Below are 56986 nucleotides of genomic sequence, written 5' to 3'. Positions count from 1 at the left end.
ACCCACGGAGCGCGCAACGCCCGCGTGCTGCTCCCCCATCGCCATCAGGTTCACATCGTTGTCGACCATGACGGGGCAGCCCAGTTCCTGGCTGAGCGCCTCGCGGACCGGGAAGCCGTCCCAGCCGGGCATGATCGGCGGTGCGACCGGCACGCCTTCGGGGAAGCGAACCGGTCCCGGTACGCCGATGCCCGCGCCGTCGAAGCCTTCGGCGAGCCCGGAGGCCCGGAGCTTGGCCGCCATGGCCAGCACCTGCTCGAAGATGGCGACCGGCCCTTCGCGTACGTCCATGGGGTGGTTGAGGTGACCCAGGACCTCCAACTCTGCGTTGGTGACGGCCACATCGACGGATGTGGCACCGATGTCGACGCCGAGAAAGCGCAGTTGCGGAGCCAGCCGGATGTTGTGCGAGCGACGCCCTCCGCGGGATGCGGCGAGTCCGTCGGCCACGACAAGTCCGGTCTCCAGCAGCCTGTCGACCTCGACGGCGAGCTTGGAGCGGGAGAGATCGACCTGATCCCCCAGCTGTGCCCGTGAGTTGGGCCCGCCGTCGCGCAACAGCCGGAGCAGTCGCGCCTGATGCGCATTCGCGGGTCGTGCCGTCATACGTCTCACGCGCCCCTCCCCGCCACATCGGCCTGTCCGTCGGGCTTTCGAGGGGAACGTAGCAGCGGTTGCCGGGAGTGGGAAGAAGTTGCGCAGAAATCCACTACAACTTTCTCCACACCGAGGACAAAGCCACTCGGCCGGGTCGTGGCCCGGCCACCGGCGCGGGTGACGTTCGGGGCGTGTACCGGGGCGGGTCGGGCCGGAAGTCAGCGGCGTCGGAACGGGCCGTCCAGGGCTGCCCATTGGAGCAGCATGATGGTCTTGGCGTCGGCGATGGCCCCGCCGCGGACCATCGAGAGAGCCTCCTCGAAGGGGAGTTCCACGGTCTCGATGTCCTCGCCCTCGGCCGCGATCCCGTGCACGCCGGCAGTGTCTGCCGTCGAACGGTAGGGGGCGGCGAAGAAGTGCAGGCGTTCGGTGACCGAGCCGGGGCTCATGTAGACGTCGAAGACGCGCTCGGGAGTGCCGACGAGGTGTCCGGTCTCCTCGGCCGCTTCCCTGCGGATGGCTTCCTCGGGGCTGTCTCCGTCGAGCAGCCCGGCGGCGGTCTCGATCAGCATCCCGTCGTGGTGCCCGTTGACGTAGGCGGGCAGCCGGAACTGACGGGTCAGCAGAACGGTACGGCGACCGGGGTGGTAGAGCAGAATCGTGGCTCCGTCGCCCCGGTCGTAGGTCTCGCGCTGTTCCCGGCTCCAATGGCCGTCGCTGTGCTGATAGTCGAAGGTCGTCCTGCGCAGGACGTACCAGTCGCAGGACAGCACCTCCACGTCACTGATGCGCACTCGCGGATTGCCGGTCAGGTCGCGGCCGTGCCGGTCCAGACCGGTGCGTCCGCGGCGGTCGGGAGTGTCCAGGCCTGCGGTCATGATGTGCGCTCCTCGCGGTGGATCCGCTTCTCAGGCCAGGACGGTGTGGACGCCCGCATCACGCAGGGCGGACAGCGTCAGCGGGCCATTGGGGTGGGTGGCGGCGTCCTGTGCCGCACTGTCGGTGACGAACACGTCCACCGCACCCACGGCGGCGACCTGACTGAACGCGCGCACCCCGAGTTTGGTCGCGTCGGCAACGGCGATGGTCCGGTCCGATTGCGCGAGCGCGGCCTGCTTGACGGCCGCGTCGTCCAGCGAGAACTCCGACCAGCCGTACTCGGCGTGCACACCGCCGATGGACAGTACGAAGCAGTCGAAGGCCAGCGCCTCGATGGTGCGCAGGGCCAGCGGGCCGACCAGCGACTGCTCACCGGGGCGGGACCGGCCGCCGACGATCAGCAGCTCGATCCCGGGCCGGTCCGCCAGGCGGACCGCGGCCTGAAGACTGACCACCGCCACCGTCAGGGGCGCCCGTTCGGCCAGGTGCTCGGCGACGTGCACGGTGGTGGTGCCCGCATCGAGAAGCACCCGCGATCCCGGCTCCACCATCGCGGCCACGGCCGCACCGAGCCGGTCCTTCGTCGCGGCCTGCCACGGCTCACGGGCGGAGAAGCCCGCGCCCTCCTCCCGTGCACGCGTAGCGACCGCGCCACCGTGCACCCTGCGCACCAGCCCCTGCCGCTCCAGTGCGTCGAGATCCCGGCGGACGGTCATTTCGGAGACCCCCAGGCGATGAGAGAGCTCCGACACGGAAACCCGGTCGGAGCCCTGCACCAATCGCAGGGTCAGGTCCAGACGATTGGCGACACCCATGACTCATTTCTAACACATCAATGTTCGATTGAACATGATCTTGTGAGAAAACCGAACGGTGCCAGGCCAGGAACCAGGACGGCGCGGAACGCAGAAAAGGGCCGGGGCTCAGAGCCCAGACCCTTCCCTCACGACGCCGTTCGACCTGTCCGGCCGCTCGCTAGCTCTCTTCGCGCCGGCGGTACGTCGTGCGTGTGTGTTCCGTGTGCGCCCGCATGATCTCCGTGGCCCGCTGTTCGTCGCGCGAGGCGATCGCCGCGATGAGCGAGCGGTGCTCGATCCAGGACCGGGTGCCGCGTCGGCGGACCACCGGGGTGTAGTACCAGCGGACCCTGCGGTCCACCTGCCCGGCGAGCTCGGAGAGGACGACATTGCCCGCCAGCTCCATGACCTTGGCGTGGAAGGCCGCATTGGTGGCGACCGCCAGGTCCACGTCGTCGTCGGCGACCGCCTGCTCGCCCTTGGCGCAGAGCTCCTCCAGGGCGGCGATGCCCGCGGTGCCGGAGTTGGCCGCGGCAAGGCGGGCGGCCTCGGCTTCCAGCAGGGTGCGGACCGAGAGCAGCTGGTCCGCCTCGTCCTCCGTGGGCTCATGCACGAACGCGCCCTGGGCGGGCCGGAGATCGACCCAGCCTTCGGTGTTCAGCCGCTGCAACGCCTCCCGCACCGGCTGCCTGGACACCCCGAGATAGCCGGCCAGTTCGCTCTCGACCAGGTGCTGGCCGGGACGGAGCACACGCGTCGTTATGAGTTCGAGCAGCGCCTCGTACACGCGCTCGCGTAGCGGACGGGGCCGTTCCAGCTTCGGCACAGCCCCTTGCGGCAGTCCTGCGGACAACGTCGCGGTCCCCCTCCGGGCGACGAGCAATTGCTTATTGTCTACAGCCTACCGAGCACAACGCCCCTCAGGGGCAGCGGATCACCTGACCCGCGTACGAGAGATTCCCGCCGAAGCCGAAGAGCAGCACCGGCGCGCCGCTGTGGACCTCGCCGCGTTCCACCAGCTTGGACAGGGCCATCGGGATGGAGGCCGCGGACGTATTGCCGGAATCCACGACATCCCGGGCGATGACCGCGTTCACCGCGCCGATCTTCCTGGCGACGGGTTCGATGATCCGCAGATTGGCCTGATGCAGCACGACCGCAGCCAGATCCTCGGGGGCGACACCGGCCTTTTCGCACACCTTGCGGGCGATGGGCGGCAGCTGCGTGGTGGCCCAGCGGTACACGGACTGCCCTTCCTGCGCGAAACGCGGGGGCGTCCCCTCGATCCGCACCGCGTTGCCCATCTCCGGCACCGAACCCCACAGGACGGGGCCGATCCCGGGCCGGTCCCCGCTGTCCGGGTCCGCGACGACGACCGCCGCGCCGGCCCCGTCACCGAGCAGGACGCAGGTGCTGCGGTCGGTCCAGTCCGCGATGTCCGCCATCTTGTCGGCGCCGATGACGAGGACGCGCTCGGCCGCGCCCGCCCGGATCGCGTGGTCGGCGGTGGCGAGGGCATGGGTGAATCCGGAGCAGACCACATTGATGTCCATGACCGCGGGCGAGCCCATGCCGAGCCGGGCGGCGACCCGCGCGGACATGCTCGGCGAGCGGTCGATCGCGGTGGAGGTGGCGACCAGCACCAGATCGACCTCGGCGGGCCGCAGCCCCGCCGCGGCGAGCGCCTTGCCCCCTGCGTGCGCGGCCATCTCGTCCACCGGCTCGTCAGGGCCTCCGACGTGGCGGGTCTTGATGCCGACGCGGCTGGTGATCCACTCGTCGCTGGTGTCGACCATGGCCGCCAGATCGTCATTGGTGAGCACCTTGGCGGGCTGATAGTGGCCGAGCGCCACGACACGTGAGCCGGTCATGTACGGGATCCCCTCGCTACGTATGGCAGGAACCATCCAGTCTTGGTCGCTACTGCCGGGTACGGGGGCACGTGTTCCCACAGGAATAGGACCTGGTCGTTGGAGGCTTGACGACAGCCTTGACGCTGCGAAAGGCATACTGTAGACAATATTCTGTCGACGTGACGTGACATCGTCTCCCGTTTCTCCCGCTCAGCCCGCTCGGCCCGCTCAGCCTGGTCGGGGCCGCGATGCGCCGCGACGGCGTCCGCGTCCTCAGCCCCCGCGGTGACTTCACCCCGCGCCCCTCGGCCACCGACGACCCTTCGGAAGTGGGGCCCGTCGACTGCGTGCTCCTCGGTCTCAAGGCCAACTCCCATGCCGCGCCGGGCCCGTTGGCCCATCCGCTGCTGCACGGGGACACCGCGGCCATCGCCGCACAGAACGGCATCCCGTGGTGGTACTTCCACGGGATCGACGGCCCGCACGCCGGACGGCGCATCAACAGCGTCGACCCGGCGGGCACGATCAGCGCCACCCGGCCGCTCGAGCGCGCCATCGGCTGCGTCGTCCACGCCGCCACAGAGATCGAAGCATGGGGCGTCGTACGCCATCTGGAAGGCACCCGGTTCTCCATCGGGGTGCCGGACCGGACCGTATCGCAGCCGCGCCTTCAGCGAAGCCATGGTCGAGGGCGGACTCAAGTGCCCGGTCGAGCCGGATCTCCGCAACGACATCTGGATCAAAATGATCGGGAACATCTCCTTCAACCCGATCAGCACGCTCTCCCGGGCCGCCATGGGCCAGATCTGCCGCCATCCGGACACCCGCGCACTGGTCGAGGCGATGATGCGCGAAACCCTCGATGTCGCGGCCGCCGTCGGCTGCCGGCCCAGCATCTCCGTGGCGGGCCGCGGTTTCGACGCCCACATCTCCCCGAGCACGACACGCCGCTCACCGATTCGGCGTGCGTCTACTGCGGCAACTGCTGCAACTGCTGCAACTGCATCGAGGTGTGTCCCACCGGGGCGCTCTCCTTCAAGTCCGAATTCGACATGCGCGCGGCCGGGACCTGGGACGAACAGGCCCAGACGGAGACCACCACCATCTGCGCGTACTGCGGAGTCGGCTGCAATGTCACACTCCACGTACAGGACAATGAGATCGTCAAGGTCACCTCTCCGCACGACAATCCGGTGACTCACGGCAACCTCTGCATCAAGGGCCGGTTCGGCTTCCAACACGTACAGAATCGGGTTCAACCGCTATGGGACGGGTCACCGAGCGCCGCCGCACCATCCGCATCCGGGACGGGGTGGTCTCCACGCGCCCCGACACGCTCGTCGCCGAGGAGCCCCTGGAGATCCGGCTGAACGGCAAGCCGCTCGCCATCACGATGCGCACGCCGGGCGACGACTTCGCGCTGGCGGCGGGCTTTCTGGTGAGCGAGGGCGTGATCGGTGACGGCTCCGAGGTCCAGTCGATCGTCTACTGCGCCGGGGCCACGGCGGACGGCGTGAACACGTACAACGTCGTGGATGTGAAGCTCGCGCCCGGTGTCCCGGTTCCCGACATCACCCTCGAACGCAATGTGTACACCACGTCGTCCTGCGGGCTGTGCGGCAAGGCGAGCCTGGACGCGGTACGCACCACGACCCGCCATCCGATCGCCGACACTCCCCCGGTCCGGGTCGAACCCGCGCTGCTCGCCAGCCTCCCCGACCAACTGCGGGCCGCGCAACAGGTCTTCGACCGGACCGGAGGCCTGCACGCGGCGGCGCTGTTCTCCGAGACGGGCGAGCTGCTCGACATCCGGGAGGACGTCGGCCGGCACAACGCGGTCGACAAGCTGGTCGGCCGGGCCCTGACCGACCACCGGCTGCCGCTGTCCCGGGCGATCCTGCTGGTGTCGGGGCGGGCCTCGTTCGAGCTGGCCCAGAAGGCGGTGATGGCCGGGATCCCGATGCTCGCGGCGGTCTCGGCGCCGTCGTCCCTCGCCGTCGATCTGGCGGCCGAGACCGGACTGACCCTGGTCGGTTTCCTGCGGGGTCCTTCCATGAACGTGTACGCGGGTGAGCACCGCATCACCCTGGAGGCGACGATCGGCCAGGGCTGAGGCCCCCCCGTCTGCACAGGTCAGGGGTCCGGCCGGCGGGAAGCGCCCCCTGCGCCGGCCGGTCCCACCCCTGAGCGGCGGTCCCGAGAGCTCCGCCCTCAGCTCACCGCGACCGGCTCCCGCGCCACCACGCCGTTCTGCTGGATTTCCTCCAGCGGGTCGCGCGAGCGGCGCTTGGCGATCACCGCGCACACCATCAACTGCATCTGGTGGAAGAGCATCAACGGCAGCACGGCGAGGGACGCCTGCGCCCCGAACAGGACGCTCGCCATCGGCAGCCCGGCGGCCAGGCTCTTCTTCGAGCCGGCGAACTGGATCGCGATCCGGTCCTCCCGGCCGAAGCCGAGCCGCTTCGTCCCGTACCAGGTCAGCGTCAGCATCAGCACGAGCAGCACCACTTCGGCACCGAGCAGCGCACCGAGCCTGGCCGGGGTGACCTGGTGCCAGATGCCCGCGACCATGCCCGCGCTGAACGCCGTGTAGACGACGAGCAGGATCGAGCCGCGGTCGACATGGCCGAGGACCTTCTTGTGGCGGGTGATGAAGCCGCCGATCCAACGGCGCAGCAGCTGCCCCGCGACGAACGGCAGCAGCAGCTGGACCCCGATCTTCAGCAGCGCGTCCGCCGAGAATCCGCCGCCGCTGTTGCCGAGCAGCGCCGCGGCGAGCAGCGGGGTGAGGAAGATCCCGGCGATCGAGGAGAAGGAGCCCGCGCAGATCGCCGCGGGCACATTGCCGCGGGCGATCGAGGTGAAGGCGATCGACGACTGGATCGTCGAGGGGACGAGGCAGAGGAAGAGGAAGCCGCTGTAGAGCTGCGGCGTCAGGACGTACGGCACCAGCCCCTTGCCCGCCAGTCCGAGCAGCGGAAAGGCCACGAAGGTACAGGCCAGGACGGTGAGATGGAGCCGCCAGTGCTTGAGTCCGTCGAGCGCCTCGGCGGTGGAGAGCCGGGCCCCGTACAGGAAGAAGAGCAGGGCGACGGCTCCGGTCGATGCGCCGCCCGCCACCTCCGCGGCAGTCCCCGACGCCGGCAGAACCGCCGCGAGTACGACCGTGCCGATCAGCGCCATGATGTAGGGGTCGATCGGCAGCCAGGACGGAAGTTTCAGGGTGCGGCGGCTCATCTGCTCCACTTGTTCTCTTGGTTCCGGTCGTGCCCTCCCCATGCTCCTCCCGACCCGAGCGATCGGGAATCCCGCATACCGCTCTCACTGTCATCACAGTTCGCGATAGCCTGGCACCATGTACGACCCCGCGCAGCTCCGTACCTTTCTCGCTGTCGCCCAGACCCTGAGCTTCACCCGGGCCGCCCGTCGGCTGGGGGTCCGGCAGTCCACGGTGAGCCAGCATGTGCGGCGCCTGGAGGATGCGGCGGGGCGTCAGCTGTTCACCCGGGACACGCACCGGGTCGATCTCACCCCGGACGGTGAGGCGATGCTCGGTTTCGCCCGGACGATACTTGAGGCCCATGAGCGGGCGGCGGCCTTCTTCACCGGCACGCGACTGCGCGGGCGGCTGCGGTTCGGGGCGTCCGAGGACTTCGTGCTGACCCGGCTGCCGGAGATCCTGGAGTCGTTCCGCCGCGACCACCCGGAGGTCGAGCTGGAGCTGACGGTGGCGCTCTCCGGGACGCTGCACCAGCGGCTCGCGGCGGGCCGGCTCGATCTGGTGCTCGCCAAGCGGCGCGTCGGCGACACGCACGGAGAGCTGGTCTGGCAGGACGCGCTGACGTGGATCGGCGCTCCGCGGCTGCGGATCGACCCGGACGGTCCGGTTCCGCTGGTCCTCTTCCCGCCGCCGGGCATCACCCGGGCCCGCGCCCTGGAGGTCCTGGAGGAGCACGGCCGGGCCTGGCGGATCGCCTGTACGAGCACCAGCCTGAGCGGGCTGATCGCGGCGGCCCGTGCGGGGCTGGGCGTGATGGCTCACAGCCGTGGGCTGATCCCGCCGGGTCTGGCGCCGGTGCCGGCCGGAGCGGGGCTGCCGGAGCTCGGGGATGTGGACTTCGTCCTGCTGCACGGCCCCCGCCGGGACAGGGCGCAGGCGGCCGCGGACGCCCTGGCGGCGGCGATCCTGGCGGGCGGCGACCGGCTGATCCGCGGACCAACACCCACGTAACCGCCCGGAACGGGAGTGATTATGGCGTACAGATTTGGTGGAGATTCCCGCGTCGGCCGCTTACTCCGCGGTCTCAGCCACGCCCGAGCCTTGCCCATCTGGCCGGATTTCGGTGGCTGACCTGTGCATATGCCACATGGTCCGCCGGTACGGGGCCCTCCCGCCGCGCCGTCCGTTGGGGTAGCGTCACGGCGCTGTGCGGAGCGCCACAAGGAGCAGGTCATTGCGCGAGTTCACTGTCCCACCCATGGCGGCCGCGCCCCTCGTAGGAGGGCTGGCCGATGTGGTGTTCGACTACGCCGAGGAGGATCCGGACCGGGTCGCGCTCGGCCGAAAAGACGCGAGCGGACGCTGGCGGGATGTCACCGCGGCGACGTTCCGCGACGAGGTGCTGGCGCTCGCCAAGGGCCTGATCGCACACGGCGTCCGATTCGGCGACCGGGTGGCTCTGATGTCGCGGACGCGCTACGAGTGGACGCTCTTCGACTTCGCGCTGTGGACGGTCGGCGCCCGGTCCGTACCGGTCTATCCGACGTCCTCGGCCGAGCAGGTCCGCTGGATGCTGCACGATGCCGATGTGTCCGCCGTCATGGTCGAGCACGAGGACCACGCGATGACGATCGCGTCGGTGATCGGCCAGCTGCCCGGGCTCAAGCGGCTCTGGCAGCTGGACGCGGACGCGGTGAACGAGCTGCTCGACGCGGGCACCCGGGTCGAGGACGAGGTGGTGCACCGCCACCGGCGCGCGGTGACGCCCGAGTCGGTGGCGACGATCATCTACACCTCGGGGACGACGGGACGACCCAAGGGCTGTGTGATCACGCACGCCAACTTCATGTTCGAGACGGACACCATGGCCTCGCGCTGGGAGCCGGTCTTCCACTCCAAGCCGGGCGACGAGGCGGCCACCCTCCTCTTCCTGCCGCTGGCGCATGTCTTCGGCCGGATGGTGGAGCTCGCCGCGGTCCGCGGCCGGGTGAAGCTGGGCCATCAGCCGGAGCTGTCGGCGAAGGCCCTGATGCCGGATCTGGTGTCGTTCCGGCCGACGTTCATCCTGGCGGTGCCGTACATCTTCGAGAAGGTCTTCAACGGCGCGCGGCGCAAGGCCGAGGCGGAGGGCCGGGTCGGGGCGTTCGACAAGGCCGTGGACATCGCGGTGAAGTACGCCGAGGCAGTGGAGGCGCGGGCGTTCGGGACCGGTCCCGGGCCGTCCGCCGGGCTGCGGATGCAGCACCAGTTCTTCGACAAGGTCGTGTACAGGAAGGTGCGCGAGGCGATGGGCGGCCGGATCCGGCACGCCATGTCCGGTGGTTCGGGCATGGAGCGGCAGCTCGGGCTGTTCTTCGCGGGCGCGGGCGTCACCGTGTACGAGGGGTACGGGCTGACCGAGTCGACCGCGGCGGCCACCGCCAATCCGCCGGAGCGCACCCGGTACGGCACGGTCGGGCAGCCGATCCCCGGCACGACCGTGCACATCGCGGAGGACGGCGAGGTGTGGGTGCACGGCGACAATGTGTTCGCGGGCTATCTCGGCGCCCCGGAGGCCACCGACGCGGTGCTGCGGGAGGGCTGGCTGGCCACCGGGGACCTGGGGGCGCTCGACGAGGACGGCTATCTGACGATCACCGGGCGGAAAAAGGAGATCCTGGTGACGTCGGGCGGCAAGAGTGTGTCGCCGACCGGTCTGGAGGAGCGGGTGCGGGCGCATCCGCTGGTCGCGCAGTGCATCGTGGTCGGCAACGACCGGCCCTACGTCGCCGCGCTGGTCACGGTCGACCAGGAGTCGGTGGACCACTGGCTCGCCATGCAGGGGCGGGCGCCCCTGCGGCCGGAGGAGCTGGTGCGGGATCCGGACCTGGAGATGGAGGTCCGGCGTGCGGTGGTCGCCGCCAATACGGCGGTGTCGCAGGCCGAGTCGATCCGTACGTTCCGGATCCTGGCGCATCCGTTCAGCGAGGAGCACGGCCTGCTCACGCCGTCGCTGAAGCTGAAGCGCAAGGCGATCGAGACGGCGTACGCGGCGGAGGTCGACGCGCTGTACCGCTGAGGCACGGCCGGCCGTGCCCCAGCGGTACGGCGCGTGCTACGTGATCGAGACGCGGAACAGCTTGTCCGCACCGTCCGGCTGGTTCCCCTTGTTGTCGCAGTTGGTGGTGGAGAGCCACAGCTGGTCCTGGCCGGGCACCTTGGTGACCGTGCGCAGCCGGCCGTACGTACCGACGTAGTACGCGGTCGGCGTGCCGACGTTCCCGGTGTCACCGCTGATCGGCACCCGCCACAGCCGCTCGCCCCTCAGCGTGGCCATGTATATGACGTTGCGGACGATGGCGATTCCGCTGGGCGAGGCTTCGGAGACGGTCCAGGTCTTCTTCGGGTTGGTCATGCCGGCGGTGGAGCAGCTGCCCTCGCAGACGGGCCAGCCGTAGTTCTTGCCCGGCTCGATGAGGTTGAGCTCGTCCTTCTTGCTGTCGCCGAACTCCGCTTCCCACAGACGGCCGTTGCGGTCGAAGGCGAGGCCCTGCGGGTTGCGGTGGCCGTAGCTGTAGACGTAGTTGCCGAACGGGTTGCCCGGGGCGGGCCTGCCGTCCGTGGTCATCCGCAGGATCTTGCCGTTCAGCGAGTTCTTGTCCTGGGCGAGATCGGGGGTCTGGGCCTCGCCGGTCGAGGCGTACAGGTAGCCGTCGGGGCCGAAGGCGAGCCGTCCGCCGTTGTGGTACCTGCTCTTCTTGATCCCCTGGAGCAGGACCGTGTATCCGCCGAGCGAGCTGCCGTCGTACGTCATGCGGGCGACGCGGTTGCCCTCGGAGGCGGTGTGCATGAAGTACACGTAGTGGTTGGTGGACCACTTCGGGTCGACGGCGACGCCCAGCAGGCCGCCCTCGCCGTCGGTCGTGACCGCGCCCGGCACGGTGCCGACCTGGGTCCTGGTGCCGCCGGGGGTGACCTCGAAGACCTTGAAGCTGTCCCGTTCGGTCGCCAGCGCGGTCTTGCCGTCGGGCATCCAGTCGGTGCCCCAGGGGATGGACCAGCCGGTGGAGACGGTGGTGATGCCCGACGGCACGCCTCCGTCGGTGGCACAGGGCGGGGTGGTGAAGGTGACCGTGTTGCCCGGCGGGGAGGCGTTGCCCGCCGCGTCCTTGGCGGCGACGCCCAGGGTGTAGGGGCTGGCGCAGGCGAGCCCGGTGAGGGTGGTCGTGGTGGCCGGCGGGGTGCCGGTGACGATCTTGTAGACGGTACTGCCGCTGCGTACCTCGTAGGCGGTGACGGCCTTGTCGTCCGTCGACGCCCCCCAGTTCAGGACGACGCTGTTCGCGGTGAGGCCCGAGGTGGACAGGGTGCCGGGTGCGGAGGGTGCGGTGGTGTCGGAGCTGCGGAGGGTGGTGCAGTCCACGATGGGACTGACCGACGACACATTGCCGGCCGCGTCACGCGCGAACAATGTGATGTTGTACGTGGTGTCGGGGGTGAGCCCGGTCAGGTTCTTCGTCGTGGCGGTGCCCGCGGCCTCGGCGAGCTTGTTGCCGTGTTCGTAGATGTCGTACGCGGCGACGCCCACGTTGTCCGTCGCGGCGCCCCAGTTCAGCGTGAGGCTGTTCTCGGTGATCGCCGTGCAGCTGGGCTGTCCGGGTGCGGTGGGTGCCTCGGTGTTCGAGGAGGTGACGGTGAAGTCGATGTAGTCGAGGTTGGGCAGTCCGTCGGCCGTCGTGGACGTCAGCCGGATCTTGTTGCTGCCCGCCTCGACCGGGGCGGTGAGGGTGGAGGTGGCCCAGGTGTTCCAGTCGGTGGTGGCCTTGAAGGCGCGGGCGGCCGAGACGACCGTGCCGCCCACGGCGACGTCGGCGGGCCTGGTGGCCGCCGTGCCGTTGGAGTAGCGGATGGCGATCTGTCCGGTCCCCGCGGAGGCCGCGGTGACGGTGAACTCGACATAGCTGCCGGTGACGTTGTCGCCGTTGACGAAGCCGGTCCCGGAGTAGCCGGAGTGGTTGGACTCGGCGGCGCCCTTGACGATGGTCGCGGACTCCGCCTCGTACCGGGTGGCGGCCGCGGAGGCGGATTGCGGGACCGCCTGCACCAGGGCCGTACAGAGCAGCATGACCGCGAGGGCGGCCACTCTGCCCCGTAACGTGGTGTGCGTTCTGACCTGCATCTGAACCTCCGTCAGGGAACCCAGTAGTTACCGGATGCGACGATCATCGACTGGAGTTGGACGCTCCCGCCGTAGTAGAGCTGCGGGTCGATCGAGGTGGTGGCGAGCTTGTTCCAGAGGGCGTCGAGCCAGGCCTGGGAGCCGGGGTCGGTCAGCGCGGTCACGGCGAACGGGGCGGTGAACGCCATGTCGTCGCCGCTGTCGAAGGCGGTGCCGCTGAGGTGGTAACCGGTGACGATCTTGTTCGGGTCGCCGCCGGTCTTCGACTTGATCCAGGAGTTGAGCTTGCGCGCCGAGGCGAGCAAGGCTGCGTCTCCGCTGGTGACTGCGTCGGCACCGATGCGCCACGGGTCGCGGCAGGCGTTCCAGGAGTAGTCGCCGTCGTTGGGTCCTTCGAGCACCTCGCCCGCGGCAGGCTTGGGGGTGGTGTTGGTGCTGACGACGAAGTCCGCCAACAGACCGGTGTTCGCAGCGTACTTGGACTGCTGAGAGGTGATCAGGCTCTGGTGCGCGGTGCGCACGGTGTCCCAGGTGCTGTCGCCCGTCGCCGTCTTGAAGGCGCGGAAGTGGTCGGTCATCCAGTCCGAGGAGCGGCTCATCCAGTAGTGGGACTCACCGGAGTCCGACCAGTCACCGAGCAGCATGAGGTGGGTGGTCGGGTTGACCTCGCTCTTCTTGATGGCGTTGATGTGCTTGACCGCGAGATCCTTGTAGTTGTACGTACCCGTGGACCCCCACTGCTTGTCCGCGAGCAGCAGCCCGTAGGCGACGTCGAGGTCCCCGTCCGTCGCCGAGTCGGAGCCGTCGACGCTCTTGCAGGAGGCGTCCTGCTCGGCGGCAAGAAGGTTGGCGTTGTTGACCGAGGGGTGCGCGAGCAGGTACTTCACCATGCCGTCGAAGACGGTCTTCGCCTCCGGGTCGGCTCCCGCCATCGTCGCGGTGACGACCATGCCGTAGCCCTGGGCCTCGGCGACGTAGGGGTGGTCGGCGTCCGGCGAGATGACCTCGTACCAGCCGTTGCCGCAGTTCCTCCGGACGAACGCGGACTTCCAGGCGTTGTACGTCTTGATCACGGCCTGGTCGAGCGTGGACTGTGCGCCGGACGGCTTCAGCGTCCCTGCGGCGTACGGGAATCGGTGGCTGCCGAACGGCACCGCGGGACCGCCGGTCGCGGGGACGCCGGTGTCGAGGTAGTCGAGGTTGGGGCCGCCGTTCGCGGTGGTCGCGGTGGCCCGGACGGTGTTGGTTCCGGCGACGAGCTGGGCGGCGACGGTCTTCGTCGCCCAGGTGTCCCAGGACCCGGTCCCGTTGAACGCGACTCCGGAGGCGACGACCTTGCCGTTGACGCTGATGTCCATCGGGCGGTCGGTGGCGGTGCCGTTGGCGTAGCGGATGGCGAGCGAGGTGCTGCCCGCGGTGGCGTTCACCGTGAACTCCACGGACGATCCGGCGGTGTTGGTGTAGTCGACGAATCCGGTGCCGGAATAGCCCGTGTGGTTCGTCGCCACGGCCGCCTGCGAGAGCGTGGCGACCTCCGCCTCGTAACGGTTGTCCGCCGCGGCCGCGGGCGGCGTGGCGAGCAGGGGCAGCAGCAGTCCGGCGGCGACGAGTGCGGTGCCGCCGATGGTCGTTCTGCTCGTGATCGTGCGCATCGGACCTCCTCAGCCCTGGTACTGGACGACGATCTTGGTGAAGTCGTACGGCGACTGGGACACCCCGCTGCAGGCGTCCGCGTCACCGCCGGAGCCGCAGGCCCGGTCCCGGTTGACGGACCAGAAGGCGTACCGCGCGATGTGGTGCTGCTGCGCGTAGCCGAGGATGGTTCTGAAGTCGGTGGTGGTGACCGTCTCGTCCGACTCGTCGGTCTTCCCGTTCATCGAGGAGACCCCGATGTGCCGGTACGCGGCGTCGTCGCTGTACCCGTAGGCGCTCTTGACGGCGGCTTTCAGGCCGTCGAGTGCGCCGACCGTGGCCGCGCCCATGGTGCCGGTGTGTCCGCCGAAGTCGAAGGGCATGATGACCCAGCCATCGTTGTCGAGGCCGGCGGCCGCACCGCGTTTGATGAGGTCCTTGCCGTTGGCGTCGGGGCCGGTCGGGGTGGTCCCCATGGTCACGTACGTGACGATGCCCGGGTTCTTGGCCTTGACGATCTTCAGGGCGTCGACCACCCGCTGCCGCACGGTGGCTTTGGAGAACTCGGTGTCCTCGATGTCGATGTCCAGCGCCCTGAGATGGTAGGCGTTGATCACCTTCTGGTAGGCCCCGGCGAGCGCGGAGGCGCTGGAACACTTCTCGCCGAGCTTGTTGCCGCTCCAGCCGCCCGCCGAGACGACGATGTCGCCGCCGGCCGCCCGGATGGAGTCGATGGCGGCCTGGTCCGAGCCGCCGGTCAGCGCCCGGTCGCCGTCCCACTTCGGGTTGCAGGTGCCGTCCGAGAGGATGAAGGCGAGCGTGAACCACTTCACGCCCGTCGCCGCCATCACATCGGTCGGCTTCTGCGGGTTTCCCCAGCCCAGGTACTCGTAAGGGGCCGCCGCCATCGCTCCGGGGCCCGCGGCCACCGTGGCGGTGGACAGGGAGCCGGCCTCCGGGCCGTCGGCCTCCGAAGCGGCGGAGGCCTTGGGGATCTGGGCGAGCAGGGGCAGAAACAGACAGCTGAGTCCGGCGAGGACGGCCACGGTACGGCGTGGGGGGCGGTCAGCGTGCACGGGTGCTCCCTTCGGGGCGACGTTAGGAAAGGTTCCTAACCATCACTGCATGGGATTCCCTGAAGAACGATCTGTCAATGCTCCGCGCGGGCCCAAATCTCCATGCCCGTACGTGAGTTCGCAGGATTTCGGACAGCTCGGGCACGGACCGGCGGCATCGGAGCACGATCGGGGCAGGACCGGGTGAGGCCGAGGCCCGGCCAGGGCGCCCCCGGGCCCGACCGGCAGCGGCTGCCCCGGACACCGGGACGGCGGGGAATGCATGGCGCAGGCCGATCGTTGCTCAGGAGAATCCCAATCGACGACGTAAGGATCGACCGCTCGTGAGCAAGGTCCCCTCCATCACCCTCAACAACGGCGTCGAGATGCCGCAGCTCGGTTTCGGCGTCTGGCAGGTGCCTGACGACGAGGCCGCGAAGGCGGTCGCGACAGCCATCGAGTCCGGGTACCGGAGCATCGACACCGCCGCGATCTACGAGAACGAGGAGGGCACCGGCAGAGCCGTCGCGGCCTCCGGTGTCGCCCGCGAAGAGCTCTTCGTCACGACAAAGCTGTGGAACGCCGATCAGGGCTACGACTCCACCCTGCGCGCCTTCGACACCTCGCTCGACAAGCTGGGTCTGGAGTATGTCGATCTGTATCTGATCCACTGGCCCGTACCGGCCAAGAACGCGTACGTGGACACGTACAAGGCCTTCGAGAAGATCTACTCCGAGGGCCGCGCGAAGGCCATCGGCGTCTCGAACTTCCTCCCCGAGCACCTGGAACGCCTGCTCGGCGAGACCTCCGTGGTCCCGGTGATCAACCAGATCGAGCTCCACCCGCAGCTCCAGCAGGCCGAGTCGCGCGCGTTCCACGACAAGCACGGCATCGCGACCGAGGCCTGGTCGCCGCTGGGCCAGGGCAAGGGACTCCTGGAAGTGCCGACGGTCGTCGCGATCGCCCGGAAGCACGGCCGCACACCGGCCCAGGTGGTGCTCCGCTGGCACATCCAGACCGGCAATGTGGTGATCCCGAAGTCGGTGACGCCGTCCCGGATCGTGGAGAACCTCGATGTGTTCGGCTTCGAGCTGGACGCCGACGACCTGGCCGCGTTCGCCGCGCTGGACGAGGGCAAGCGCCTCGGCCCGAATCCCGGTGAGTTCAACCTCGGCGCCTGAGCCCTGTCATCGCGCCGTTGACGCACATGGACCGCCGCCCGGCTGCCGAGCCGGGCGGCGGTCCGTTCCGCAGGAAGGAACCGGAACATGAGCGGGGACACCGCGCCCGTCGTCGCGGCTGGTCGTTACCGGCTGCGCAATGTGGGCAGCGGACTGCTGCTGGAGGTGTACGGCTCCGCCAAGGGCGGTGGCGCCCCGGTGCAGCAGGGCAAGGAGAGCGGTTCGACGGCCCAGCACTGGCAGCTCTCACCCGTGCACGAGGGCGCGGCGCTGTACCACCTGGTCAACGTCCACAGCGGCAAGCGGCTGGACGTCGCCAACGCCTCCACCGAGAACGGCGCCGCGGTCCAGCAGTGGCGGGCCAACAACTACGGCGCCCAGGAATGGCTGATCGAGCGGCACCTGGAGGCGCCGGGGGTGGTGACGCTGGTCAGCTTCATCAGCGGACTCGTCCTGGAGGTCACCGACGGCAGCACGGCGGACGGTGCCCGTGTCCAGCAGTGGGAGGACACCGACTCCCCCAGCCAGTGGTGGCAGTTGGAGCCGGTGCGGGACACCGCCGGGGCATAGGCCGGAGACAGGCCGGCAGGCGGATGTGTGCGGACGCGCGGATGCGTGCGGACCGGAACTCGGGTGGCCGGCCTTCGGGGCCGTGCCGCTCGGACCGTCACCCACCTGGGCCAAGGCCCGCCGTCAGGTGCCTCCGAGCACCGCGGGGTTCCTCGGCCGCCGATATCCCGGCCGTACGGCCGGCCGGCTCCGTGGCAGCCGGGACGTGGGCGGCGTCTGCCGCGCCGACGCCACGTTCTGCCGCCCGGTCGCCGGGCCCCACCGAGGGCCGCAGGCCGAGAACGAGTCCGGAAGCCGAATCCCGGAGCCGGAGCCCGGTCCCGGAACCGGAAAGGAACCGGAACCGGAACCGGAACCGGAGCACGGTAGCAGCGTGCGGCGCGGCTGTTCCGGTCGGGCTGGCAGTGCCTCGCCGTCCGGCTTTAGTATGACCTGGCAGGTGTTTGGGTTTGTCAGTCGTCGTTCAGGTGTGGGCATCCGACCGGGTCGCTCCGATCGGATGCCCTGACTGGAGCCCCGGCCCGATTCCGGCGGGCCGGGGTTCTACGTCAACCGAGTGACTCGGTCACCAGTCCTGGTCACCGCGGTCGCGGTCACCGCGGTCACCGCGGTCGTCTTCGAAGCGGTGGATCACCCGGAAGCTGCCCACCACTCCGTTCTTGACCTTCAAGCCGCCCTTGACGCGCCCCGGGAACACCCCGTCGCTGGAGCTCCACGGTCCGACGGTGGCGATGGGGGCGCCGTTGTCGCAGGTGGCTCCGCGGAAGACCTCGACGGACCGGCGGCTGTCGTTGCGAATGTTGAGGCTCTTGGCGCCGAGGCCGCTGACCACGACCATGCAGCCGCCCGGCTCGGCGGAGTACGTCCGCTCGTTGATGTGGATGCGGCCCTCGAAGTGCTCACGGCGCTCTTCGAAACCACGACGCTCGTAGCCCCTGCCTTCGTTGCCCCTGCCCTCGTTGCCCTTGCCCTCATTGCCCTTGCCGGCGTCGCCCTTGCCGACGTCGCCGCCGTCGAGAGCCGAATAGGGAGAGGCCTGCTGGACGGCCGGGGCAGCCTGGACCGGCTCGGTGGGGGCGGCCGAGGCGTAGGTGATGCCGGTGGCCGCCAGTGCCGCAGCGGCCGCGACGGCGGCTGTAACGATGGTGGAACGGGTAACCATGTCGCTTCTCCTGTCTCAGAGAGGTCGGCTGAGCAGTCGACCCGTGAATGAACGTACTGACGGCCCTCATACCTGTCATATCGGACACGTTGAAGGTCGACGCCTGGACACCGTTCGAGGTACAAAAAGTACGCCATATGCTATTTCCATATAATTGGACGAGATGCCAATTGCCTTTATTCGTAGGCACATTGATCCGCTATTAGCCTGTCCAGGGGACTTTCTGATGCCCACTCACCCTGGCGGCAGCGTGTCTTCTATTGACACGGTCCGGGCAGCGGCCGGGGGCCGTGAATGCCGGTCATCCACGGCCCCGTCCGCGCTTGGCCGCCACGGGGTCCGCAGCTCATTCCACGGCGGCGTCGCCGCACGACAGCGCCGTGCCGGCCGGCTCGCGCCGGATGAGCTGGAAGGAGCTGGTCGGCGGGCGGTCAGCCGTCCAGCCAGCGCCTGAGGTCCTCGGTGTGCTCGCCGAGGCGTGGCGGTCGCCGTTCGTACCGCGGCGGGGTACGGGACAGCCCGATGGGGTTGGCCACCAGGCGCATGGGGTCGCCGGGGCCCACGTCGGCCGGCGTGACCCGCGGGGACAGGCCCAGGCGTTCGGCGAGATCGAAGGCGCCGGCGAGGTCGTTGACCGGACCGCAGGGCACCCCGAGCGGGGTGAGCAGGGCGAACCACTCGGCTGCGGTGCGCCGGGCGAGCCGTGCGGAGATCTCCTCGGCCAGCGCGTCGACGTGCGCGACCCGGTCCGCGTTCGACGCGAAGCGGGGGTCGGTGGCCAGCTCCGCGGCGCCCAGGCCCCGGCACAGGGCGTGGAACTGCCGGTCGTTGCCGACGGCGACGACCAGCGGCCGGTCCGCCGCCCGGTAGATCTCGTACGGGGCGATGGACGGGTGACGGTTGCCGAGGATGCCCGGCACCTGACCGGCCAGGGTGTAGCCGCCCGCCTGGTTCACCATGCTCGACAGAAGCGAGGACAGCAGATTGACCTCGACGTGCTGGCCGTCACCGGCCGCGTCGCGGTGGCGCAGCGCCGCCATGACGCCCACGGCCGCGTGCAGTCCGGTGAGCACGTCGACGAGCGCCACACCCGTCTTGACGGGCTGTCCCGGTGCGGGCCCGGTGACGCTCATCAGCCCGCCGACCGCCTGCAGCAGCAGGTCGTAGCCGGGCAGCGCGGCTCCTTCACCGGCTCCGAATCCGGTGACCGAGCAGTAGACGATGCCGGGGTTCAGCGCGTGGGCCTCCTCGTAGGAGAGCCCGTACTTGCCCATCGTGCCGGGCCGGAAGTTCTCGAAGAGCACATCGGCGCGACGCACCAGTTCGTGGGCGTGCCGGCGTCCTTCCGCCGTGCCGAGATCGAGGGTGAAGGACCGTTTGTTGCGGTTCACGGACAGGAAGTAGGTGGATTCGTCATGGGCGCGCGGCGGGCCCCAGGCCCGGGTGTCGTCGCCGGAGCCCGGACGTTCCACCTTGATGACGTCGGCGCCCAGGTCCGCGAGGAGCATCGTGGCGTACGGGGCGGCCAGCACCCGTCCGAAGTCGGCGACCACGACACCCGACAGGGGGCCGGGAACGGCGGCGGTCATCGGGTCACCGTCCGGGAGCCGCGTGCGTACGCCATGGCCGTGTCGGTAGGGACGTCCCGTGCGGCGCGGACCTGTTCACGTGGGTCGAAGCCGCTGTGCGGCGGTCCGGCGAAGAAGACATGCGGACCGGACCCGGCCGGCTCGGAGTCGCGCCACAGCGGGTCTTCACGGCGGGGCGCTTCGACAGCGGTGCGGCGTACGTGGGCGCCCTCGGCGCGCGGCAGGATGGCTGATGGGTGCTGCATGGGCTTCCTCTCGATACGCGTCCTCGCGTGAGGCGACGTGTCGTCGGCCGGGCCGGTGGCGGCCGGGCTCGCGAAGCCACATCGTGGGCCCACAGCACACGTCACCGCAGTGGACGAGATGTCCCACTCGGCTGCCGGGGAGCACTCCGATCCGTCCATGGGCGGTGCGGGGGGACGACCGAAGCAGCACGGCGCACCCGCCGCGAACGCGGCGAACCAGGCGCACGCAACTGCGCCGGAACAAAGGCACCGGCCCGCCCGGCCCCGTGGTGTCCCCGGAACCGCGCGGGTCGGCACAGGTCAGCCCGTACGGCCCCGTCGGTACAGGTCAGCCCCGTCGGCCCAGGTGCACCGTGCGCGCCATGAGCAGGAAGACATCGGGGCGGTGACGCAGTCCGGCCGGGTCCTCGGGGTCGAGGAGCCGGTCCAGTACGGCGACGTCCTCGGCCGAGAGCACCTCTTCGAACATCTCGCGCCGGCGGGTGAACTCGGCGATGACATGGTCGCGTGCGGGCTCCGCGAGTGGTGCCGGGAGGTCGAGCAGGAAACTGCGGGTGCCCTGCGGGTCCAGCCCCACCGCGGTGAACAGGGCGCTCCAGTCCTCGGTCTCCCGCTTGGTGCCGGGCAGCGACGCCCGCATGTCCTCGAACCAGTCCGCGGTGATCGCGTCGAGCCTGGCCTCCAGACCGGGCCGCCCCATGCCGATGTCGCGCGGGAGCTGGCGGGGCGGCAGACCGCCTTCGACCAGGGCGATGGTCCCGCCGGGGCGCAGCAGGGCGGCGAACCCGGCGAGGACGGCGCGCTGGTCGCCCATGTGATGCAGAGCGTTGCCCACCCAGATCAGATCCGCCTCCCCCAGCTCGTCGAGGCTCTCGGGGATCTCGGCCTGCTGGGTCCGTACGCGGTCGTCGAGACCGAGCCGCTGGGCACGGGCCCGGGTGCGTTCCAGAAGGGCCGGGGTGCCGTCGACGGCAACGACTTCGGCCTCGGGGAACACCTCGGCGAGGAGACAGGAGATCACGCCGGGGCCACTGCCGATGTCGAGCACCCTGCGCACGTGCGGGGCCGTGGGCCGGCCGGCGATCCAGCGGGCGGCCTCCTCGTACTGCGGGCGGCTGAGCTCGGCGTTCTGCTCCAGCAGCGGGCCCATGACGTCCCAGTCGAATTCGGTGGTGTCGTGGTGCTGCACGTGGGTGTGGTCGTTGTGCCGGTGGCCGTGAGTGGTGGCGTGCTGATGACCGTGGTCGGTGGGCTGGCTCATGTGGACAGCCTCACCACACATCGGCGTTCTGGCGAGATTTGTTGCCGGTTCGGCAACCCGCCGTGCCGGTACTCCTGGGGGCTGACGCCTCGGACGCGCTCGAAGGCGGCGCTGAACGCGAAGGACTGGCTGTATCCGGCCTTCCGTGCCACCGCTTCGACGGGGGCGTCCGTCTCCCGCGGCGGAGCCGCGGATCACGGCGTGCGGCGCGGACGGTCGGGCGGGTGCGGTGCACGAGCTGACCTGGTTGCGGCTGCTGACGTTCGAGGAGGCGGTGTCGGAGCCACCGCGGGCCGCGGGCGAGCGGTGCGGTGGCTGCCGGTGTCCGGGCCGGAGTACGCGCGGATGCTGGAGCGGTACGGCGCGCCGGGCCCCGCGAGGGGTGGTCCCGGGTCAGTCGCGCCGGCGCAGTGCCAGCAGCCGGTAGCGCGGGTCGGCGCGCGGCCTGTCGGGCTCGGGCAGCGCTGTCAGGACGGCGGCGAGCCGTTCGGTCGCCGTCGCCGGCAGACGCAGCCGTGAGGCGTAATAGCCCGCACGCACGGTGTGCGCCGCACTCGATGGGCTCCTGCCCTGGCCGTGGCCCAGGAAGTGGGCCTCCCCCACCACGTCGAGGCCCGCCTCCGAGCCGTACCTGACGATGAGGTCCGCGGCGTCGGACGGATCGGCGTTCAGGTAGGGAGCGAACGCCACGTCGATGTCACTGCCGACGTCATGGGCGGCGTCCTTGTCGACGGTGGTGACGAACACACCACCGGGCCGCAGCACCCGCGCCGCCTCGGACACCACAGCCCGCGCATCCCCCTCCCCGCGCAGCAGATGCAGCAGCCAGATCGCGGCAACCGCGTCCACCGTCGCGTCGGGCAGCGGCAGCCGGCGTGCGTCGGCCAGCGCCACCGTGCCGATCCGCCGCCGGGCGACCCGTGCCATGCCGTACGAGGCGTCCGTGCCGAACACGCGAAGTCCGGGACGGGCAAGGGCCATGCGCTCGGTGACCAGTCCCGTACCACAGCCGATGTCCAGCAGGGTGTGGGCGGACGACGGGATCAGATCCAGCACTGCGGAGGCCGCGGCCTCCGCCCTGGGCTCACCGCCGCGCGTGGCGTCGTAGACGGCTGCCTCGGTGTCATAGTCCAGCATCTGGCCGACTCTAGGACAGACCTCCGCCGATTGGACACCCACATATTGCCGGTACGCCGCCGGGACCATAACGTGCGTCTATGGAGCTGGCGTTCATGGCGGCGGCCGAGAGCACCCGTCGTCCGGCCTTGCCGCCGGCTCCGCCCGCGAGCCGGCTGTCGGAGAGGATGCCGCGACGGGTTCAGTTTCGTGCTGTGACATGCCACCGTGCACCGACGGATTCAGTGTCGTGCTGTCACATGCCACCGCACGGCGGCGGCGTGCCCGTTCGCCCGGCTATCTCACGCCGTGCCCGGGGGCGATCGCCACCACTCGCGCGGCCAGGTTCAGGTCGTTCTCGGTGACCACACCACCCGCGTCATGGGTGTTCACGGACAGGTTGACGGTGTTGTATCCGAGGGTCAGATCGGAGTGGTGGTTCAGCTCGTCCTGGATCTGGGCGATGTGCACGGTCAGCCCCAGAGCGGCGAAATGCGTGTGGAGCCGGTAGGTGCAGGTGATCCGGTCCCCCTCCAGCGACCAGCCGGGCAGATCACCCAGACGCTCCTCGATCTCCTTCTGCGACAACGGTGCGGCGGGCATGCTGAGACTCCCTCACGAGCGATCGGTTCCGTTCGACGGTGCCGGTGACGTTACGGTCTGGGTATGACAACTGTCGCGCTTGACACGGGGGTAGGGCCGCTGCTGCGCAGCTGGCGGGAGCAGCGTCGGATCAGCCAGCTGGAGCTGGCGCTCCGGGCCGATTCCTCGGCCCGGCACATTTCCTTCGTCGAGACCGGCCGCTCCCGGCCCAGCGAGGACATGATCCTGCGGCTGGCCGAGCACCTCGACATCCCGGTCAGGGAGCGCAACGCTCTGCTGGTGGTGGCCGGTTACGCGCCCCGCTACGCACAGACCGCGCTCGACGACCCGGCGTTCGGCGCGCTGCGCGAGGGGATGGACCGGCTGCTCCAGGGGTACGACCCGTACCCGGCGCTCGTCGTCGACGGCATGTACAACGTGGTGGCGGCCAATCGGGGTATCACGATCCTGCTGGAGGGCGTGGCCGGGCATCTGCTGGCGCCGCCGCTGAACGCCATGCGGCTCACCCTTCATCCGGAGGGCCTGGCTCCGCGCATCCGTAATCTCCGGGAGTGGCGGGCCGATCTGCTGGCGCAGATGGAGCGCCAGATCGCCCTGGCCCGGTCGGCGGAGCTGCGTGAGCTGTACGAGGAGGTTGCCGGCTATCCCGCGCCCGGAGGTACGGACCGGGCCGACGACGCCGGGCCGGCCGGGGGCGGCGACGCAACGATCGAAAGGTCCGGCCCCGCGTCGCCGCTGCCTTTCGCGTTGCCGCTGCACATCGAGCACGGCGGGCAGGTGCTCTCGTTCGTCTCCTCCATCGCAACGTTCAATACGCCGATGGATGTGACGGTGGCCGAGCTGGCCATCGAGACGTTCCTGCCTGCCGACCGGGCCACCGCCGACCATCTGCGGTCCCTCACTTCCTGACGATCGGGCGGACCCAGGGGGCGTCGGCACGCGCCAGGACGATCGCGGCCGTGGTCACCGCGGCCAGGAGCGCCAGGGTGAGCAGCAGGGGAAGTCTCGGGTGCCCGTGCAGTACGGCCATGGCTCCGACGAGCGCGCCGGTCATCATGGCGGCGGCCGAGAGCACCCGTCGTCCGGCCTTGCTGCCGGCTCCGCCCGCGAGCCGGCTGTCGGAGAGGATGCCGGTGATGGTCAGCGTCAGCACGGTGGTGGTGAGGTCGGGGACCGCCAGTGCCCGGGACACGGCGTTCTGCATCCCGAGTCCGAGTCCGAGCAGTGCGATGAGCGCGAAACGGACCCCGCCGACGTACGGATGTCCGGATGCCAGAGTGACGAGCAGCGCGGCCAGGACACAGGTGGTCTCGACGAGGAGTGCGTACATCAGCATCCGGCCGCGATGCGCCGGCGCGTGGTGCACGATCAGGCCACCGAGCAGCGCCCCCGCCGCGAACGCGGCGAGTGCGACGAGCGAGGCGGCGAATGAGAAGCCGGGGGCTCCGGCGATCGCGAAGCCGGAGAAGACCACATTGCCGGTCATGTTCGCGACGAAGACCCGGCCGAGTTCCAGGTAGCTGACCGCGTCGACCAGTCCCGTCACGACGGTCAGGGCGAGCATCAGGGGAGGCAGCGGTCCGTGCCGGTCGTTCATGTCGGGTACGACGGTGGACCAGGCCTCACGCAGCACGAGGGACACGGGCATGGTCACGGGCTCGCTCCGATCACAGGTGGGTGCTCGGAATTGTGCCGCCCCCGGCGCACGGAACTCCACGACCGACGCATGTCGCCCCCGCCCTGAAGGAGGCCCGGCTTTCTTCAGGGCGGGGGCGTCGTACGTTCCGGAGCGGCTATACGCGTGCTCCGTTGTCGAGCGGATCCCGGCGCGCCGTCCGCGTACCGGACCGGCGTCCGGGAGCACGTTTACGGGCGGGCGGCGGGGCCTTGCTGCTCTGTTCCAGGACGAGCGCGACCGGCACGGCGGTCAGCACCGAGGAGTACGTGCCGACGCAGACGCCGATCAGGAGGGCGAGCGCGAAGTCGGCGAGGGAGTCGCCGCCCAGCACGGCCAGTGCGGTCAGGATGAACAGGGCGCCCATTCCGGTGTTGACCGTTCTGGGGACGGTCTGGAGAACGGCCCGGTTGGCGACCGTGGCGATGGGTACGCGGCGGGCCTTCGCCCACAGTTCCCGTACCCGGTCAAAGACCACCACGGAGTCGTTGACGGAGTATCCGATGACGGTGAGGAGGGCAGCGAGGAAGATGCCGTCGACGGTGCGTCCGAGCCAGGCGAAGGCGCCGACCAGGATGATGACGTCGTGGACCAGCGCCCCGACCGAGGCCACGGCGAACGTCCAGCGGAACCGGATCACGAGATAGGCCAGCTGCACGAGGATGGCGATGGCGAGCGCGATCAGGGCGTTGCGCCGGAGTTCGTCACCGAGGCTGGGGCCGATGAGTTCGTCGCGGACCTTGGTGGTTTCGCCGCCCTCCTTCGCGAGGGCGGCGCGCAGGGCGTGTTCGCCGTCGTTGTCGAGCTTTCCGGTACGTACGGAGAGGTCGCCCGCGCCCGCGGTGGTGACCTCCGCGTCGCCGAAGCCCGCGTCGGCCAGGGCGGTGCGGGCCCGCTCCACCTCGACGGGCCTGCTGGTCGAGTACTCGACGAGCCGGCCGCCGGTGAATTCGACGCCCAGGTTGACGCCTCGTACGACGATACCGAGGACGGCGACGGCGACCAGTGCCGCGGAGACCAGCAGCCAGCGGCGTGGGAACCGCATCAGCTGGGGATCGCGGCGGGTCAGCCAGGTGCGTACCCGGCCGAGGGAGGCAATGCCGTTGATGCCCCGGTAGTCGCTGACGAATCGTGAGCGTGCGGCGATCTCGGTGAGTGCGCGGGCGATGACAAGTGCGGAGAACATCGAGGCCAGCACACCGATGGCGAGCGTGACACCGAAGCCCTTCACGGGTCCGGAGCCGAGGAAGAAGAGCAGTCCGGCCGCGATCAGCGTCGTGACGTTGGAGTCGGCGACGGCGCTCCAGGCACCGCGGAATCCGGCGGTCAGCGAGGAGCGCAGGGTGCGGCCCGGGTGTTGCGCGTATTCTTCTCTGGCCCGTTCGAAGACGAGCACGTTGGCGTCGACCGCCATCCCGATGGCCAGGACGAATCCGGCGAGGCCGGGCAGCGTGAGCGTGACGCCGAGGGCGATCAGGGCCGCGTAGGAGATCAGTCCGTAGGCGGCGAGCGCGACGGCGGCGAGCGCGCCGAAGAGCCGGTAGACGAGGGTGATGAAGAGTGCGGTGGCCGCGGCGCCGATGAGGGCGGCCTGGGCACTGGCGTCGATGGCGGCGGCGCCGAGCGTCGGGCCGACGGTCCGCTGCTCGACGATCTCGACGGGGAGCGGCAGGGCGCCCCCCTTGATGAGCAGGGCCAGTTCGCGGGCCTCGTCGGCGCTGAAGGAGCCGGTGATCTGGGTCGAGCCGGACGGCAGACCGACGTTGCAGCCGACCGAGGGGGAGACCTGCGGCGAGGAGATGATCTGCTGGTCGAGGACGATGGCGACGCGGCGCCGGTCGTCCTGGACCGGGTGGCAGGCCGCTTCGCCGGTCAGCCGGGTCCAGTCCCGGCCCGCCTTCTTGTGGAAGTCGAGGGAGACGGTCCAGCCGGCGCCCTGCTGGGCGTCGAACGCAGCGGTGGCGTCCTTGACGCCCGCGCCGGAGAGCCTGGTCGGGCCGAGAGCGAGGGGGCGGCCCTCTTCGTCGGGGAGCGTCAGCCCGTCGCCGGTCGTGCCGTCCGCCTTGTCGTCGGGCTCGGTGCCGGCCTTGTCGTCCTTCTGGGTGCCGGGGCCCTGGACGGCGTGGAAGCTGAGCTGAGCGGTTCTGCCGATGACTTCGGCGGCCTTGCGCGGGTCCTGGACGTCGGGGAGTTCGACGATGATCCGGTCCTCGCCGGAGCGGGTCAGGGTGGGTTCGGCGACGCCGAGGGAGTCGATGCGCTGGCGGAGCACCTCAAGGGTGCGGTCGGTGCTCTCGCGGTCCGCTTTCGCGGTGTCGGAGTCCTTGGCCTGGAGCACCATTCTGGTGCCGCCCTGCAGGTCGAGGCCGAGTCTGGGTGACATGGTCAGCGTGATGAGCACGGAGACGAGCAGGACGGCCGCAGCCAGAACCGCTCGCACCGTGGTGGCGCGAGTCATGGGTTTCCTCCGAGGGGACGCCGGGCGCCCTCACCTCGGCGAGGACGGCACGGCGTGCGTGTGGGACGGGACCGGTGGCCGGTGAACGGCCGTCCCCGGAGGCCCGCGTACGCCGGGGAGCGCGACGCGGAAGCGGTCGGTGGCACGAGGGGGTGCGGCGGGTGTTTGTCGGTGCGCGCGGTGCGGTACGCGGATGTCCGGTGCGCCGGGCAGCAGGATGTCGGGGCCGGGCGGCGGGAGATGGTGCGCGGTGCGGGCGTGGTCGGCCCCGGCCCTGGGCCGGGGCGGGGGCGTCGGTACCGGGCGGTGGCCGTCGGTCGCCGTGGCCGTGCGGATGTGGGTGCGGTGGGTGTCGTGGGCGGTGCCGGTGCGGGCGGTCCGGTCGCTGTGCAGGGTCGGCTGATGGGCGCCGGGTGAGGAAGCGACGGAGGGCGGCACACCGGCGAACGGCCGGGCGGGGAGCGAGGATCCGGCGGCTGCGGGGGCGCCGCCGATGACGGTGAGCACGGCGAGCAGGACGGCGACGACGAGCTGCCGGGCCTCCTGCGCGCGGCCGCGACGTGCCGAGGTGCCCGGTCGTGACCTCGGGGGCGCGTTCCCCGGGGGCGGCCCCGGGAGGGGGGTCACCGCTCTCGGCCGGGCTGGGCCGGTGCCGTGCCGGCGGTCTCCCGCCGGGCCGGTGCCTCGCCGGCCCGGCGGAGCACGGAGCTGAGGATCAGCCCGGCGCCGCGTACGACCGTGGTCGCCGGGTCGTCCGCGAGACGTACCGGAACGCCGAGGCGGACCGCGATCCGGTCGGTGATGTCGGCGCGGGCGGCGCCGCCCCCGGCGAGCAACGGGCCCTTGCGCAGGGCCCCCAGGACGGCGCCGTGCCGGTCCTGCTTCCACATCTCCGTCACCATGTCCAGGACGGTGCGGACGACCGCGGTGGGAGGCTCGGAGGGGTCGAGGTCGCTCAGTCCCGTCTCGGCCTGGCGCGCGTCACGGACCAGTCCGTCGACGAGGAGCGTCGCCTCGGTCAGCTCGGCGCCGATGTCGACGACGAGCAGTGGGCCGCCGTCCTGCGGCCCGGCGCACGCGGCGGCGGCCCGCGCGCTGTCCAGGGCGATGACGCTCACCGGCCCGAGTGCGGCAATCAGTTCTTTCGCTGCGGCGCGGTGCTCGGCCCCGGCGAGGACGGGGTGGCTGAGGACGATCACGGTGTCGGTGCGGTCCGCGCCCAGGGCCGTATCGGCGATACGGCCGAGCATCCGGCCGCAGGACACGGGGTCGACGATGCGTCCCCGCCGGACCGGGCGGCCGAGCCCCGGCTCGGCGCCGAAGTCGCCGCACGCCTCGGTGTCGGCGATGACGCCGCGTCCCGGCATCCAGGCGCGGGTCCGCGAACTGCCCAGGTCGAGGGCGAGCCCGCGGGTGAGGCCGCGGTACTCCCGGCGGACGGACCGGTCGAGTCGCGGTCCGTCGTGCGACGAATGCATCCGCGCCTCCTCCCCCTGCACGCCACCGTGGCCGTTCGCCTATCCATGGACCCGCTGATAGCGAGGCATGGCCGAGCCCTCACTATGCAATAGGGAGGCAAAGAAAGCCACTCCCAGGCAAAATCCAAGGGCTCGGGCGTTGCGAGGTCTCCGTAGTGCCTCATACCTCCGACGGCAGGTGTCCGGCGATCAGTTCGGCGAACTCGTCCGGTGCGGCGATCCGGATGCCGAGGTCCTCCGCCTTGGTGCGCTTGGATCCGGCCTTCTCCCCGGCGACCAGGAGCGTGGTGCGCTTGGAGACGCTGGACGAGGACTTCCCGCCGGCCCGCTCGATCAGTTCGTTCATCTGATTCCGGGAGAGCTTCTCCAGTACGCCGGTCATCGCGCCCGTCACCACCACGGTCATCCCGTCCAGCGGCAGCCCGACGGCCCTCTGGCCGTCCGTGGCGGCAGCCGCTTCCGTGCCTTCCTCGCCGGGTGCGGGCGGCGGCGTCGCGCCGGGCTCCGTCATGTTGACCCCGGCGTCCACCAGCTTCTCGATCAGCGGGGCCAGCTCCACCAGCTCCGCGACGACGCCCGCCGCCTTCTCCTTGCCGATCCCGTCGACCCGCTGGAGCGCCTCGGCGTCGGCCGCCCTGATCCGGTCCATGTCCGCGAAGTACCGGGCGATACGGCGTGACATGGAGCGCCCGGTGCCGCGTACCCCCAGCGCGCAGAAGACCCGGGAGAGCGGCTGGGTCCGTGCCGTTCCGATGGCGGCGAGGAGGTTGTCGGTGCTGGTCTCGCCCATGCGCTCCAGGCCGAGCAGCTGTTCCCGGTCGAGGGTGAAGAGGTCGGCGAAGTCGGCCACCAGACCGGCGTCGACGAGCTGGACGACCCGGGTGGCGCCGAGGCCCTCGATGTCGAGCTGGTCGCGGCCCGCCGCGTACGAGATGGAGGCGACGAGACGGCAGTCGCGGCCCCGGACACAGCGCCAGCGCTGCTCGCTGGTGTCGATCTCGGAGCCGCACTGCGGGCACGCCTCGGGGAAGACGACGGGCTGCTCCTCACCGGTCCGCAGATGGGCGACGGGCGCCTCGATACGGGGGATGATGTCGCCCGCCTTGTAGACCATCACCCGGTCCCCCAGGCGCAGATCGCGGCGGGTGATGTCGGCCGGGTTGTGCAGCGTGGCGTAGCTCACGGTCGAACCGTCGATCTCGACCGGTTCGAGCACGGCGCGCGGCGCGATGATGCCGGTCCTGCCGACGTTCCACTCGACGCCGAGGAGCCGGGTGACCTTCTCCACGGCGGGGAGCTTGTAGGCGATGGCCCAGCGCGGCGCCCTGGTCCCGGAACCGGCCTCGCGCTGGTCGGCCGCGAGGTCGGCCTTGATCACGATGCCGTCGATACCGAACGGCAACGAGGCACGCAGCGCCGCTATGTCCGCGACCCGGCTCTGCACCTCCTCGACGGTGGAGACGGTGCGCGGTGCCACGTCCGTGTCCGCCGCGGTGTGCACGCCGAGCCCGGCAACGTACTCCAGGACCTCGCTGTGCGGGAGTTCGGCGAGGGTGTCGGTCAGCTCGCCGGTCCCGGGAAGCGGCAGGGCACCGTAGGCGAAGAACGTCATCTCCACCGTGTACGCGCGGTCCTTGGCTCGGAGTGTGCCCGCAGCGCCGTTCCTCGGGTTGGCGAAGGGGGCGCCGCCGTGCTCGGTGCGCAGGGTGTTGGCCTGCTCGAACTGCTCGTTCGTCATGAGGATCTCGCCGCGCACCTCGATCGTCACCGGCTCGGCGAGCTGCTCGGGGAGGCCGGCCACGGTACCGATCGCGTGCGAGACGTCCTCGCCGGCAGTGCCGTCGCCCCGGGTGATCAGCCGCTCCAGACGGCCCGCCCGGTAGCGGGCGGCGACAGCCAGGCCGTCGAGCTTCGGCTCCACGCTCCACGCGGCGACGGGCCTGTCGATCCGGCGCTCCAGCGAAGCCGTCCAGGTGGCGAACTGCTCGGCCGAGAAGACGTTGTCCAGGGACAGCATCGGCACCGTGTGCGGCACGTCGCCGCCCGCGGCGCCGCCCGCCACTTTGCCGGTCGGGGACGTCTCCAGCACCTCCTGCGGGTGCTCGTGCTCGTATGCGGCGATCCCCCGCACCAGCCGGTCGTACGCATCGTCGTCGAGCGTGCTCTCGCCGGTGGCGTAGTACGCGGCGGCGGCCTGCGACGCTTCTTCGACCGCGGCGGCGTAGGCGGCGGTATCGGCGAGCACAACAGCGGAGTTCGTCATGTCCCCCATCCTGCCGCCCACCACTGACAACGCCCTCCCAGCAGGGACGACGGCCCTCAGCCGACCGCCTGAACCGTTCCGTCCGCCTCGTCGGCGCCACCCACCGCGCCCGGCGCCGCCAGCGGGATCTGCGGCCCCGAGCACTCCCGCAGCCACCGCCGCAGCACCCCGTGCACCTGTTCGGCCCCCACCAGCTCCGTGCCCTCCGCCACCGGCGCCGACAGTTCCGCCGGCCACAGCAGGAACGGCCGGGCCTGCTCGCCGCCCAGACCGCCGTGCGAACCGATCTGCTCCTCGAAGGCGTGCACACCGCCCGTGCCCTCGTCGTACATCGAGTTCACCATGATGTCCGCGACGTGCGGGAAGGTGTCCGTGCGGCGCACCGCGGCCGCCGCGCCCGGGCCGAACGACGCCAGCGGCCCCTGCCCGTCCTTCAGTTCCGACACCGGAACCTCGATGCCCCCGCGGCCCAGGACGACCGATCCGTACCGTTCGCTGCGGACCAGCAGAAAGCCGATGCCGGGGTGGTTGGCGAGGGTGCCGAGCAGTGCGGGACGGCTCCGGTCGAGCTGTTCGCGCGAGGCGCGTCCCTCGATGTCCGGGAAGGAGATCAGGCCGAGGTTGCCGGAGGCGAGGACGACCGGGTCGGACGGCTTCGCGCGATGTTCCGCCTCGCCCTCCTCGACCGGCCGGCGGTGCAGGGCGATCCGTACCGCGTCACGCGCCTCCGAACCGCTGCTGGTGCGCTGCGCCCGACGGGGCACGGGCAGCCCGCAGCCCGCCCGCACCAGGTCCTTGAGCGTCAGCCCATACGCTCCCGCGAACGTCTCCCCGGGGCTCTGTCCGTGGTCGGAGAGCAGCACGATCCGGTAGGTGCGCGGGGTGTGTTCGGCGACCTTCTCGATCAGGGCGAGCGAGCGGTCCAGGCGCGCGAGCACCTTCTCCGCGTCGCGGCTGTGCGGTCCGGAGTGGTGCGCCACCTCGTCGTACGCGACGAGGTCGGCGTAGACGGCGGTGCGTCCGGCGAACATGTCCCCCATGACGGCGGCGACCACCACATCACGTTCGACGACGGTCGCGAAGGCCCGGATGAAGGGGTAGAACCCACCGCGTTTGATCCGGGGCGTGTCCTTCCGTATCCGCGCCCGGGTCGACTGGCCGATCTCGCGGCAGACCTCTGCGACGAACGACAGTGCGGTGCGTACGGCGTTGGCCGGATCGGAGAAGTAGGCGAAATACCCCGACCTGGAACGGCGGCCCTTGCCGAGCCGGGCCGCCATGGACAGGACGAGCGCCAGCTGATCGGCGCCGCCGCTGAAGAGGTTGCCGCGGCTGGCGCCGTCGACCGTGAGCAGCCCCCCGTCATGGGTGCGGGCGATGGCCCGGCGCTGGATCTCGAGGGCGCTCGCGGGGCGGCTGGAGACCATGACGTCGCCGGTCTCCTTCTCGTACCAGCGGAAGGCGGGGACGTCGTGGTTGCTGCCGTGCAGGATGCCGAGTTGGCTGGCGCCGGTCTGGCTGGACCAGTCGGTGCGCCAGGGGGTGAGCCGATGGCCGTCCTCGTCCGCGAGCCAGTGCGCGACGGTCGGCATCAGGCCGGAGCCGGCGGCGCGGACGAGCACGTCGTGGCCGACGCCGTCGAGCTGGATGAACACGGTGCCGGGCGGTCCGCTGCGCCCGCTGTCGGCACCGCTGCGCCGTCTGCGGCGGTCGGCGAGCCGGGAGAGGCGGCGCCGGTAGGCGTTGTCGTCGCGGACGGCGAGCGCCGTGGAGGTCGCGGAGGCGACGGCGGACATCACGGCCGCGACGACGACCGCGGTCTCCGGGTTGGCGGCGCCGCGCCCGTCCGGTATGAGCCGCAGGGCCAGCAGCAGCAGCGAACCGTTCAGAAAGAAGACGAGCATCCCGAGGACGAGTGCGGGCACGATGAGCAGCGCCCGTACCAGAACCGGCCAGACCAGTGCGGAGAGCAGACCGAACGCTCCGGCACCCCAGGCCGCGGTGAACGCGATCTTGGTGATGCTGTCGCCGTTGTCCGACTGGAGCTGGAAGTCCGGCAGAATCCCGGCGAGTGCCAGCATCGTGAGCGTCGAGACCGCCCAGACCACAATCACCCGCATCAGGGCGTTGCCGGCTGTTCGCCATCGCCCGTCACCCACGCCGTTCCCACCTCACGTCCGGCCCCCGCCGTTCCGGGCCCTGACCCCCCAGCCTTGCACAGCGGGGCCGTGGGCCGTCGGCGACAGCGGTCGGGGGAACGGTCAGCAGCCGTCGTATCCGGCGGTCGGCATGGAGAGCCTGCGGTGCACGCTCGCCTTGGTACGGGCGCTGTACGGAGGCTCGTCGAGTCCCGCGATCTCCAGCCGTACGCCGCGCCGCTCGCACTCCGCGGCGAACTCCGGCACCGAGGTGAGGGCCCGCGCCAGCACCCGGTCGTTGGCCGCGACGAACACCTCGACCTCGCCGCTCTCGACATCCGTCCACAGGGCGTGATGGTCGGGGCGCAGTCCGTAGAAGCGCAGCTGCCGGGTGACGACGTATCCCTTGCCGGCGGCCCAGCGGGCGCACATGTCGTGCTGGCTGCGGGTGTCCACGAGGAACGGATCGCTGTCGAGTTCCTCGAGCGGCGTGAGACTGGCGATGGCCGCCACCCGTACGTCCATTGCGTCCCCCATGGCCGTTCCCCCGTGCTGGGCGTATCGGCGACCCTACCCCTCCGGCTCCCGCGCAAAAAGGCGCGTGCCGGGACGGGAGGAGCGAGGGGGCGTGCGGCGTGCGGATACGGAACGCCACGTGCGCCCCCGCCCCGGGGGCGCACGTGGCGCGGTTGGGTCAGAGCGAGGTCATGACGTGCTTGATCCGGGTGTAGTCCTCGAAGCCGTACGCGGAGAGGTCCTTGCCGTAGCCGGACTTCTTGAATCCGCCGTGCGGCATCTCGGCGACGAGTGCCATGTGGGTGTTGATCCACACACAGCCGAAGTCGAGGTTCTTGGACATCCGCATGGCGCGGGCGTGGTCCTTGGTCCATACCGAGGACGCGAGGGCGTAGTCGACGCCGTTGGCGTACGCGACGGCCTGGGCCTCGTCGGAGAAGGACTGGACGGTCATGACGGGGCCGAAGACCTCGTTCTGGATGATCTCGTCGTCCTGCTGGAGGCCGGAGACGACGGTCGGGGCGTAGAAGTAGCCCTTCTCGCCGACCCGGTGGCCGCCCGCCTCGATCTTCGCGTGGGCGGGGAGGCGGTCGATGAAGCCCCTGACCTGCTTCAGCTGGTTGGCGTTGTTGAGCGGGCCGTACAGCACGTCCTCGTCGTCCGGCTGCCCGGTCTTCGTGTCGGCGGCGGCCTTGGCGAGGGCGGTGACGAACTCGTCGTGGACGGACTCGTGGACCAGGACGCGGGTCGCGGCCGTACAGTCCTGACCCGCGTTGAAGAAACCGCCAACGACGAGGTCCTCGACCGCCTTCTCCAGGTCCGCGTCCTCGAAGATCACCGCCGGGGCCTTGCCGCCGAGCTCCAGGTGGACCCGCTTGACGTCCTTGGCCGCGCTCTGCGCGACCTGGATGCCGGCCCGTACCGAACCGGTGATGGAGGCCATCGCCGGGGTCGGGTGCTCGACCATCGCGCGGCCGGTCTCACGGTCGCCGCAGATGACGTTGAAGACGCCCTTGGGGAGGATCCGACCGATGATCTCGGCGATCAGCACGGTCGACGCCGGGGTGGTGTCGGACGGCTTGAGGACGACGGTGTTGCCCGCGGCGAGCGCCGGGGCGAACTTCCACACGGCCATCAGCAGGGGGTAGTTCCACGGTGCGACCTGGGCGCAGACGCCGACCGGCTCGCGCCGGATGATCGAGGTCATCCCGTCCATGTACTCACCGGCCGAGCGGCCTTCGAGCATCCGCGCGGCGCCCGCGAAGAAGCGGACCTGGTCGATGGCCGGGGCCAGTTCCTCGCTGCGGGTGAGGTGGAGCGGCTTTCCGGTGTCACGGCTCTCGGCGGCCACCAGTTCGTCGGCCCGCGCCTCCATCGCGTCGGCGATCTTCAGCAGGGCCAGCTGCCGTACGGACGGAGTGGTGTCCCGCCAGGCGGGGAACGCGGCAGCGGCGGCGGCCATCGCCGCGTCGACGTCCGCCTGGCCGGAGAGCGGGGAGGTCGCGTAGGCCTCGCCCGTGCTGGGGTCCACGACGTCGAGGGTGCGGCCGTCCGAGGCGTCCGCGAAGACGCCGTCGATGTAATTGCGGAACGTGGTGCTCATGGAACCGGTCTTTCTCATGGTCGGGCGGAACGCGTGGTCGGGCGGCCCAGCGGTACGGGGGACGCGGTCAGGCTGCCGTACGGGCGGACAGGTGCTCGTGGACGGCGGGCCAACTGCCGTCGGCGGCGCGGGCGAACACGATCGTCTCCCGCTCGTGGACGGTCTCCTCGCCGGCCCGGGTGGTGATCGTGGTCTCCACGTCATGGCTGAAGACGGCCGTGGTGCCGTAGTGCTGGATCAGTTGTCCCGTCGAGGTACAGCGCACGATGCGGAAGTCGTCCTCCGCCACCCATTGCTGCCACAGCGCGCGGTACTCCTCGGTGTTACCGAGCCGCTGCGGGGTGGAGTGGAAGACGAAAGTGGCGTCCGGGGCGAAGGAGCCGAAGTAGTCGTCGAGGCGGCCTTCGGCGAAGGCGGCGATCAGCGCGTCGGCGGCGGCGCGGACTTCCCGGGCTTCCCGGATGTCCTGACCATCTTGAACGTCCTGGACTTCCTGCGCGGGGGTGGTGCTCATGTGCGGCTCCTGGTTACGGGGCGTCGGAGGGCCGTGGCGTTCAGACCGCGGTGGCCGGCTCGGCGGCGACGGTCTCCTCGTCCGGGCCGCCGACGATGGGCAGAACCGCGGTGTCCGACGCCCTGACGAACCGGGGGCCCTCCGGCCCGTACACCCCGCGCGGCTCGGGGAAGAGGGTGAGCAGGCCGAGGTAGACGACGGCCGCGAGGGCGAGGCCGACCGGCAGCGAGATGTCGGCGCCGTTCGCGAGGTTGCCGAGCGGGCCGACGAACTGACCGGGCAGGTTGGTGAACAGCAGCGCCACACCGGCGGAGAGGCACCAGGTGGCCAGCCCGCGCCAGTTCCAGCCGTGGTTGAACCAGTAGCGGCCACCGGTCTGGCGGCGGTTGAAGACCTGGAGCGCGTCCGCGTCGTACCAGCCGCGCCGGGTCACGTAGCCGAGTGCCATCACGATCATCCACGGGGCGGTGCAGGTGATGATCAGCGTCGCGAAGGTGGAGATGGACTGGGCGAGGTTGAGCGCGAAGCGGCCGACGAAGATGAACGCGATCGACAGGGCGCCGATGAAGAACGTCGACTGCACCCGGCTGAAGCGGGTGAAGACGCTGGAGACGTCGAGACCGGTGCCGTACAGCGCGGTCGTGCCGGTCGACAGGCCACCGATCAGGGCGATCAGGCAGAGCGGCAGGAAGTACCAGCCGGGCGAGATGGCGAGCAGTCCGCCGACGTAGTTGGGGGCGGCCGGGTCGACGTACTTGGCGGCCTTGGACGCGATGATCGAGGCGGTGGCCAGGCCGAAGACGAAGGGCAGCAGCGTGGCGATCTGGGCGAGGAACGCGGCGCCCATCACGCGGCGGCGGGGCGTCGTGGCCGGGATGTAGCGGGACCAGTCGCCGAGGAACGCGCCGAAGGAGACCGGGTTGGACAGCACGATCAGCGCGGAGCCGATGAACGACGGCCAGAACAGCGGGTCGGCCGTCGACGCGAAGGTGCCCGCGTAGCCCGCGTCGAAGTCTCCCGCGAAGGCGAAGACGCCGAGGACGAAGAGCGCCGACGCGGCGATCACCGCGATCTTGTTGACCATCAGCATGAAGCGGAAGCCGTAGACGCAGACCACCAGGACGAGCCCGGCGAAGATCGCGTATGCAATGCCATAGGTCACATCGGACTCGGGCAGACCGGCGAGTCGGTGGGCGCCGCCGACAAGCGCGTCGCCCGAGGACCACACCGAGATCGAGAAGAACGCGACCGCGGTGAGCAGCGAGAGGAACGAGCCGACGATCCGGCCGTGCACGCCCAGGTGGGCGGAGGACGACACGGCGTTGTTGGTGCCGTTGGCCGGGCCGAACAGCGCCATCGGGGCGAGCAGCAGCGCACCGGCGAGAAGGCCGAGCAGCGTCGCCGCGAGCCCCTGCCAGAACGAGAGCCCGAACAGGATCGGGAAGGCGCCCAGCACACACGTCGCGAAGGTGTTGGCACCGCCGAAGGCGAGCCGGAAGAGGTCGACCGGCCGGGCGGTGCGGTCGGCGTCGGGAATCCGCTCGACACCATTGGTCTCGACTTCGGTGATCGAGGTAGTCACGGCGCTCCACTTTTTTGTTCATGAGCCGGCCCCACGGTCTGTTCATATGGGGCAGTCCCTCTGTTCATGGGACGGTCCCACAGTCTGTGCCCCCGGACGACGGCCGACAATTGTGCACATCACAGAGCACTACCCTGTTGTCTGTGGCCAGCAACAAACTCACCGTCGAGGATCTGCTCTCGTTCCCCGCTCTCCAGCTCTCCGTGAAGGCGGGCAGCAGCGGCCTGGGACGTTCCGTGTCCTGGGCGCATGCCAGCGAACTCGCCGATCCGACGCCCTGGCTGCTGGGCGCCGAGGTGATCATGACGACGGGGCTGGCGATCCCGCGTACCGCCGCCGGACAGCGCGCCTATCTGGAGCGGCTCGACGACGCGGGTGTCTCCGCGCTGGCCCTGTCCGCGCAATTGCACATGCCACCGCTGCACGACGCGTTCTTCCGGGCGGCCGAGGAGCGCGGCTTCCCGGTCCTGGAGGTCCCGCTCGCCGTCCCGTTCATCGCGGTCTCCCAGGAGGTCGCGGCCTCGGTCCAGGAGGACGCCAGGCACCGGCTCGGCGCGCAGCTCCAGGTCTTCGGCTCGCTGCGCTGGCTGGTCGCCGAGGACCTCGACACGCCGACACTGCTGCGCCGTCTGGAGCGCCTCTCCGGTTACGACGTGTATCTGTGCACGCCGCAGGGGCGGCCCCTGCTTCCAGGAGTGCCGGTACCGGACCGGGGCGTGCTGCCCGCGTCGGTGGACGCTCCGCCGACCGTTCCCGGCGGGTTCGTGCTGCCCGTGCCGGCGCCCGGCGGCCCGGCGGGATTCCTCGTCGCGTACGAACGGGAGGGCGCCCAGCCCGCCGGGCTCGCGGTCGTCCAGCACATCGCCACGGTGGCGGCGCTACGGGTCGCCATGGTGCGCAGCGAGCGCGAGACGCTGCGCCGCGAGGGCGCGGAGACCCTGGCCGAACTCCTCCAGGAGGTGCTGGACCCGGAAGCGGCCCGGCGCAGGCTCGCCCGGCATGCGATCGAGGGCGACACCGTGCTGATCGTGGTGCGGCAGACCACGGACGAGGCCCTGCTGCGCTGCCTCCAGGAGCATCCGCATCTGCTGCTCACGTGGGGCACGGACCGGTATGTCCTGGGGGCGCCGCAGCTGGCGGCGGAGATCGGTGAACTGCCGGATGTGGCGGCCGGGATGAGCCGCCCGTTCCTCCCCGGGGCACCGTTGCGGGTGGCCCAGCGCGAGGCGCTCTGGGCGGTCTCGAAGGCCGCCGAGTCGGGCCGTTCCGTGGTCCGCTACGGCGACGACTCCCTGGGCCGCTGGCTGCCCGACGACCCGGCCGTGCTGACGGCGCTGGTCGAGCACGTGCTGGGCGAGGTCCTGCGCTACGACGAGGCGCATGACTCCGAGCTGCTGCTCTCCATCCGTACCTGGATGGAACGGGACCGCCGCACGGAGACGGCGGCCGCCGCGCTCCACATCCATCCCAACACCCTCGCCTACCGGCTGCGCCGCTTCGGTTCGCTGGCCGGCCGTGACATGGCGTCCACGGGGGCCCTGGCGGAGGTCTGGCTGGCGATCCAGGCAGCGGGGGCGCTGGGCCTCACCGACTGAGAGTGACCGGCCGCGGGCAACGGCCGGACGGAACCGGGTCACCCGTTCCGGTCGCGGTACTAGGCTCGATGCCGGGGCCGGGGCCAGGAGCCCGGAACCAAGGAACGAGGAGGCACCGCGTGCCGGTGGAAGTCACCTGGTGGGGTCATGCCACCTGCACGATCGAGGACTCCGGGGTCCGCGTGCTGACCGATCCGCTCTTCGTACGGCGCTTCGCGCATCTGCGCCGACGCCGCGGCGAGCTGCCCGGCCCCGAGGCCGCGGTCGCCGATGTGGTGCTCGTCTCGCATCTGCACTCCGACCATCTGCATCTGCCGTCGCTGGCCCGGCTCGCGCCCGGCAGCCGGCTGATCGTGCCGACGGGTGCGGTGCGCTCCGTGCCGGGGCTGCGGGTGCTGCGCTCGGTGCGCGGGCTGCGGATCACCGAGGTCTCCCCGGGCGACGTGGTCCGGGTCGGCGAGGTCCGGGTCCGGGCCGTTCCCGCGCTGCACGACGGCAGGCGGCTGCCCGTGGGCCCGCACCGCTCCCCCGCGCTCGGCTATGTGGTCGAGGGCGAGGCGCGGACGTACTTCGCCGGGGACACCGGGCTCTTCGACGACATGGCCCGGGCCGTCGGTCCGGTGGATGTGGCGCTGTTGCCGGTGGGCGGCTGGGGTCCGTATCTGGGCCACAGTCATCTGGACGCGGGCCGGGCCGCTCAGGCGCTGGCCCAGCTGGCTCCCCGGTCGGCCGTGCCGGTGCATTACGGCACGTACTGGCCGATCGGCATGGACGGAGTCAGGCCGCACGAGTTCCACTCGCCGGGTGACGAGTTCGTCCGCAAGGCGGCGCTGCTGGCGCCGGAGGTGGCGGTGCACCGGCTGTCGCACGGCGAACACGTGCGGCCGAAGGCCGCGCGGTGATCCAGGAGGTCGTGAGACAGCTGCCCCCGGAGTCGACGCAGCAGGCGGTCGGGTACCCGTCCCTGTTTCTGCTGGTGGCGCTGGGCTCGCTGGTGCCGGTGGTGCCGACGGGCGCTCTGGTGAGTTCGGCCGCCGTGGTGGCGCTGCATCAGTCGTCGCCGTTCTCGCTGCTGATCGTCTTCGGGGTGGCGTCGGCCGCGGCGTTCCTCGGTGACATCTGTCTGTACTGGCTCGGTCAGCGCGGGGTGCGGTCGAAGAACGGTTCGAAGTGGCTGCGGACGATCAGCGACCGGGCCGCTCCGGAGCGGCTGGCGCAGGCGCAGCGGAAGCTGGACGAGCACGGTGCGATGGTGCTCGTGCTGTCGAGGCTGGTACCGGCGGGCCGGATTCCGGTGATGCTGGCCTGTCTGCTGGGCCGGATACCGCTGCGCCGGTTCGCCCGCGGGGATGTGCCGGCCTGTCTGGCGTGGGCGGCGACGTACCAGCTGATCGGCATTCTGGGTGGTTCGCTCTTCCCCGAGCCGTGGCAGGGCGTGGTGGCGGCGGTGGGTCTGACGCTGTTGATCAGCGGGGCTCCCGCGGTGTGGCGCAGGGTGCGGGCACGGTTCAGCCACTGACTGTGCGGGGTACCGGGTCGAGCAGGCGGGAGCCGCCGATCGGCAGGTCCCAGAGCCGTGTCCGGGGGTGTCCGGCCCGCTGCCAGGCGGTACGCAGCCGGGCCAGCGGTTCCAGTACGGGCTCCGCGGAAAGCACGAAGGTCGCCCAGTGCATCGGCGCCATCGCGCGGGCGCCGAGGTCCTCGTACGCCTGCACGGCCTCCTCCGGATCGGTGTGTACGTCACCGAGCCACCAGCGCGGTTCGTACGCCCCGATCGGCATCAGGGTCAGGTCGATGCCGGGGTACCGGCGGCCGATCTCACCGAACCAGTGCCCGTACCCGCTGTCCCCCGCGAAGTGAATCCGCTGCCCGTCGCTGCCCGCGGTGCCGATGATCCAGCCGCCCCACAGGGAGCGGCAGGTGTCGGTGAGGGTCCGCTTGGACCAGTGGTGGGCGGGCACGAAGTCGAAGCGGACGCCGTCCAGCCTGGCCGATTCCCACCAGTCGAGTTCGGTGACACAGGTGAAGCGGCGACGGCGGCACCAGTGGCCGAGTCCGGCGGGGACGAACAGCGGGGTGTTCCGGGGCAGCCGGCGCAGAGTGGGGGCGTCGAGGTGGTCGTAGTGGTTGTGGCTGATGACGACGGCGTCGACGGGCGGCAGGTCCTCCCAGCGGACGCCGACCGGCGTGATCCTGCCCGGGGTGCCGAGGATGCGCCGGGACCAGACGGGGTCGGTGAGGACGGTGAGCCCGCCGGTGCGGACGATCCAGCTGGCGTGCCCGGCCCAGGTGACGGAGGTGGCGCCGGCGGGGGTGACGGGCAGGGGTTCGGGGGCGTACGGGAGCCGGTGGATGCCGCGCAGCCCTTCCGGGTTGGGCCGCAGGGCGCGTTCACGGGCCAGTCGAGACATGCTCATGGCACTCGGGAGCGGCGCGGTGAGCCGGTCGGCGAAGGTTCTCGGCCAGACCCGGACCTCGCCGAGCGGACGCGGTTCGACGACCTCGCCGCGAGAGACCTGGTACGGGGGCGCGGCCCCGGTGCGGGAGCGCTCGGTCTGTTCCGTCATCGAGAGGCTCCCGTCTCGCTGTTCCTCATCGGAGTTCGTCGAGTGCCGTCCCGAAAATGCTCAGGGCTTCGGCCACATGCGGCAATTCCAGGGGCTCCACAGCGGTGAGGGACTCCATCTGCTGTTCCGGGGTCGACCCGAGCAGCGTCCCGGTGCCCAGCCGTACGCGCAGCGCCCCCAGTTCGTCGCCGAACCGGTGGCCGCCCGGCGTCGGTGCGCCGAGACGTTCCGTCAGGTACTCCTCCAGCTCCAGGGAGTCCGTGACACCGCGGTTCGCCAGCCGCGATCGGAGCGGCCCGAGGTCTGCGTACAGATGGCGCCCCGCCTGCGGGGGCCTGGCCAGTGCGCCCGAGGCGAGGACCGCCCGGTGGGCCGCTGCGGCGACCTTCGCCTGGAGCGCGGCGGCCCGGCGGACCCGGTCGGTGACGGCAGCCGGTTCGCGCAGCGCGTGGGCGGCGGCCATGGCCACCGGCCCCGCGACGAGCGCGCCGAGCGCGGTGAGGATGTCGAGGGTACGGGCATGGCGCACCGACGCCCGCTCGGTGTCCGGGAACCGGGCGATCGCGACCGGCCAGGCGGACGGGGTCAGCGCGCCGGCGAGATCGCTGACGACCGTGACGTCGTCGGGGCACATCTCGGCCGGACTGAGCAGGACCGTGTCGTGCGGCCGGTGCAGGGTGTCGCGCCATGTCTCGTCGCTGACGATGTGCATCCCCTCGGCGACCGCGGCCTCGCATGCCTCGCGCACCAGTTCCGGCGGGGCGACGGTGGCGGTCGGGTCGTCGACGACGGAGATCAGCAGCAGCCGGGGCCGGCCGCCCTCGGCGCGCACCCGGCGCACGGTCTCCAGCAGCGCGTACGGATCGGGCACGCCGCCGCACTCGGCCGGGGTCGGCACGTGGTAGGCGGGCCGGCCCAGCAGCCGGGCCTGCGGGATCCAGGTGGCTGTACAGGGGCGGGGCATGAGCACGTCGCCGCCGTGCGCGGCGATCAGTGCGAGCAGCAGCGGCGAGGCGCCCGGGGCGGCGGCGACGTGCTCCGGGCCGCCGTGCAGTCCGCGCCGCTCCCAGTAGTCGGTCGCGGCCTCGCGCAGGGCGTCACCGCCACCGGTCGGTTCGGGTTCGCCCCGTCCGGCCGCGGCGGCGAGCACCTCGGCCAGTTCGGGCAGGACGGGCAGACCGGGATCGGGGGCCGGCGGCCCGTACCGGACCGGGCCGCGGTCCTCCCGTACAAAACGCGCCCCGCCCCCGCCCTGCTGTCCGCGCCCCGCCAGTCCTGTCCGCCCGGTCCGCTTCCGCGCCATCGAACCTCCTTCGCCGCCGCCCCGTCGCCCTGTCCCGTGCGTCTCGCACTCAGGGCCCTTTAGCACTCAGGGCCCTTTATACGAGGGTTCGACCGACGGCGCCCGCCCGGCGGAGCCGTCACCGGTGCCGGCCGGGGGGGGCGGGCTCAGCCCGCGAAGGCCGTCCCGGGCGTCCCGTGCCCCGCGTCCGGCAGCACCAGCAGCGAACCGGACAGCGGGTGCGGGGCGACGAGGCCCGTGCGGGCCGTGGAGATGTAGAGGTCGCGCAGGTCCGCACCGCCGAACGCGCAGGCGGTCGGGCGTTGTACCGGAAGTCCGACGACGCGGTCCAGGGAGCCGTCGGCCGTGTAGCGGCGCACCGCGGCGCCGTCCCACAGGGCGACCCAGACGGCCCCGTCGGCGTCGACCGTCAGCCCGTCGGGGAACCCCGCGCTCTCCTCGACGGTGGCGAACGGGCGCCGGTTCACGGCGTGTTCGCCGTCGAAGTCGAAGACGTCAATGCGGCGCGTGGGCGTGTCGATGAAGTACATCAGGCGCTCGTCCGGGCTCCACCCGATGCCGTTGCCGCAGGCCACGACGGGCAGCACCGGGGTGACCGTGCCGTCGGGTGCGACGCGGGCGAGGCTGCCGCCGGTCTCCGCGCCGTCGTAGCGCATGGTGCCCGCCCACAGCGCACCGTCCGGCGCGACCGCCGCGTCGTTGCCACGGCGCCCGGGCTCGGGGTCGTGGACCAGCCAGCGGAAGGTGCCGTCGGGGCCGTACAGGCCGATGCCGTCACGCAGATGGACCACGAGCCCACCACCGGCGCGTGGTTTGGCGGCTCCGACGTGCTGTTCGGTGGCCATGACCGTACGGCGGCCGGTCACCGGGTCGTAGGTGTGCACGCGGGCGGCGACGATGTCCACCCAGATCAGGCGGCCCGTGACCGGGTCCCAGGTCGGGCCCTCGCCGAGCTCGGCCTGCTCGTGTACGGCCACGTCCAGGCCTGTGCCGGTCATGTCTGCCCCTCGTGGTGTCCGAGCCGGCCGGAGAGCGCATCGGCACCGTCGGCCGCGGGGCCCACCGGCTCCTTCTCGCGCTCCTCGGTCCGGCGGATCACCGGAATCACGCACCCAGCGTAGACGTGTGGCCATGGCCTCGGCACAGCGACCGTGCGATGCCGGGGGACCCGGGTGAGGTCAGGGCCGTCGGCCGAGTACGGCCGGCCTGCCGGTCGGCGTCCGCGGGAACCTCGGCGGGAGGGCGAACAGACCGCTCTGCGAGAGGTCCCGCGCGTGAGTCCGGCACCGGGCCGTCGGCACAACCTCGCGGACGGCCTGCTGGATGTGCGAGTGGTGCACGGCGGCCGTACGCCCGGGCTGCGCCTGCTCGCGGCGGCCGTCGCGGGTCCGCTCACCCGCTCCCCCCGTCCACGCGGCACAACGGCGCCACCGGTTGCGGATCACCGCCCTGACACCCGGCACTCCTTATACGTACGACGGCGAAGTCGCTGACAGCCGACACGGGTCGGTGATCGACAAGCTTCCGGAGGCACTGACGGTGTACTGCCCCCCGTGCCGGTGTAGCGAAGCACCCGGAGATCAGCCACGCCCGAACGAACCGGGCGAACCAGGGGCGGCCGACGGCAAGTCGGCCGCCCTCCACGCACGGAGTCCACATATCAAGACGCGTATCTCAATATTCGACATCGGCGCGTACGGTGTTGCAGCCGATCACCCCTTCGCGCGGCTCGCGTTCGGGCTCCGCGCCCCGAGGAAGGATCCACCGCCATGCCGAAAGAGACCGCCGTCTACACCCACGGCCACCACGAGTCGGTACTGCGCTCGCACCGCTGGCGCACCGCCGCCAATTCCGCCGCGTATCTGATCGATGAGCTCCGCCCCGGCATGACCGTGCTGGACGTCGGCTGCGGGCCCGGCACCATCACCGCGGATCTGGCCGCACTGGTCGCCCCCGGCCGGGTGACCGCCGTCGACACCACCGGGGAGATCCTGGCCCAGGCCGCCGAGGTCGCGACCGAACGCGCCCTGGACAACGTCGAGTTCACCACCGCGGATGTGCACGCCCTGGACTTTCCCGACGACTCGTTCGACGTCGTCCATGCCCATCAGGTGCTCCAGCATGTGGGCGACCCGGTGCAGGCGCTGCGCGAGATGCGGCGCGTCTGCCGCCCCGGCGGCATCGTCGCGGCCCGCGACAGCGACTACGCGGCGATGACCTGGTACCCGGAGGTGCCGGGCATGGACACCTGGCTGGAGCTGTACCGCCGGGTCGCCCGCGCCAACGGCGGCGAGCCGGACGCGGGCCGGCGACTGCTGTCCTGGGCGCGGCAGGCCGGCTTCACCGACATCGCCCCGACCGCCGCCAACTGGTGCTTCGCCACGCCGGAGAGCCGCGCCTGGTGGAGCGGCATGTGGGCGGACCGTACGGTCGGCTCGGTCTACGCGGAGCGGGTCGTGGCCGGCGGCCGTGCAAGCGCCGGGGAGCTGGCCGCGATCGCCGCGGCCTGGCACGCGTGGGGCGCGCGGGACGACGCCTGGTTCATGGTCCCGCACGGCGAGGTGCTCTGCCGTGCCTGATCACGGCCAACTACCCTTGTCCGCATGGACATTCTGGGAACCACGCTGCGCATCTGCGTCGACGACCTGGAGGCCGCGGTGGCCTTCTACGAGGACCTCACGGCCAGTTCCGCCCTGCGCTTCGAGCGGGGCGGGGTATCGGCCGCCGCCGTCAGTTGCTTCCTGCTGATGAGCGGTCCGGAGTCGGAGCTGGAGATCCTGCGCAAGGTGACGGCGACGATCGCGGTCAAGGATGTCGACGAAGCCCATGCCTCCCTCACGCGCGTCGGGGCCCGGATCCTCGCGGGCCCGGTGCCGACGCCGGCGGGCCGTAGCCTGATCGCCGTGCATCCGGACGGCTCGGTCTTCGAGTACGTCGACCGGAACCCGGCCGGCTGAACCCGCGGGCCCCCACCCGACGGATCGGACTCGCGGCCGTCCGGCCCATGCCGGTGTACGGCCGTCCGGCCCATGCCGGTGTACGGCCGTCCGGCCCATGCCGGTGTACGGCCGTCCGGCCCGTGCCGGTGGAGGTGGGCGCGGGCCGGACGGCCGTCGGCATCAAGTCCTTGGGCGCATCCGGTAGTTGTACGTGTCCGGCAGCGGCTCGTCGGTGAGCTCGGCCCAGACCTCGTCCAGGATCTCCGCACCCTCGCGCAGATCCTCGACCTCGAAGCCCTCGTCGAAGACGGCCCGGGCGGCGGCCCGGTCGCCCTCGGCGATCAGCATTCGGGCCTCCAACAGACGGAAACGACCGCGCTGTTGGACCACCGGAAGCAGACCGGCCCACACCGTCCGGGCCGCCGCGGGACGCCCCGCTGTCAGCATTGCTTCCATCGCCTCGCGGCCGAGCGCCGTCGCGGCGGACGTCCAGGCGCCATCACCGCGTTCACCATCGCCCTCGCCGTCGGACCGTTGCGCACACAGGTCGTCGAACGCCTCCGCGTAGAGATCGGCGGCCCGGTCCCCCTGTCCGCTCTCCTCGGCGGCGACGGCGAGGCAGCGCAACAGCGGCCACCGGGACGGGGCGAGAGCCAGTCCGCGTTCCCAGCTGCGGACCGCCTGGGCGCGGTCGCCGGCGTGCCACTGGGCGACGCCGAGGTGGTATTCGGTGAGGGGTTCGGCGGCGGCCGTCTCCAGCATGTCGCGCCAGTGCGGCGAGACCAGGGAGGGGCCGGGCGGGGTCGCCCTGCGGGGTTCGGGGAAGGTGCCCTGGTCCAGCAACTCCAGCCAGGGCTCCTGCTGTTCACCCAGGGTGGACTCGGCGAACGGTGTGCCGGGGAGCCGGTACTTCCCGCGCCGGACTTCCAGGGCGCCCCAGCCGGAGCCGGTGGCGAGCGACTCGCCGGGCTCGGTGTCGGCGCAGGGGCGCCAGGCGGCGTACGCGGCGTCGACATCGGCGCGCGGCAGCACCTCGGCGAGCCGTCGCTCCGTCTCCGCGCGGGCTGCCGCCCAGTCGTCGCCGTGTACGTCCCCGGGGTCCGCGGACAGCGGTCCGTACGACTCCAGCCAGCTGAACTCGGCACCCGGTTCGAGGGGGATGTGTTCCAGCTGGGTACGGGCGAGTCCGGCCTGGATCTCGGCGTAGCCGACGGTGCCGGGCTCGGTGAGCCACTCCTGCCAGCGCCGCCCGCCCGGGCCGCTGCCCCACAGGAACAGCTTCCGGCCCCGCAGCAGATCGGTCGACGTCTGGACGAGTCCGTGTCCGTCCTCGTCGAGGGAGGCGATCCAGCGGCGCGCGCCGTCGGGCACCTCGTAGAAGTAGTCGGCGGGGAAGTCGCCTCGCAGCGGGTACGTACGGTCGACGGAGCCCGACTCGGGGACCGGGACCCGGGTCAGGGTGCGCTCGTAACCGAAGTGCCACGCCTCCTCGGCCGGGGCCAGGACGCGGGTGCGTGCGCCTTCGGGCACGGCGATGTTGGACCACCAGTAGACGGGTGCGGTGTGCTCGTGCGGATTGCGTATCCGTACGCCGACGTGCAGGAAGTCGGAGTCCTCGGGCAGCCAGAGGTCCACCTGGAACGGCAGGTCGCGCAGCCGCTCCCACTCCCAGAGGCGGACCATGTCACCGCCGTCGGGTGCGGGCACCCGGGCCGCGTGCACCGGGGCGCAGGACAGTGTGGTGTGGCCCGTGGCGCCGATGTTCCACTCGATGCCGCCGGAGAACCAGGCGCCGTTGAGCGCGAAGTCGGCTGGCTGCAGCACGGGGTTGGTGTAGAGGAGTTCGCGGCCGGTCGGCTTGTGGTGGAGGGAGTGGACGCGGCCGCCGAGCCCCGGCAGGACGGTGGCCCGCAGCCGGGCGTTCTCGATGATGATCGCGTCGAGTCCGGTGGGGACGCGCTCGCGCCCGTACCCGTCGAGGATGCGCACCGGCAGCACGGTGGCCAGGGGTTCGTAGCCGATCTGGCGTGCCATGTCACGTGGCAGTCCGGCCCGGTCGCGGTCGTCGACGACATGCATCTCGTCGAGCGGCCGCAGTGCGGGCAGCGGGTTCTCCGGGCCCAGTGGTGCGGCGGGCAGAGTCAGTACGGCACGTCGTACGGTCGTGGCCAAGGCAACCTCGCTCCCTCGCGCGGGCCGCCGCAGGTCCGGGCGCCCCCCGATGACCATGGAACACGCTGGACTGCGGCCCGGCCAGGGGCGTTGCCGTCAGACTTCGGCAAAAGACCGAAAGATCACGGGAGCGGCGCCGGAGGCCATCGCCCGGAACCCCGGACCCGGAGCCCGAATCCGGGTCCGGAAAATTCGCGTGCGCCTCGCCCCCACCGCCGTAGCCTTGCCCTTCGACGGTTCACGAGCGAAAAGCGGAGCGGGAATCACGATGAGCACGCAGCACACCTACCGAGTGATCGTACGCGGCACCTGGGAGAGCCTGACGGAAGAGGCACGCGCCCGGCTCCTGTCCGAGGTGGACGAGCACGGCCTGAGCGCGATGCAGTTCACCGAGGAGGGCTCGCTGACGTACGACCGCGTGCTCAAGCACTTCAGTTTCCGGTTCGTGGTCGTGTCGGACGCCGAGGACGGCGAGGAGATGGCATCCGCGATCGCCGAGGACCGGGCCGAGACCCTGTTGCGGGACCAGGGTTGCGGTCATGGCGAACTGCGCTCCACGGCAACGGACATGGACACCATGAAGATCAATTACAAGGGGCGGTGAGCGGCGGGGCGGCCGCCGCGCGCCCTGCCGGCGACGGCCCGCTCAGCCGAGGTCCAGCTCCGGCTCGTACATGTCCAGCCACATCGCGAGGTCCAGGGTGCGTTCCAGCCCGCGCCGGGACGCCGAGGTGCTCCCGGGCGCGTCGTGTTCGGCCACCCTGCGCAGCCGGTCGCGGTCGATGAGGTCGAAGACCCGGTGGCCGGGGCGTGCGAGCAGGGTGCGGGCGTGCTCCTGGAGGGCGACGGCGTACTTCGGGTCCTGGGTCGACGGATAGGGGGTCTTGGTCCGCTCGTACACGGAACGGGGCAGCAGATCGGCGGTGGCCTCGCGCAGCAGGCTCTTCTCCCTGCCGTCGAAGGACTTCAGGGCCCAGGGGGTGTTGTAGACGTACTCGACGAGCCGGTGGTCGCAGAACGGCACCCGGACCTCCAGACCGACGGCCATGCTCGCGCGGTCCTTGCGGTCGAGCAGGACGCGTACGAACCGGGTCAGGTGGAGGTGGCAGATCCGGCGCATGCGGTACTCGAAGTCGCTCTCGCCGGTGAGCCGTTCGATGCCGGCGACGGCCGATTCGTAGCTCTCGCGGATGTACTTCTCCAGGCCGAGGGCCTGGTTCACGTCGGCGCGGAGCACGCCCGCGTCCTCGCCGAAGTGCTCGGTGAACCGGACCAGCCAGGGAAAGGTGTCGGCGCTCCGGGCCTCCTCGTCGAAGAACTGGAGGTAGCCGCCGAAGACCTCGTCGGCGGACTCGCCGGACAGGGCGACCGTCGAGTGTTCGCGGATGGCGCGGAAGAGCAGATAGAGCGAGGCGTCCATGTCGCCGAGGCCCATGGGGATGTCCCGGGCCCGGATCATCCGGGCGCGCACATCGGGGTCGGCGAGGGCGTCCGGGTCGAGCACGATGTCGCGGTGGATGGTGCCGGCCCGCTCGGCCACGGCGTGCACGAACGGTGTGTCGGGGGTGGTGCGCAGCTCGTCGGCGACGAAGTTCTCGGTGCGTCCGACGAAGTCGACGGCGAAGGTGCGGACCTTCTCGCCGGTCTCGGCGAGCTGCCGGGCGGCGAGCGAGGTGACCGCGGAGGAGTCGAGGCCGCCGGAGAGCAGGATGCAGCGGGGCACGTCGGAGATCAGCTGACGGCGCACGATGTCATCGAGCAGTGACCGTACGGTGGCGATCGAGGTGTCCCGGTCGTCGGGGTGCGGGCGGGTCTCCAGCCGCCAGTAGACGTGTCGGCGCAGGCCGTCACGGTCGACGGTGAGTACCGTGCCGGGCTCCACCTCGTACATGCCGTCCCAGACGGCGTGGCCGGGGTTCTTGACGAGACTGAAGAGCTCCCGGAGCCCGTCCAGGGTCACCCGGGGCCGGGACAGCGGGTTGGCGAGGATGGCCTTGGGTTCCGAGCCGAAGAGCACTCCGTCGGGCGTCGGCCAGTAGTAGAAGGGCTTGACGCCCATCCGGTCGCGGATCATGACGAGCCTGTCGTGGCGGCTGTCCCAGAGGGCGAAGGCGTACATGCCATTGAGCCGTTCGGCGACGGACTCGCCCCACTCCAGATAGCCGTGCAGCACGACCTCGGTGTCCGAGCCGGTGCGGAAGCGGTGCCCGCGGGCGGTCAGTTCGGTGCGGAGTTCGGTGAAGTTGTACGCCTCACCGGAGTAGACGAGGGCGACGTCGCCCTCCGGGGTGGAGACGGTCATGGGCTGGCGTCCGCCGGGCAGGTCGATGATCGCGAGCCGGCGGTGTCCGAGCCCCGCGTGCTCGACGGTCCAGGTCCCCCGGTCGTCCGGGCCCCGGCAGGCCATGGTCTCCGTCATCGCGTCCAGCGTCGCGGCCTCCGCGGCGGCTCGCAGATCACGGTCGAAGGAGACCCAGCCGACGATGCCACACATACGCGTCCTCCCGATTCGGTCCCGGCCGGGAAGCGGTCGTACGCACGGTGCCGTCGCTCGGGCGGCGTGCCGAAGGCGAAGGCCCGGCAGAACCAGTTGTATTTAGCAGCTATGTATCGAGCCTGTGCCTGCGATTGCGTACGGTCAACACGATCGTCATCCCGCCGGGGGCGGACTCCCGATACTTTCGGCCGCCGTTTTCCCCTTCCTGTACGGAGTACAGAGCTCCGCATCCCGTTCCGAGAGGGCGCGCGCGTCGCGGAGGCAACCGAATCGGCCATGGGCAAAGACTTGCCCAATCCGGCTTCGGCCAGTGGGGTGCACCCGGCAGCTCAGCACATGGGCCGATACGCCAGACCGGGCAGCCGCGCCTGCCATTCGTCCTCCGCGGGCCCGCCCTGCGAACGGAATTGCTGGGCGCCGCCTGCGGGGGCTGCCCAGCAACACGGCGGACGATCGACTGAGCGAGAGACCCACTCAGGACGGAGCACGTCATCTCTCTCATCCAGCACCCCGCACCCGCCGTCGATTCGCGAACGGAACATCGCCGGCCATCACCCCCGCCCCGGCCCCGGAGCGCCCTGCGCCGGGCGGTCCCGTGGGCCCCCGTTCTCGTGGCCCTGCTCGTCGGGTTCTGGGGCATCCGCCGCCAGGGCACCCTGTGGGGAGACGAGGCGGTCACCTATGCCATGTCGCACCGGAGTGTGCCGCAGCTGTGGCACACCCTGGGCCACGTCGACGTCGTGCACGGCCTGTACTACCTGATCATGCACGGCGTGTTCGGCCTCTGGGACGGCGGTCTCGTGGCACTGCGGCTGCCCTCGGTACTGGCGGTCGCCGCGGCCACGGTCGGCATCGTACGGCTCGGACAACGGCTCGGCGGGACCTGGACCGGGCTGCTGGCGGGCCTCGTCTTACCGCTGCTCCCGCCGGTGCAGCGGTACGCCCAGGAGGGCCGGTCCTACGCGCTGATCTGCGCGCTGATCACCTGGGCCAGTTGTCTTCTCGTCAGCAACCTCTCCCGGCCGAAGGGACCGGACGGGGGTCGGGCACGGGGATGGGTGACATATGGCGTTGTCATGCTGACAGCCTGCCTGCTCCACGAGGTCGCCGTGCTGATACTTCTGGCCCACGGTGTGACCGTATTCGGGACGCGTTCGACGCGGCCCATGAGACGTGCGTGGGGCATCACGGCGGCCGGGGTCCTCGCCGGGCTGCTCCCGCTCGCCGTCTTCAGCACGACGCAGTCGGCGCAGGTGGACTGGATCGGTCCGCCGGACGCCGGGGAGGTGCTGGCTTTCGTCGTGACCGCCCTGCTGGGCATCGTCCTCGCCCGCTCCACCGGCCGTTCGCGCGGACCGGTCACCTTGCCCGCGCTCGCGCTCCCGCTGCTGATCCTGCCCACCACGCTGCTCATACTGACGAGCCCCCTGCATCCGTTGTACGTGGACCGGTACGTCCTGGCCTCCGCCATCGCCTTCGCGCTCCTGGCGGGCGCGGCGCTCGACCGGCTCCGGTTACGGCTGTCGGCACCCGAGGCAGGAACCATGCGACGTGTGACATGTGCAATGGCGCTGGTCGCAGTGCTCGCCACCCTCGTACCCGTGAGCACCGCGCTGCGGAAGCCGGGGAGCCGCGAGAACGACGCGGTCGCGATCGCCCGGGCGGTCCAGGACATCACCGAGCCCGGGGACGGGCTGCTGTTCATGCCGTCACGCAGACGCGTGTGGATGCTGGCCCGGCCGGACTCCTTCGTGGCGCTGTCCGACCTCGCTCTGGAGCGAACCCCCGTGGCGTCCAACACGCTGTTCGGCCGCGAGTTGCCACCGGAGCGGATCCGCGAGCGCATCCTGACCAGCACCCGCGTCATCGCCGTGCACGACCTGGAGGGCCAGCCCCTGGACGCGAACGCGCGCGAGGCGGTCAAGCGCGCCACTCTCGACGCGTACTTCGAGGAGTGCGCGAGCCGGACGGTGACGCAGGCGCGCATCACCGTGTACGCCAGGCCGGGCCACTGCTGAACCGCGCCGGCCGAACCGATCCGGACAACGGGCACGGCCGGCCGGCCGATCCCGCCGGCCGGCCCCTCGATGTGCCCGCAGGTCCTCGTGCCCCTCCCGCCAAGCTTTGCCGGTCAAGGTACTAGCTCAGCATCTCGGCCGTGATCGCCCACCGCTCGTGGTCGCGCCAGGCTCCGTCGATGAAGAGGAAGTCCGGCGAGAACCCTTCGAGGCGGAATCCGGCCCGCCGGACGAGGGCGATCGACCCCTCGTTGGCGGGCTGGATGTTGGCTTCGAGCCGGTGCAGGCCGAGCGGCCCGAAGGCGTACCGCAGGACCAGTGCCAGTCCTTCACTCATCAGACCGCGCCCCACCACATGGGCGAAGGCCCCGTATCCGAGCGCTCCGCAGCGGAACCCGCCGTGGACGATGTTGTTGATGTTGATGAACCCCGCGATCCCACCGCCGACCCCGCCCTCGCCTGCCCTGCCCTTGCCGGCTTCCCGTTCCCGTTCGCGTTCGCGTTCCGGTTCGCAGACCAGGAAGCCCGCCTTGGTCGGGTCGTCGATCAACCGTCCCGCGTAGGTGGCGTACGCGCGAACGTCCTCGGGCGGGAAGAGCCAGGGGCGGTGTACGTCCCGGCTCTCCCTCACCCGCGTGGTGAACTCTTCGGCATCCGCCGGGGTGTAGGCGCGGATCGCCACACGGCGTCCCTCGGCCAGATAGTCCAATGCAGACATCCGGCCAGCTTAGGGGGGTGTGGTCGGTCCGTCGCGCGCCTCACTTCCCCCGGTCGCCGACCACCGGCAGCTCCAGCACACCCGTGTCCTCGGGGGCGCTGACCACCGTGACCGGCTTGATGCCGTGGTTGCTTTGCGATACGGCCCCGTTCAGACCAGCGCGGGCCCCTCGATCGTGAGTGTGGCGGGGCCGCCGTCGGCCGGCGCGTCCAGCACGGCGGGCACGCCGAGCGGAATCGTCAGTGCCGTCGGTCCGTGCCCGAAGCCCAGCTCCTCGACGACGGGTACGCCCAGTGTGCCGAGCCGGTCGGCGAGGACCGCCCGCACGCTCTCGTACGGGCCGCAGCCGGCCCAGGAACCGCAGGCCACCCCGGATATCCCGTCGAGCGCGCCGGCCCTCAGCAGTTGAGTGAGGATGCGGTCGATGCTGTACGGGTCCTCGGTGGTGTCCTCGATCACCAGCAGCCCGCCCCGGGCCGACGTCCGGCCGTGCGGAGTACCCAGGTCGGCGGCGAGCAGGCTCACACAGCCGCCGTAGGTGATGCCGCGGGCCCTGCCCGGTACCAGCGCCCGCGCCGTGGGCAGGCCGAGGGTCCGTACCGTCTCGGGCTCGAACAGGGTGGCCCGCAGGGACTCCTGGGTGTCCGGGTCCTTGAGGAAAGTTTCGGTGCCGGCCATCGGACCGTGCAGGGTGGCGAGCCCCATGCGCCCGGCGAACGCCTCGTGGAGCACGGTGATGTCGCTGTAGCCGATGAACACCTTGGGCCCGGCCGCGCACATCGCCACCCAGTCGACCAGGTCGACCATGCGGTGCACGCCATACCCGCCACGGGCGCAGATCACCGCGTCGACGGACGGATCGCACCAGGCCTCCTGGAGATCCCGGGCGCGCGCTTCGTCCGTACCGCCGAGGTAGTCCAACTCCGGGTGGACGTCGCGCACATGAGGAGCCTCGACGGGTTCCAGGCCCCAGCCCCGCAGTACGTCGAGGCCCGCCTCCAGACGGTCCGCGGGCACCGGCCCGCTCGGTGCCACGACGGCGATCCTGGCACCGGGACGAAGCCGGGCGGGGCGGGTCAGGGGCGCGAGGGTCACTTCTTCAGCTCCAGCCGCGGCACGTCGGGGCAGTCGATGCCGAACGTCTGCCCGTACAGGGAGAGTTCGGCCTCCAGGGCACGGATCATCGTGTCGGCGCGCCGGAACCCGTGCCCCTCCCCCTCGAAGGTGAGGTACGCGTGCGGGATACCGCGCCCCTCGACCTCGGCCAGGAACCGCTCGCACTGGACGGGCGGGCAGATCGGATCGTCCAGTCCCTGGAGCAGGAGGAAGGGGGTGGTCAGCCGGTCGGTGCGGCTGATCGGCGACCGTTCGCGGTAGCGGTCCGGGACGTCGGCGAGGGGGCCCACGAGGGACTCCAGGTACTGCGACTCGAAGTCATGGGTCTCGTCGCTGCCCCAGCCGGTCAGGTCGAGGATGGGGTAGATGATCGTGCCGCAGGCGTAGACATCGGTGCCGGTCAGCGAGGCCGCGGTGGTCCAGCCGCCGGCGCTGCCGCCCCGGATGGCGAGGCGCTGCCGGTCGGCCGTGCCCTCGGCGGCCAGCGCCTGGGCGACGGCCGCGCAGTCCTCGACGTCGACGACGCCCCACTGTTCGCGCAGCCGGTTGCGGTAGCTCCTGCCGTAGCCGGTGGAGCCGCCGTAGTTCACTTCGGCGACGCCGATGCCGCGCGAGGTGAAGTAGGCGATCTCCAGGTCGAGTACGAGTGCGGCATGGCCGGTCGGGCCGCCGTGCGCCCAGACCACGTAGGGCGGCAGTTCACCGTCGGGGCCGGCCCGGTCGGGGTTGCGGGGCGGGTAGATGTGGGCGTGGATCTCCCGGCCGTCGGGCCCGGCGAAGGTGCGGTCCTCGGGCCGCGGGTAGTACGCGGGATCGACGGCGTCCGCGTGCGGTGTGCCGATGACCCGGGTACGGCCGGTCGCGGTGTCCAGCTCGACGACCTCGTAGGCGCTGTACGGGCTCGCGGCGATGCCATAGACCCGGCTGCCGTGCACGGCGAGCGACTCGGCCCATTCGGTCCAGGGCCCGGCGACGTCGACGAGGTCACCGGTCGCCGGGTCGAGGATGCCGAGCGTAGTGGTGCCCTTGCCGTGGACCGTGGCGATCAGGCCGTTCTCCAGCGGCCGGAACCAACTGAGCCCGATCTTCCACAGCGGTCCGGCGAACTCCTGCTCCCGGGGGCAGAGCGCGACCGCGCCCCGGTGCGGATCGGCGCGGTAGAGGTTCCACCAGCCGCCGCGGTCACTGGCGAAGAGAAGCTGCCCGTCGGCACCCCATTCGATCTGCGGCACCGATTCCTCGGGGCCGCCGCCGAAGCTCCAGGTGTGCTGAAACGTACCGTCCTCGGCGACGTCCGCGAGCATCACCTCGGTGCCGTCCCACGGCATGCGCGGATGGTCCCAGGCGAGCCAGGCCACCCGCCGCCCGTCGGGCGAGAGCCTCGGCCCGGTGACGAACCGGTGGCTGTCGTCGGTGAGTTCACGTACCGCGGAGCGGTCCTCGGCGGCCGAGCCGTCCAGGGGTACGGCGGCGATCACCCGGCGCAGGTCGGTGGGCTGCTCGCCGGTGAACTCCTCCAGGACGCACCACACTTCGCCCTGGTCGCCCCGGTCGAGGTGGAGCTGCGGGTCGACCCACCGCAGCCCGCCGCCGACGGACGAGACCGGGGTGAGCGGCCGGGGATCGCCGGGCCCGTCGGGGGCGTAGGCGTACAGCCGCTGGTCGGCGAAGTCGACGAAGACGATCAGCGGCCCCTCCTCGGCGCGTTCGGCCCCGGCCCAGGGTTGTCCGCCGTATTCGATGACCCGGCTCCGTACGTTCCATGGAGCAGGCAGGACGCTGTGACCGGTCCCGTCCGCGCGGCGGCGGATCAGGGCGCGGCGGCCCGCCTCGGCGGGGCGCGGCTCCGTCCACCACACCTCGTCGCCGACCACGCCGACGTACTCCGGACGGCCGTCGTGCGAGGCGGCCAGCCGCGCGTCGATCGGCGAAGGCCACGTTCCGTAGGGCCCTGTGGACACCATGTTCGATTCCCCCCGTTCCGGGTCAGGCCGTGCGCAGGTAGTGGTCGAGGACGCGGACACCGAAGTGCAGTGCGTCGACGGGGACACGTTCGTCGACGCCGTGGAACAGCGCCTGGTAGTCGAAGCCGACGGGCAGCTTCAGCGGTGAGAAGCCGTAGCCGGTGATGCCGAGCCGGGAGAACTGCTTGGCGTCCGTGCCACCCGACATGCAGTACGGCACGACGTGGCCGTCCGGGTCGAAGCGTTCGATCGCGGCGCGCAGCTTCGCGAAGGTCGGCGAGTCGACGGGGGCCTGCAGCGGGGCCTCGCGGTGGTGGAACTCCCAGTCGACGTCGGGTCCGGTCAGCCGGTCCAGGGTGGCGTGGAACTCGTCCTCGCCGCCGGGGACCATCCGGCCGTCGATGAAGGCGGTGGCGTGGCCGGGGATGACGTTGACCTTGTACCCGGCTTCCAGCATGGTCGGGTTGGAGCTGTTGCGGACGGTCGGCGCGACCAGGTCGGCGGCCGGTCCGAGCTTGCCGAGGAGCTCGTCCACGTCGAAGCCGGGGGCGTCGAGGTCGGGACGGATGCCGTGCAGCGCGGCGATCTCGGTGAGCGCGGCGCGCACGGTCGGGGTGAGCCGGACCGGCCACCGGTGCTCGCCGATCCTGGCAACGGCCGCGGCGAGCGCGCTGACCGCGTTGGCTCTGTTGACCTTGGAGCCGTGTCCAGCCCTGCCGTGTGCGGTGAGTTTCAGCCAGGCGGTGCCGCGTTCACCGGCGGCGATCGGGTAGAGCGGCATCCCGGGGCCGGCGTGGAAGGTGAAGGCGCCGGATTCGCTGATGCCCTCCGTACACCCTTCGAAGAGTCCGGCGTGCCGGTCGGCGAGGAAGCCGGAGCCGTCCTCGGCGCTGGCCTCCTCGTCGGCGGTGTACGCGATCACGATGTCGCGGCGGGGCCGGACACCGGT

Annotated in this window: 47 protein-coding genes and 3 pseudogenes (2 of these 50 running past the window's edge); 15 read left to right on the top strand and 35 right to left on the bottom strand. The window is 71.1% G+C overall.

The window, feature by feature from the left end:
* The 5 genes from ACFVV1_RS12425 to ACFVV1_RS12405 form a co-directional block, all read right to left on the bottom strand.
* On the bottom strand, positions 1-606 hold the 5' portion of the coding sequence (locus ACFVV1_RS12425) for an ROK family protein (RefSeq protein WP_389988590.1). 576 nt of this gene lie to the left of the window's left edge; the window shows 606 of its 1182 coding nt (coding positions 1-606); its start codon is at positions 604-606; the stop codon falls past the left edge of the window.
* Between the two features lie 209 nt (positions 607-815).
* Complete coding sequence (locus ACFVV1_RS12420) at positions 816-1475, bottom strand: NUDIX domain-containing protein (RefSeq protein WP_389988587.1); 660 nt, start codon at positions 1473-1475, stop codon at positions 816-818.
* Positions 1476-1505: 30 nt separating this feature from the next.
* Complete coding sequence (locus ACFVV1_RS12415; protein WP_389988584.1) at positions 1506-2291, bottom strand: DeoR/GlpR family DNA-binding transcription regulator; 786 nt, start codon at positions 2289-2291, stop codon at positions 1506-1508.
* Positions 2292-2451: 160 nt separating this feature from the next.
* Entirely contained in the window at positions 2452-3099 is a 648-nt protein-coding gene (locus tag ACFVV1_RS12410) for a GntR family transcriptional regulator (RefSeq protein ID WP_389988581.1), read from the bottom strand.
* Positions 3100-3193: 94 nt separating this feature from the next.
* A complete protein-coding gene (locus tag ACFVV1_RS12405; RefSeq protein WP_389988578.1) occupies positions 3194-4144 on the bottom strand; it encodes a beta-ketoacyl-ACP synthase III in 951 nt (316 codons plus the stop codon).
* Between the two features lie 227 nt (positions 4145-4371).
* On the opposite strand from ACFVV1_RS12405, the pseudogene ACFVV1_RS12400 reads away from it, so the two are divergent.
* Together ACFVV1_RS12400 and fdhD are read left to right on the top strand one after the other, a co-directional pair.
* Positions 4372-5379, top strand: a pseudogene (locus ACFVV1_RS12400) (2-dehydropantoate 2-reductase); the annotation flags it as partial.
* An 11-nt stretch (positions 5380-5390) separates the two neighbouring features.
* Positions 5391-6239: a formate dehydrogenase accessory sulfurtransferase FdhD gene (gene fdhD, locus ACFVV1_RS12395; RefSeq protein ID WP_389988575.1), complete on the top strand. Its 849-nt coding sequence runs from the start codon at positions 5391-5393 to the stop codon at positions 6237-6239.
* 98 nt (positions 6240-6337) lie between these two features.
* Here fdhD and ACFVV1_RS12390 read toward each other — a convergent pair whose 3' ends face one another.
* A complete protein-coding gene (locus tag ACFVV1_RS12390; protein ID WP_389988572.1) occupies positions 6338-7366 on the bottom strand; it encodes a bile acid:sodium symporter family protein in 1029 nt (342 codons plus the stop codon).
* 118 nt (positions 7367-7484) lie between these two features.
* On the opposite strand from ACFVV1_RS12390, the gene ACFVV1_RS12385 reads away from it, so the two are divergent.
* Together ACFVV1_RS12385 and ACFVV1_RS12380 are read left to right on the top strand one after the other, a co-directional pair.
* A complete protein-coding gene (locus ACFVV1_RS12385; protein ID WP_389988569.1) occupies positions 7485-8360 on the top strand; it encodes a LysR family transcriptional regulator in 876 nt (291 codons plus the stop codon).
* A 247-nt stretch (positions 8361-8607) separates the two neighbouring features.
* The gene (locus ACFVV1_RS12380) at positions 8608-10407 is read left to right on the top strand and encodes an AMP-dependent synthetase/ligase (RefSeq protein WP_389988566.1); all 1800 of its coding nucleotides are present in this window, start codon (positions 8608-8610) and stop codon (positions 10405-10407) included.
* A gap of 36 nt (positions 10408-10443) precedes the next feature.
* Here the strand turns inward: ACFVV1_RS12380 and ACFVV1_RS12375 are convergent, their stop codons facing one another.
* From ACFVV1_RS12375 to ACFVV1_RS12365, 3 genes are all read right to left on the bottom strand, one after another.
* On the bottom strand, positions 10444-12453 hold the full coding sequence (locus ACFVV1_RS12375; RefSeq protein ID WP_389988563.1) for a PQQ-dependent sugar dehydrogenase: 2010 nt from the start codon (positions 12451-12453) through the stop codon (positions 10444-10446).
* Positions 12454-12518: 65 nt separating this feature from the next.
* On the bottom strand, positions 12519-14159 hold the full coding sequence (locus ACFVV1_RS12370) for a glycosyl hydrolase family 8 (protein ID WP_389988560.1): 1641 nt from the start codon (positions 14157-14159) through the stop codon (positions 12519-12521).
* Positions 14160-14168: 9 nt separating this feature from the next.
* Positions 14169-15215, bottom strand: a complete 1047-nt coding sequence (locus tag ACFVV1_RS12365; RefSeq protein ID WP_389988557.1) for a chitinase — start codon at positions 15213-15215, stop codon at positions 14169-14171.
* A gap of 323 nt (positions 15216-15538) precedes the next feature.
* Here ACFVV1_RS12365 and ACFVV1_RS12360 point away from each other — a divergent pair, with 323 nt between their 5' ends.
* On the top strand, positions 15539-16375 hold the full coding sequence (locus tag ACFVV1_RS12360; RefSeq protein ID WP_389988554.1) for an aldo/keto reductase: 837 nt from the start codon (positions 15539-15541) through the stop codon (positions 16373-16375).
* Between the two features lie 87 nt (positions 16376-16462).
* Positions 16463-16945, top strand: a complete 483-nt coding sequence (locus ACFVV1_RS12355) for an RICIN domain-containing protein (protein WP_389988550.1) — start codon at positions 16463-16465, stop codon at positions 16943-16945.
* A 565-nt stretch (positions 16946-17510) separates the two neighbouring features.
* Here ACFVV1_RS12355 and ACFVV1_RS12350 read toward each other — a convergent pair.
* From ACFVV1_RS12350 to ACFVV1_RS12320, 7 genes and pseudogenes are all read right to left on the bottom strand, one after another.
* Entirely contained in the window at positions 17511-18107 is a 597-nt protein-coding gene (locus tag ACFVV1_RS12350; RefSeq protein WP_389988547.1) for a hypothetical protein, read from the bottom strand.
* A 431-nt stretch (positions 18108-18538) separates the two neighbouring features.
* Positions 18539-19696, bottom strand: coding sequence for a CaiB/BaiF CoA transferase family protein (locus tag ACFVV1_RS12345; RefSeq protein ID WP_389988544.1), 1158 nt, complete (start codon positions 19694-19696; stop codon positions 18539-18541).
* The gene (locus ACFVV1_RS12340; RefSeq protein WP_389988541.1) at positions 19693-19941 is read right to left on the bottom strand and encodes a hypothetical protein; all 249 of its coding nucleotides are present in this window, start codon (positions 19939-19941) and stop codon (positions 19693-19695) included. The genes ACFVV1_RS12345 and ACFVV1_RS12340 overlap by 4 nt, the downstream gene beginning before the upstream one ends.
* Before the next feature lie 328 nt (positions 19942-20269).
* Entirely contained in the window at positions 20270-21202 is a 933-nt protein-coding gene (locus tag ACFVV1_RS12335; protein WP_389988538.1) for a class I SAM-dependent methyltransferase, read from the bottom strand.
* Positions 21199-21381, bottom strand: a pseudogene (locus ACFVV1_RS12330) (AraC family transcriptional regulator); the annotation flags it as partial. The pseudogene ACFVV1_RS12330 and the gene ACFVV1_RS12335, both read right to left, overlap by 4 nt.
* A gap of 214 nt (positions 21382-21595) precedes the next feature.
* Positions 21596-22339 (bottom strand): class I SAM-dependent methyltransferase, encoded by a 744-nt coding sequence (locus ACFVV1_RS12325; RefSeq protein WP_389988535.1) that lies wholly within the window; start codon positions 22337-22339, stop codon positions 21596-21598.
* Positions 22340-22615: 276 nt separating this feature from the next.
* Positions 22616-22921: a 4a-hydroxytetrahydrobiopterin dehydratase gene (locus ACFVV1_RS12320; RefSeq protein WP_389988532.1), complete on the bottom strand. Its 306-nt coding sequence runs from the start codon at positions 22919-22921 to the stop codon at positions 22616-22618.
* A 63-nt stretch (positions 22922-22984) separates the two neighbouring features.
* On the opposite strand from ACFVV1_RS12320, the gene ACFVV1_RS12315 reads away from it, so the two are divergent.
* A complete protein-coding gene (locus tag ACFVV1_RS12315; protein WP_389988529.1) occupies positions 22985-23830 on the top strand; it encodes a helix-turn-helix domain-containing protein in 846 nt (281 codons plus the stop codon).
* Here the strand turns inward: ACFVV1_RS12315 and ACFVV1_RS12310 are convergent.
* The 10 genes from ACFVV1_RS12310 to ACFVV1_RS12265 all read right to left on the bottom strand — a co-directional run bounded on the left by ACFVV1_RS12310 (position 23820) and on the right by ACFVV1_RS12265 (position 37148).
* On the bottom strand, positions 23820-24569 hold the full coding sequence (locus ACFVV1_RS12310) for a YoaK family protein (protein WP_389989073.1): 750 nt from the start codon (positions 24567-24569) through the stop codon (positions 23820-23822). The two genes, ACFVV1_RS12315 and ACFVV1_RS12310, sit on opposite strands and share 11 nt — an antisense overlap.
* A gap of 145 nt (positions 24570-24714) precedes the next feature.
* Positions 24715-27054 carry a protein translocase subunit SecD gene (gene secD, locus ACFVV1_RS12305; RefSeq protein ID WP_389988526.1) on the bottom strand — a complete coding sequence of 780 codons (2340 nt, stop codon included), beginning with the start codon at positions 27052-27054 and terminating at the stop codon, positions 24715-24717.
* A gap of 30 nt (positions 27055-27084) precedes the next feature.
* A complete protein-coding gene (locus ACFVV1_RS12300; protein ID WP_389988523.1) occupies positions 27085-27681 on the bottom strand; it encodes a hypothetical protein in 597 nt (198 codons plus the stop codon).
* Entirely contained in the window at positions 27678-28532 is an 855-nt protein-coding gene (locus tag ACFVV1_RS12295; protein WP_389988520.1) for a rod shape-determining protein MreC, read from the bottom strand. The genes ACFVV1_RS12300 and ACFVV1_RS12295 overlap by 4 nt, the downstream gene beginning before the upstream one ends.
* A gap of 160 nt (positions 28533-28692) precedes the next feature.
* On the bottom strand, positions 28693-30804 hold the full coding sequence (ligA, locus tag ACFVV1_RS12290; protein ID WP_389988517.1) for an NAD-dependent DNA ligase LigA: 2112 nt from the start codon (positions 30802-30804) through the stop codon (positions 28693-28695).
* A gap of 47 nt (positions 30805-30851) precedes the next feature.
* On the bottom strand, positions 30852-32954 hold the full coding sequence (locus ACFVV1_RS12285) for a phage holin family protein (protein ID WP_389988514.1): 2103 nt from the start codon (positions 32952-32954) through the stop codon (positions 30852-30854).
* A gap of 102 nt (positions 32955-33056) precedes the next feature.
* Positions 33057-33470 carry a hypothetical protein gene (locus tag ACFVV1_RS12280; protein WP_389988511.1) on the bottom strand — a complete coding sequence of 138 codons (414 nt, stop codon included), beginning with the start codon at positions 33468-33470 and terminating at the stop codon, positions 33057-33059.
* Between the two features lie 157 nt (positions 33471-33627).
* Positions 33628-35052: a gamma-aminobutyraldehyde dehydrogenase gene (locus ACFVV1_RS12275; RefSeq protein ID WP_389988508.1), complete on the bottom strand. Its 1425-nt coding sequence runs from the start codon at positions 35050-35052 to the stop codon at positions 33628-33630.
* A gap of 67 nt (positions 35053-35119) precedes the next feature.
* Entirely contained in the window at positions 35120-35566 is a 447-nt protein-coding gene (locus ACFVV1_RS12270; protein WP_389988505.1) for a YybH family protein, read from the bottom strand.
* Between the two features lie 40 nt (positions 35567-35606).
* Positions 35607-37148, bottom strand: coding sequence for a purine-cytosine permease family protein (locus tag ACFVV1_RS12265; RefSeq protein ID WP_389988502.1), 1542 nt, complete (start codon positions 37146-37148; stop codon positions 35607-35609).
* 143 nt (positions 37149-37291) lie between these two features.
* Here ACFVV1_RS12265 and ACFVV1_RS12260 point away from each other — a divergent pair, with 143 nt between their 5' ends.
* From ACFVV1_RS12260 to ACFVV1_RS12250, 3 genes are all read left to right on the top strand, one after another.
* On the top strand, positions 37292-38743 hold the full coding sequence (locus ACFVV1_RS12260; protein ID WP_389988499.1) for a PucR family transcriptional regulator: 1452 nt from the start codon (positions 37292-37294) through the stop codon (positions 38741-38743).
* A gap of 119 nt (positions 38744-38862) precedes the next feature.
* On the top strand, positions 38863-39645 hold the full coding sequence (locus ACFVV1_RS12255) for an MBL fold metallo-hydrolase (RefSeq protein WP_389988495.1): 783 nt from the start codon (positions 38863-38865) through the stop codon (positions 39643-39645).
* Positions 39642-40262 (top strand): DedA family protein, encoded by a 621-nt coding sequence (locus ACFVV1_RS12250; protein WP_389988492.1) that lies wholly within the window; start codon positions 39642-39644, stop codon positions 40260-40262. Before ACFVV1_RS12255 ends, ACFVV1_RS12250 begins: the two co-directional genes overlap by 4 nt.
* Here the strand turns inward: ACFVV1_RS12250 and ACFVV1_RS12245 are convergent.
* The 3 genes from ACFVV1_RS12245 to ACFVV1_RS12235 form a co-directional block, all read right to left on the bottom strand.
* Positions 40252-41310, bottom strand: coding sequence for an MBL fold metallo-hydrolase (locus tag ACFVV1_RS12245; RefSeq protein ID WP_389988489.1), 1059 nt, complete (start codon positions 41308-41310; stop codon positions 40252-40254). The two genes, ACFVV1_RS12250 and ACFVV1_RS12245, sit on opposite strands and share 11 nt — an antisense overlap.
* Positions 41311-41335: 25 nt before the next feature.
* Complete coding sequence (locus tag ACFVV1_RS12240; RefSeq protein WP_389988486.1) at positions 41336-42613, bottom strand: aminotransferase class I/II-fold pyridoxal phosphate-dependent enzyme; 1278 nt, start codon at positions 42611-42613, stop codon at positions 41336-41338.
* A gap of 146 nt (positions 42614-42759) precedes the next feature.
* Positions 42760-43611: an SMP-30/gluconolactonase/LRE family protein gene (locus ACFVV1_RS12235; protein ID WP_389988483.1), complete on the bottom strand. Its 852-nt coding sequence runs from the start codon at positions 43609-43611 to the stop codon at positions 42760-42762.
* A gap of 273 nt (positions 43612-43884) precedes the next feature.
* On the opposite strand from ACFVV1_RS12235, the pseudogene ACFVV1_RS12230 reads away from it, so the two are divergent.
* The 3 genes and pseudogenes from ACFVV1_RS12230 to ACFVV1_RS12220 all read left to right on the top strand — a co-directional run.
* Positions 43885-44164, top strand: a pseudogene (locus tag ACFVV1_RS12230) (phosphoesterase); the annotation flags it as partial.
* 218 nt (positions 44165-44382) lie between these two features.
* Entirely contained in the window at positions 44383-45192 is an 810-nt protein-coding gene (locus ACFVV1_RS12225; protein WP_389988480.1) for a methyltransferase domain-containing protein, read from the top strand.
* Positions 45193-45216: 24 nt separating this feature from the next.
* Positions 45217-45570 (top strand): VOC family protein, encoded by a 354-nt coding sequence (locus tag ACFVV1_RS12220; RefSeq protein ID WP_389988477.1) that lies wholly within the window; start codon positions 45217-45219, stop codon positions 45568-45570.
* Positions 45571-45732: 162 nt separating this feature from the next.
* On the opposite strand, the gene ACFVV1_RS12215 is transcribed toward ACFVV1_RS12220, so the two are convergent.
* Positions 45733-47724 carry a DUF5107 domain-containing protein gene (locus ACFVV1_RS12215; protein WP_389988474.1) on the bottom strand — a complete coding sequence of 664 codons (1992 nt, stop codon included), beginning with the start codon at positions 47722-47724 and terminating at the stop codon, positions 45733-45735.
* Between the two features lie 268 nt (positions 47725-47992).
* Between ACFVV1_RS12215 and ACFVV1_RS12210 the strand changes: the two genes are divergently transcribed.
* Positions 47993-48328, top strand: a complete 336-nt coding sequence (locus ACFVV1_RS12210) for a DUF6204 family protein (protein ID WP_389988471.1) — start codon at positions 47993-47995, stop codon at positions 48326-48328.
* Between the two features lie 42 nt (positions 48329-48370).
* On the opposite strand, the gene asnB is transcribed toward ACFVV1_RS12210, so the two are convergent.
* Positions 48371-50218: an asparagine synthase (glutamine-hydrolyzing) gene (gene asnB / locus ACFVV1_RS12205; RefSeq protein WP_389988468.1), complete on the bottom strand. Its 1848-nt coding sequence runs from the start codon at positions 50216-50218 to the stop codon at positions 48371-48373.
* A 614-nt stretch (positions 50219-50832) separates the two neighbouring features.
* Between asnB and ACFVV1_RS12200 the strand changes: the two genes are divergently transcribed.
* Positions 50833-52239, top strand: coding sequence for a hypothetical protein (locus ACFVV1_RS12200; RefSeq protein ID WP_389988465.1), 1407 nt, complete (start codon positions 50833-50835; stop codon positions 52237-52239).
* 121 nt (positions 52240-52360) lie between these two features.
* Here the strand turns inward: ACFVV1_RS12200 and ACFVV1_RS12195 are convergent, their stop codons facing one another.
* The 4 genes from ACFVV1_RS12195 to ACFVV1_RS12180 form a co-directional block, all read right to left on the bottom strand.
* Positions 52361-52957 (bottom strand): GNAT family N-acetyltransferase, encoded by a 597-nt coding sequence (locus ACFVV1_RS12195; RefSeq protein WP_389988462.1) that lies wholly within the window; start codon positions 52955-52957, stop codon positions 52361-52363.
* 150 nt (positions 52958-53107) lie between these two features.
* Complete coding sequence (locus ACFVV1_RS12190; protein WP_389988459.1) at positions 53108-54052, bottom strand: LD-carboxypeptidase; 945 nt, start codon at positions 54050-54052, stop codon at positions 53108-53110.
* Entirely contained in the window at positions 54049-56037 is a 1989-nt protein-coding gene (locus ACFVV1_RS12185) for a prolyl oligopeptidase family serine peptidase (RefSeq protein ID WP_389988456.1), read from the bottom strand. The genes ACFVV1_RS12190 and ACFVV1_RS12185 overlap by 4 nt, the downstream gene beginning before the upstream one ends.
* A 22-nt stretch (positions 56038-56059) precedes the next feature.
* A protein-coding gene (locus ACFVV1_RS12180) for a M20/M25/M40 family metallo-hydrolase (protein ID WP_389988454.1) crosses the window boundary here: on the bottom strand, positions 56060-56986 show its 3' portion. The gene runs 417 nt beyond the window's last position; only the last 927 of its 1344 coding nucleotides appear in the window; its start codon lies beyond the right edge, outside the window; the stop codon is at positions 56060-56062.

The sequence above is a fragment of the Streptomyces sp. NPDC058092 genome, from assembly GCF_042884935.1.
Classification (GTDB): domain Bacteria; phylum Actinomycetota; class Actinomycetes; order Streptomycetales; family Streptomycetaceae; genus Streptomyces.
Note: the sequence above shows the minus strand (reverse complement) of the source record. Positions and strands in the feature narration are given on the sequence as shown.

Bases quoted from the DNA above. Each gene is read 5' to 3' on its own strand.
- ACFVV1_RS12340 (WP_389988541.1), bottom strand. From the start codon at position 19,941: ATGCAGCACCCATCAGCCATCCTGCCGCGCGCCGAGGGCGCCCACGTA.
- ACFVV1_RS12310 (WP_389989073.1), bottom strand. From the start codon at position 24,569: ATGCCCGTGTCCCTCGTGCTGCGTGAGGCCTGGTCCACCGTCGTACCC.
- ACFVV1_RS12420 (WP_389988587.1), bottom strand. From the start codon at position 1,475: ATGACCGCAGGCCTGGACACTCCCGACCGCCGCGGACGCACCGGTCTG.
- ACFVV1_RS12335 (WP_389988538.1), bottom strand. From the start codon at position 21,202: ATGAGCCAGCCCACCGACCACGGTCATCAGCACGCCACCACTCACGGC.
- fdhD (WP_389988575.1), top strand. From the start codon at position 5,391: ATGGGACGGGTCACCGAGCGCCGCCGCACCATCCGCATCCGGGACGGG.
- secD (WP_389988526.1), bottom strand. From the start codon at position 27,054: ATGACTCGCGCCACCACGGTGCGAGCGGTTCTGGCTGCGGCCGTCCTG.
- ACFVV1_RS12185 (WP_389988456.1), bottom strand. From the start codon at position 56,037: ATGGTGTCCACAGGGCCCTACGGAACGTGGCCTTCGCCGATCGACGCG.
- ACFVV1_RS12225 (WP_389988480.1), top strand. From the start codon at position 44,383: ATGCCGAAAGAGACCGCCGTCTACACCCACGGCCACCACGAGTCGGTA.
- ACFVV1_RS12245 (WP_389988489.1), bottom strand. From the start codon at position 41,310: ATGACGGAACAGACCGAGCGCTCCCGCACCGGGGCCGCGCCCCCGTAC.
- ACFVV1_RS12325 (WP_389988535.1), bottom strand. From the start codon at position 22,339: ATGCTGGACTATGACACCGAGGCAGCCGTCTACGACGCCACGCGCGGC.
- ACFVV1_RS12210 (WP_389988471.1), top strand. From the start codon at position 47,993: ATGAGCACGCAGCACACCTACCGAGTGATCGTACGCGGCACCTGGGAG.
- ACFVV1_RS12280 (WP_389988511.1), bottom strand. From the start codon at position 33,470: ATGGGGGACGCAATGGACGTACGGGTGGCGGCCATCGCCAGTCTCACG.
- ACFVV1_RS12295 (WP_389988520.1), bottom strand. From the start codon at position 28,532: ATGCATTCGTCGCACGACGGACCGCGACTCGACCGGTCCGTCCGCCGG.
- ACFVV1_RS12375 (WP_389988563.1), bottom strand. From the start codon at position 12,453: ATGCTGCTCTGTACGGCCCTGGTGCAGGCGGTCCCGCAATCCGCCTCC.
- ACFVV1_RS12415 (WP_389988584.1), bottom strand. From the start codon at position 2,291: ATGGGTGTCGCCAATCGTCTGGACCTGACCCTGCGATTGGTGCAGGGC.
- ACFVV1_RS12235 (WP_389988483.1), bottom strand. From the start codon at position 43,611: ATGACCGGCACAGGCCTGGACGTGGCCGTACACGAGCAGGCCGAGCTC.
- ACFVV1_RS12315 (WP_389988529.1), top strand. From the start codon at position 22,985: ATGACAACTGTCGCGCTTGACACGGGGGTAGGGCCGCTGCTGCGCAGC.
- ACFVV1_RS12195 (WP_389988462.1), bottom strand. From the start codon at position 52,957: ATGTCTGCATTGGACTATCTGGCCGAGGGACGCCGTGTGGCGATCCGC.
- ACFVV1_RS12220 (WP_389988477.1), top strand. From the start codon at position 45,217: ATGGACATTCTGGGAACCACGCTGCGCATCTGCGTCGACGACCTGGAG.
- ACFVV1_RS12380 (WP_389988566.1), top strand. From the start codon at position 8,608: ATGGCGGCCGCGCCCCTCGTAGGAGGGCTGGCCGATGTGGTGTTCGAC.
- ACFVV1_RS12345 (WP_389988544.1), bottom strand. From the start codon at position 19,696: ATGACCGCCGCCGTTCCCGGCCCCCTGTCGGGTGTCGTGGTCGCCGAC.
- asnB (WP_389988468.1), bottom strand. From the start codon at position 50,218: ATGTGTGGCATCGTCGGCTGGGTCTCCTTCGACCGTGATCTGCGAGCC.
- ligA (WP_389988517.1), bottom strand. From the start codon at position 30,804: ATGGGGGACATGACGAACTCCGCTGTTGTGCTCGCCGATACCGCCGCC.
- ACFVV1_RS12350 (WP_389988547.1), bottom strand. From the start codon at position 18,107: ATGGTTACCCGTTCCACCATCGTTACAGCCGCCGTCGCGGCCGCTGCG.
- ACFVV1_RS12370 (WP_389988560.1), bottom strand. From the start codon at position 14,159: ATGCGCACGATCACGAGCAGAACGACCATCGGCGGCACCGCACTCGTC.
- ACFVV1_RS12385 (WP_389988569.1), top strand. From the start codon at position 7,485: ATGTACGACCCCGCGCAGCTCCGTACCTTTCTCGCTGTCGCCCAGACC.
- ACFVV1_RS12320 (WP_389988532.1), bottom strand. From the start codon at position 22,921: ATGCCCGCCGCACCGTTGTCGCAGAAGGAGATCGAGGAGCGTCTGGGT.
- ACFVV1_RS12390 (WP_389988572.1), bottom strand. From the start codon at position 7,366: ATGAGCCGCCGCACCCTGAAACTTCCGTCCTGGCTGCCGATCGACCCC.
- ACFVV1_RS12240 (WP_389988486.1), bottom strand. From the start codon at position 42,613: ATGGCGCGGAAGCGGACCGGGCGGACAGGACTGGCGGGGCGCGGACAG.
- ACFVV1_RS12275 (WP_389988508.1), bottom strand. From the start codon at position 35,052: ATGAGCACCACGTTCCGCAATTACATCGACGGCGTCTTCGCGGACGCC.
- ACFVV1_RS12405 (WP_389988578.1), bottom strand. From the start codon at position 4,144: ATGACCGGCTCACGTGTCGTGGCGCTCGGCCACTATCAGCCCGCCAAG.
- ACFVV1_RS12355 (WP_389988550.1), top strand. From the start codon at position 16,463: ATGAGCGGGGACACCGCGCCCGTCGTCGCGGCTGGTCGTTACCGGCTG.
- ACFVV1_RS12270 (WP_389988505.1), bottom strand. From the start codon at position 35,566: ATGAGCACCACCCCCGCGCAGGAAGTCCAGGACGTTCAAGATGGTCAG.